The sequence below is a fragment of the Micromonospora sp. NPDC000663 genome (genome assembly GCF_042898105.1).
In the GTDB taxonomy this organism is placed as follows: Bacteria; Actinomycetota; Actinomycetes; order Mycobacteriales; family Micromonosporaceae; genus Micromonospora.
This window is the reverse complement of sequence record NZ_JBIAYR010000015.1, coordinates 54,376-107,788: the sequence shown is the minus strand read 5'-3', so window position 1 is coordinate 107,788 and position 53,413 is coordinate 54,376. Positions and strand designations below refer to the sequence as shown.

Here is a 53,413-nt window from a genome sequence, read left to right as displayed (position 1 = left end):
ACTGCACTCGTGAGGGTGTGGGAGAGTAGGACGCCGCCGGACAATCATTCCAGAACGGGTCACCCTCACGGGTGACCCGTTCTGCGTTTCCCGCATCCATTCCGCAGCCCGGCCCGCGGCACCGGCACGCCGACGGCTCGGCGTGTTCAGCCGCGGGTCTGCATGCCGACACGCAGGTCGCGCATCAGGGTGCCCGCGTCGGCGACCGAACGCCCCGGGAACATCGCCATCACGACGCTGCCGTGGTCGGCCCAGCCACACACGGCGAAGTCACCGCCCTCGCCGCTGGTGCTGCCGCACTTGAGCACACCGCCCAGGTCACCCGCGGACATCTCGCGCAGGCCGGTCACCGCACCGGTCTCGTCGGACATCAGGCCGAAGAGGCTGTCCAGGTCGCGTTCCGGCTGCCACAGCAGGGTCGTGCCCCCGAAGATCAGGACGGACCGCTTCTCGTCGGACGGGTCGCGGTAGACCGTCCCGAAGCTGCTGTCCAGCTCGATGTCGGCGGCCAGACCGCTACGCAGGTAGTCGGCAGTGCTCTTCGCCCGCTCACTGTCGTCCCGGGACAGGCCCGCCACCCGATCAGGTGAGGTCAGCTCCGTGTCCTTCTGCTGCGCCACCCGCCATCCGGCGACACCCAGCACACCGGCGCCCGCCAGACCGACCACGAGGGCCGCCGCCCACACGATCCGGCGTCGCCGGGACCAGCCACCCGGCCGCTCGTCGGGATCGCCCCCGGAGTCGCGGGTGCTGAGCCGGATCGGCTCGTCGGTCAACTCGACTGGCTCGCGGCCGTCGAGCGACCGTTCGGTGAGATGTGCGTCGGACATAGCCGACACCGTACGCGAACGGCAGGTGGCGCACGTCAGGTCCGCCGAAGCTCTCCGTAGACTTGTCCGGTGACCGAGAGACTGGATGCCCGACGCCCCGACGCCCCGACCCTTGCCGGCCAGTACCAGCCCGGCGAGGTAGAGCAGCGACGGTACGAGCAGTGGGTAGCCGGCGGGCACTTCCGGGCCTCCGCCGACAGCGACAAGCCCCCCTTCACCATCGTCATCCCGCCGCCGAACGTCACCGGGTCGCTGCACATGGGCCACGCGTTCGAGCACACGCTGATGGACGCGCTGACCAGGCGTAAGCGGATGCAGGGCTTCGAGGCGCTGTGGCTGCCCGGCATGGACCACGCCGGCATCGCCACCCAGAACCTGGTGGAGCGGCAGCTCGCCGCCGAGGGTCTGTCCCGGCACGATCTCGGCCGGGAGAAGTTCGTCGAGCGGGTCTGGCAGTGGAAGGCCGAGTCCGGCGGCGCCATCCTCGGCCAGATGCGCCGCCTCGGCGACTCCGTCGACTGGGACCGCGAGCGCTTCACCATGGACGAGGGGCTGAGCCGCGCCGTCCAGACCATCTTCAAGAAGCTCTTCGACGACGGCCTCATCTACCGGGCCAACCGGATCATCAACTGGTGCCCGCGCTGCCTCACGGCGCTCTCCGACATCGAGGTCGAGCACACCGACGACGACGGTGAGCTGATCTCGATCCGCTACAGCGACGAGGTCGTCGTGGCCACCACCCGGGCCGAGACGATGCTCGGCGACACAGCGGTGGCGGTGCACCCCGACGACGAGCGCTACCAGCACCTCATCGGCACCGAGGTCGAGCTGCCGCTGACCGGCCGCCGGATCCCGATCGTCGCCGACGCGCACGTCGACCCGTCCTTCGGCACCGGCATGGTCAAGGTGACGCCGGCGCACGACCCGAACGACTTCGAGATCGGCCAGCGGCACGACCTGCCCGCGCTGACCGTGATGGACGAGCGCGGTGTGATCACCGTGCCCGGCCCGTTCGAGGGACTGGACCGGTTCGAGGCGCGGCCCGCGATCGTGGCCGCGCTGCGCGAGCAGGGCCTCATCGTCGCCGAGAAGCGGCCGTACGTGCACGCGGTCGGGCACTGCTCACGGTGCAAGACGACTGTCGAGCCCCGGCTGTCGTTGCAGTGGTTCGTCAACACCGCCCCGCTCGCGCAGGCCGCCGGCGACGCGGTGCGCGACGGCCGGGTGCGCATCGAGCCGGCCGAGTTGGCCAAGCGCTACTTCGCCTGGGTCGACAACATGCACGACTGGTGCATCTCCCGCCAGCTGTGGTGGGGCCACCGCATCCCGGTCTGGTACGGGCCGGAGGGTGAGATCGTCTGCGTCGGCCCCGACGAGGCGCCGCCGACCGGCGAGGGCTGGCACCAGGACGAGGACGTCCTGGACACCTGGTTCTCCAGCGGCCTGTGGCCGTTCTCCACCCTCGGCTGGCCCGAGCAGACCCCGGACCTGGCGAAGTTCTACCCGACAAGCGTGCTGGTCACCGGGTACGACATCCTGTTCTTCTGGGTCGCCCGGATGATGATGTTCGGCCTCTACGCGATGGACGGGCGGCCGCCCTTCGACGTGGTGGCGCTGCACGGCATGGTGCGCGACCAGTTCGGCAAGAAGATGTCGAAGTCGTTCGGCAACGTGGTCGACCCGCTTGACTGGATCGACAGGTACGGCGCCGACGCCACCCGGTTCACCCTGGCCCGGGGCGCGAACCCCGGTCAGGACGTCCCGGTCAGCGAGGAGTGGTGCCAGGGCTCGCGCAACTTCTGCAACAAGCTCTGGAACGCCACCCGCTTCGCCCTGATGAACGGCGCGCACACCACCGGCGACCTGCCCCCGGCCGAGCAGCTCTCCACAGTCGACAGGTGGATCCTGTCCCGGCTGGCGCACGTCACCGCCGAGGTCGACGAGCAGTTCGAGGCGTACGAGTTCGCCAAGGTCTGCGACCTGCTGTACCACTTCGCCTGGGACGATGTCTGCGACTGGTACGTCGAGCTGAGCAAGCCGGTGCTCGCCGAGGGCGGCGAGCGGGCGGAGGCCAGCCGCCGGGTGCTCGGGCACGTGCTCGATCAGCTGCTGCGACTGCTGCACCCGGTCATCCCGTTCGTCACCGAGGAGTTGTGGCTCGCGCTGACCGGCGGCGAGACGGTGCAGGCGGTCGCCTGGCCGGTGGCCGACCGCTCGCTTATCGACGACGCCGCCGAGGCCGAGATGGTAGGTGTGCAGCGGGTGGTCACCGAGATCCGCCGGTTCCGTTCCGACCAGGGGCTGCGCCCGACGCAGCGGGTGGCAGCCCGCCTTGACGGGCTGTCCGGAGCGGGCATCGCGGCCCACGAGCCGCTGATCCGTTCGCTGGTCCGGCTGGACCCGGCCGGTGACGACTTCCAGGCCAGCGCCACGCTGACCATGCCTGGCGCGGTCGGTGTCGCGTTGGACACCCGGGGGTCGATCGACGTGGCCGCCGAGCGGGCCCGGCTGACCAAGGACCGCACGGCAGCCGAGAAGGAGGTCGCGCAGGCCCGGGCGAAGCTCGACAACCCGGCCTTCATCGGCAAGGCCCCCGAGCCGGTGGTCGCGAAGATTCGTGACCGGCTCGCCACCGCCGAGGCCGACCTGGTCCGGATCAACGCTGCTCTGGAGACACTGCCCTCGTGACCGACCGTACCGATTTCGCCGCCGTCGAGGCCGAGCTGAACGCCCGTGGCTTCACCCGCATGGTCTTCGAGCTGGACCGCATCGAGTCGCTGCTCGACCTGCTCGGCAGTCCGCAGCGGGCGTACCCCTCGATCCACCTGACCGGCACCAACGGCAAGACATCCACCGCGCGGATGATCGACTCCCTGCTGCGGGCGTTCGGGCTGCACACCGGCCGGTACACCAGCCCGCACCTGGAGACCGTGCGGGAACGGATCAGCCTGGACGGGGAGCCGGTCAGCGAGGAGCGGTTCGCGGCGGTGTACCGGGAGATCAAGCCGCTCGCCGAGCTGGTCGACGCGCGGTCGGACGAGCCGCTCACGTACTTCGACATGACCACCGCGCTCGCGTTCGCCACGTTCGCCGACGCGCCTGTCGACATCGCGGTGGTCGAGGTGGGCCTGGGGGGCGCCGAGGACGCCACGAACGTCATCCAGGCCGGGGTCTGTGTGATCACCCCGATCGGGTTGGACCACACCGAGTGGCTCGGTGACACGCTCCAGGACATCGCGCTGGCCAAGGCCGGGATCATCCACCAGGGCGCCACGGTGATCGCCGCGGCGCAGGAGGAGGAGGCCGCGCGACCGCTGCTCGAACGCTGCGCCGAGGTGGGCGCCACCATCGCCCGGGAGGGCGCCGAGTTCGGCGTGCTGCGCCGGGCGGTCGCCGTCGGCGGCCAGGTGCTCAGCCTCCAGGGTCTGGGCGGTGTCTACGAGGACGTGTTCGTCCCGCTGCACGGCGCGCACCAGGCGCAGAACGCGGCGGTGGCGCTGGCCGCGGTGGAGGCGTTCCTGGGCGCCGGGACCAGGCGGCAGCTGGACATCGAGGCGGTCCGCGAGGGCTTCGCCTCGGCCAGCTCTCCCGGGCGGCTGGAGCGGGTGCGCAGCGCCCCGACCGTCCTGCTGGACGGCGCGCACAACCCGCACGGGATGGCGGCCACCGTCTCCGCGTTGCAGGAGGAGTTCGCGTTCAGCAAGCTCGTCGCGGTGGTCGGTGTGCTCGCCGACAAGGACGCGTCAAGCCTGCTGGAGCTGCTGGAGCCGGTTGCCGACGTGGTGGTGGTGACCCGCAACAGCTCGCCGCGGGCCATGCCGACGGCGGAACTCGCCGCCCTGGCCGGGGAGATCTTCGGCGAGGAGCGGGTGGAGTCGGCGGACGAGATGCCCGACGCGATCGAGTTGGCGGTGGCGCTCGCCGAGGAGGACGTCCCCGGCGAGCTGAGTGGTGTCGGGGTGCTGGTCACGGGGTCGGTGGTGACGGTGGCCGACGCCCGTCGCCTGCTGAAGCGATGACCGGCCCGGAGCAGCCGCGCCGGTCCGGGCTGCGCGACCCGCAGCGGGCGGTACGCGGACTGGGCGCCGGGACGCTCGCCCTGGAGGCGCTGGTGCTGCTGCTGGCGATCCAGCCGATCCGTGTGGTCGGCGGCGACCTGAGTGGCGGCGCGATCGCTGCCGTGGTGGCACTGGCGGTGGCCGCCATCCTGATCGCCGGCATGATGCGCCGCCCCTGGGCGTGGCACGCCGGCACAGTGCTCCAGGGCTTTCTGCTGCTGTCCGGCCTGCTGCACTGGTCGCTGTTCGCGCTTGGTGTCATCTTCGCCCTGGTGTGGGCGTACGCGGTGCACGTCCGCCGGGTCATCCTCGGCTGACGGTCAGGCGTCGGCCCGTTCACGCCACTGGGTGAGGGCGATGCCGTGGCCGTCCGGGTCCCGGAAGGCCGCCGCCCACACCTCCAGCCTGCTGCCCCGGTTGACGACGCGTGGGGCGTACGTGAAGCGGACGCCGGACCCGCGCAGCCGCTCGTACGCCGCCTCGATGTCGTCCACCTCGAGGTTGACGTGGACGAGTCGACGGCTGATCGGTGCTGCCCCGGTGACCTCGCGCAACACCAGCCGGGTCGTGCCGGAGGCGAGCACGGCGTTGCCCGCTCCCTGGTCGACCTCGGTGAAGCCGAGCATGTCGCGGTAGAAGTCGAGCGACCGGGACAGGTCGGTGACCAGCAGGGTCAGCCCCACCCCGCTGATCGGGCCGGCCGGGTCGGCCGTGGCGCCCCCGTCGAACCCGAAGATCGCCTCGTCGAGTTCCTCGGCGCTGACGGTAGCGCTCCCCGTCGTGGTGGTGGCGGGATCGTCCAGGGGCAGGTCGAGCGGGTCCAGTGGGTCGGTGGCGGCGGACCGCTGGGTGGGGGCCGGGTCGAACCGGTGCGCGGTGGGCGGGTCGAGGTGGGGCTCGGTAGCCGGTACGGGCTGGTCCGCCTCCGCCGGGTCGAAGCGTTCGGCATCGGGTTGGTCGAAGCGCTCCTCGGCGGGCGGGCGCGGCGCCGGGGTGGCCCGCCGGGGCAGCCCGCTGCCCGACGACGACTGGCCGGCGGCGGGTTGTTCGACGACGACGCCCTCCAGGACCACCGGGCCACCGGGGCTCTGGTGCATCACCACCGGCTCGCGTCCCTCCGGGTCGACGCCCGGATCGTCGCGCAGGGGATCGGGTCGCGGGGGGTCGGCGCGCAGCGGGTCGGGGCCGAGCGGGTCACGGAAGTCGTCGTCGGGCGCGCGGTCGGCCCACGGCGGGGCGTCCTGCTGGATCAGCATCTCGTCCAGGGGCTCCGCCTCGGCGAACTCCGGGGGGAGGTCGGCGACTGCCGCGGCGGTCTCGGCGTGCGTCGGCACCTCGTCCCACAGGACCTTGACGTGCCGTTGGTCGTCCAGGGCGACCCGGATCGGCAGGGTCTGGCCCAGCGACGGCCACTTGGAGACAGGCACCCGCGGCTCGATGATCTTCTTCGAGCGGGGCGGCAGGCCGGGGGCGTCGATCACCAGTTGCAGCTCGCAGCGGCCGAACGCGTACTGGGTGGGTGGCTCCGAGGCGCTGTGTACGTGGCCCACACCGACCACCCAGGTGCGCCCACCGCCGCGTACGGTGGCCAGCGCGATCGCCAGCACCAGCAGGGCGACCCCGATCGCCACGATCGGCCAGCTCGTCATGCCGAGGCCGAAGAGGACCACGAACGTGGCCACGGTGCCCAGCACCGCGCCGATCAGCTTGCGTACCGGCGCGATGGGTCGGTTCCCGCCATTCGCCACAGTGGACCTCCCGGGGGTCAGGGCCAGGCTAGGCCGGAACGGCCACCGGGCGAAAGACCGGCCGCCGCGCCGGCGCCGGGACCGGGTCGCTAGGCTGACCGTACCGATCCCGAGTGTCAAGCGCGTACAGGAGGAACCCAGCGTGTCCAGCAACAGCCCGGATGAGCGCAGCCTCGTTCTGATCAAGCCCGACGCGGTTCGCCGCGGCCTGGTCGGCGAGGTCCTCTCCCGCTTCGAGCGCAAGGGGCTGCGGATCGACGCGATGGTGTACCGGACGATGGACGCGGCGCTCGCCGACGCGCACTACGCCGAGCACGTCGACAAGGCGTTCTACCCGCCGTTGAAGGACTTCATGACCGGCGGCCCGCTGGTCGCCCTGGTGCTCTCCGGTGACCAGGTCATCGAGGTGGTCCGTGGGCTGGTCGGGGCGACCGACGGTCGCAAGGCCGCCGCCGGCACCATCCGGGGCGACCTGTCGCTGTCCAACCGGGAGAACCTGGTGCACGCCTCCGACTCGACGGACAGCGCGAAGCGCGAGATCGCGCTCTGGTTCCCCGAGCTGGGCTGACGCTCCCCGTTCAGCTGGCCGCGGGCACCTTCGTCGGATTGCCGACCACGTAGATCCCGGTGATCCGACCATCCGCCGCGGCGATGGTGAGGGCGTACGTGTTGCCGTCCTGACCGGTCATCAGGGCGGCCGGTTCCCCGTTCAGCTCCACCCGGCGCATCGTCCAGTCGCGGTCCGGACCGTAGATCCCGGCGAAGAAGCGGGCCACCCGGTCCGCGCCGAAGACGGGGTTGCGGGCCGCGCGTACCCGACCGCCACCGTCGTTCCAGGCTGTGGCGTCCGAGGCGACCAGGCCGGTGAGCGTCGCCAGGTCGCCGTCGCGGGCGGCGGCCAGGAACGCGTCGAGCAGCCGCTCCCGCTCCGACCGGCTGGCCGTGAACCGCCGCTGCTCCTGCCGTACCCGGGTCACCGCTCGGTGGTGCAGTTGCCGGCAGTCCTGGGGGGTCCGGTCCAGGATCTCCGCGATCTCCGCGTACGGCAGCTCGAAGGCGGTGTGCAGGACGTACACGGCCCGTTCCGGCGGGGTGAGCCGCTCCAGCACGTGCAGCAGCGCGGTGGAGAGCGAGTCGCGCAGTTCGGCGCGGTCCAGCGGCCCGAACGGCGAGGGCTCGGTCGGCACCGGCTCGGGAAGCCACGTGCCGACGTACGTCTCGCGGGCTGCCTGCCGCGACCGCAGCCGGTCCAGGGCCAGCCGGGTGACCACCCGGGACAGGTACCGGCGTGGCTCGTCGACAGTCGATCGGTCCACCCGCAGCCAGCGCAGGTACGCCTCCTGGAGCACGTCCTCGGCGTCGTGCCGGCTGCCCAGCAGGCGGTAGGCGAGCCCGAGCAGCATCGGCCGGTGCGCCTGGAGCGCACCGGCCGCCTCTGCCGCCTCGGTGGTCATGCGTGGGCCGGAGGCTCCAGACGCATGGTCACTCCGATCCGGTTCCACACGTTGATTGTGGCAATGGCCAGGACCAGGTCGGCGAGTTCCTTCTCCGACCAGACCTTCGCGGCGGCGTCCCACACCTCGTCCGGCACGCCGTGCTCGCCGAGCTTGGTGACCGCGTCGGTGAGCGCCAGCGCGGCCCGTTCCCGCTCGTCGAAGAACGGCGCCTCCCGCCAGGCCGCCACCGCGAAGAGCCGACGGCTCGACTCGCCGGCGTCGAGCGCCTCGTGGCTGTGCATGTCGACGCAGAACGCACACCCGTTGATCATCGACGCCCGCAGCTTGACCAGCTCCAGCACGGTGTGGTCGACGTTCGCCCGGACGTACTTCTCCAGCCCCAGCACGGCCTGGTATCCCTGTGGCGCGACCTCTGCCGCGTTCATCCGCTGCACGATGTTCCTCCCCTGATCGGTTCGACACCGTCACGACGGATCAGCGGGGGCACGACGTGACAGCCAGGGCTGTGACGCCGGTCATGCCGGTCGGGATAGGGAGGAAACATGAACGATCCCCCCCCGCTGGACCACGCTCCCCGCGCCCTGACCCCGACCTGCCAGCGTCGTTCGGTCCGGGCAGGCCGGACAGCTCCCCGTTGCCGACCGCCAGGTCGACGCCGCGGACCGCCCGGACCTCCCGACGCTGGGCTCGCGACCCATCTCCCTCGGCCGCGCGGTACGTGCGACGCACTCGATCGCATGCTCGCGACCTGCAGGCTAGGAGTGACCGGGACCTGTGGGAAACGGATTCGGATCGAGCCGAATGCTCAGGCCGAGACGCTCGCCGGCTCGTCACCGACGAGCTGCACAAGTGCCAGGCCGGCAGGTTCCAGGCCGTACAACACCCGGCGGCCCACCCGGCGGCGGTGCACCACGCCGGCGGCCAGCAGCGCGGAGAGCTGCTCCGACACGGTGCTCGGGGCGAGCCCCAGGGTGGCCGCGAGGCCGGCGGTGGTGGCCGGGCGTACCAGCGCCCGCAGCACCTGGGCACGACCTCGGCCGACCAGCACCGCCAACCGATCCGTGGCCGGCGCCGTCCGGCCCGCCGAGGCGGGTCCACCCTCGGCGAGCACCGCAGCCCCGCGCGCCTGGTAGGAGACGGCGATGATCTCCGGATGGTCGGTGGCGCAGACAAGCGCTCCCTGCGAGAAGATCAGTGGGATCAGCAGCAGCCGCTGGTCCACCGCCACGAACTCCTGCTCCGACGGCTTCACCAACGTCAGCACAGGCTTGTCCCAGCGCACCCGCTCGTGCAGGTCGGACAGCAGCGCGTCCGGACCGTACGCGGCGAGCGCCCGCGCCCGGTGCAGCACCTCCTCGTCCAGCGCCGCCTGCATCGCCGGCCACCACGGCGCGACGGCCGCGTCCCAGTACGCCTCGATGCCGTCGGCGAGCCGGTCCAGGGCGGCCCGTCGGTCCGTGACGAACGGGCCGAGCCACTCCGGCAGGTCGTCCGGGTCGTGGTAGCGGGGGATCTGCTCGGCGATCACCTCGGCCGGCGTCGCGCGCAGCTCGGCGAGCTGTTCGGCAAGGGTCGGCGCGGCCGACGTGGGGATCGGACTGAGAAAATCCGGTGCGGGTAGGCAGACGGTCAGCAGCCGGGCCGACGCGGCCGCCGGCACCTCGTCGAGCACCCGCCGTGCGTGCCGTGCCCAGTCGGTGTACGGCCAGGGCACCTCTGTCGGGTGGCGGTTCAGCACGAACAGGCTGGTCAGGACCTCCCAGAGCGGGCTGGTGGCGATCCGGGTGCGGGACAGCGTCGGTTCGTCCAACTCGATCCGGATCACCCGGCCAGCCTAGGCGCCGGCGCGCGCATTACTCGGCGGCGGGGTGGGGGGCGGGTCTTGTATCGTTGAGCACCGTAAGGCGATGACCCGGCCATCACCGGTGAGCCTCCGGAAGAACAGCCGGGCAACCGGCCCAGTAGAACCGGACGGGTGCGGCCCGTCACAGCCGGCAATGAGCGGGCGGTCGATCCTGACCGCCAAGCGGGGTGGTACCGCGGACCACCCGGGAGCGCCGTCGCGAGGCGTAACCCGGAAGGTTCGTCCTCGCAGACCCACGTTGAGTGAGCTGCGCGAGGAGAGCGACCCCGATGGCCTATCCGTTGCACGACCCGACCGCCGCCGGTGTCCCGGCGAGCCCGGACCTGCCCGCGGTCGAGCGCCGGGTGCTGGAGCACTGGACGGCCGACAAGACCTTCGAGGCTTCCGTCGAGGCCCGTCCGGCCGGCGACGACGGCAAGAACGAGTACGTCTTCTACGACGGTCCGCCGTTCGCCAACGGGCTGCCGCACTACGGCCACCTCTTCACCGGGTACGTCAAGGACGTGGTGCCCCGCTACCAGACGATGCGCGGGCGGCACGTCGAGCGGCGCTTCGGCTGGGACTGCCACGGTCTGCCCGCCGAGGTGGTCGCGGAGAAGCAGCTCGGCATCACCAGCAAGGCGGAGATCCTCGACCTCGGGGTGGCCCGGTTCAACGAGGCCTGCCGCACCTCGGTGCTGGAGTTCACCCAGGACTGGGAGCGGTACATCAACCGGCAGGCACGCTGGGTCGACTTCACGAACGACTACAAGACGCTCGACCTGGACTACATGGAAAGCGTCATGTGGGCCTTCAAGACCCTGCACGACAAGGGTCTGATCTACGAGGGCTTCCGGGTGCTGGCGTACTGCTGGCGCTGCGAGACGCCGCTGTCGAACACCGAGACCCGGATGGACGACGTCTACCGGGACCGGCACGACCCGACGCTGACCGTCTGGTTCGGTCTGACCGCCGACGAGAACGCGCCGGAGCTGCTGCGCGGGCCGGTCCGGCTGGGCGTCTGGACCACCACGCCGTGGACCCTGCCGTCGAACCTGGCGCTCGCCGTCGGGCCCGACATCGAGTACGCGGTGCTGGAGCGCGACGGCGAACGGTACGTGGTGGGCGCCGCCCGGCTCGGCGCGTACGCCAAGGAGCTGGACGGATTCGAGCAGGTCGGCACGGTGTACGGCCGCGACCTGGTCGGACGCCGCTACACGCCGCTGTTCGACTTCCTCGTCGAGCAGGCCGGGGAGAACGCGTACCAGGTGCTCGGCGCGGAGTTCGTCACCACCGAGGACGGCACCGGGATCGTCCACCTCGCCCCGGCCTTCGGTGAGGACGACCAGAACGTCTGCAACGCCGCGGGCATCCCGACGATCGTCACTGTCGACGACCACACCCGGTTCACCGCGCTGGTCCCGCCGTACCAGGGTGAGCAGGTCTTCGACGTCAACAAGCCGGTGATCCGGGAGCTGAAGGAGCGGGGTGTGGTGCTGCGGCAGGACACCTACACCCACTCGTACCCGCACTGCTGGCGCTGCGACACCCCGCTCGTCTACAAGGCGGTGTCGTCGTGGTTCGTCGCGGTGACGAAGTTCCGGGACCGGATGGTCGAACTCAACCAGCAGATCAACTGGACGCCTGCGCACATCAAGGACGGCTCGTTCGGCAAGTGGCTGGCCAACGCCCGGGACTGGTCGATCAGCCGGAACCGGTTCTGGGGCTCGCCGATCCCGGTGTGGAAGTCCGACGACCCGAACTACCCGCGCCTGGACGTCTACGGCTCCCTCGCGGACATCGAACGGGACTTCGGCGTACGCCTGACCGACCTGCACCGGCCCGAGGTGGACGACCTGGTCCGCCCCAACCCGGACGACCCGAGCGGCCAGTCGATGATGCGCCGGGTGCCGGAGGTGCTGGACTGCTGGTTCGAGTCCGGGTCGATGCCGTTCGCCCAGGTGCACTACCCGTTCGAGAACGCGGACTGGTTCGAGCACCACTACCCGGGTGACTTCATCGTCGAGTACATCGGGCAGACCCGCGGCTGGTTCTACACGATGCACGTGCTGGCCACCGCGCTGTTCGACAGGCCGGCGTTCCGCAACTGCCTGAGCCACGGCATCCTGCTCGGCTCGGACGGGCGCAAGATGTCCAAGAGCCTGCGCAACTACCCGGACGTCTACCACGTCTTCGACGCGTACGGCTCGGACGCGATGCGCTGGATGCTGATGTCCTCGCCGGTGCTGCGTGGCGGTGACATGGCGGTCACCGAGACGCTCGTCCGGGACTCCGTGCGGCAGGTCCTGCTGCCGCTGTGGAACGTCTGGTACTTCTTCTCGCTCTACGCCAACGCAGACGGGTACCCGGCGCGGCGGCGCACGGACTCGACGCACCTGCTCGACAGGTACGTGCTGGCCAAGACGAACGAGCTGGTGTCGACTGTCGGCGCGCAGATGGACGCGTACGACATCTCCGGCGCGTGCGCCACCGTCCGGTCCTTCCTGGACGCGCTCACCAACTGGTACGTGCGCCGGTCCCGGGACCGGTTCTGGTCCGGGGACGCCGACGCGTTCGACACCCTGTCGACGGTGCTGGAGACGCTCTGCCGGGTGGTGGCGCCGCTGGCACCGCTGACCGCCGAGGAGATCTGGCGCGGGCTGACCGGGGAGCGTTCGGTGCACCTGACCGACTGGCCGTCGGCGGAGGAGTTCCCGGCCGACCACGACCTCGTCGCGGCGATGGACAACGTGCGGGCGGTCGCCTCGGCGGCGCTGTCGCTGCGCAAGGCCAAGGGTCTGCGGGTGCGGCTGCCGCTGTCGACGTTGACCGTGGCCTCGCCGGCGGCGGAGCAGTTGCGCCCGTTCGCCGACCTGGTCGCCGACGAGGTAAACGTGAAGGCCGTGGAGTTCAGCGCGGAGCTGTCCGCGTACTGCCAGCAGGTGTTGACAGTGGTGCCCCGGGCGCTCGGCCCGCGGGTCGGCAAGCAGGTCCAGCAGGTGATCAAGGCGGTCAAGGCGGGCGACTGGGAGCTGGTCGACGGCGCCCCGGTGGCCGCCGGCGTCACCCTGGCCGAGGGCGAGTACGAGTTGCGCCTGGTCGCGGCCGACGCCGAGCACTCCGCGCCGCTGCCCGGCGGTGAGGGTGTGGTCGTCCTGGACACCGAGGTCACCCCGGAGCTGGCCGCCGAAGGGCTGGCCCGCGACGTGGTACGGGTCGTGCAGCAGGCCCGCCGCGACGCCGACCTGGACGTCTCGGACCGGATCGTGGTATCGGTGTCGGCCTCGGAGGAGGTGCGCGCGGCGGTGGCGGCGTACATCGACTTCGTGTCCGGCGAGGTCCTGGCCGACTCGGTGGACTTCGCCGAGGGCCTCGACGGCTTCGCCGGCGAGGTGGGCGAGGGCGAGCGGGTGACCGTGACCGTCCGTCGTTCGTAAGCGTGCGTACGGACGCCTCCACACCTCCGTCGGCGGAGTGTGGAGGCGTCCGCTACGGTGACACCGCCTGCTCGCACCTCATCTGCCGGAGGACCAGTGCCCCTGCTCTACACCATCGGCAAGCTGACCGTGGCGCCCACGCTGCGGGTGGCGTTCCGCCCGACCGTGGAGGGTCTGGAACACGTGCCGGAGACCGGCGGCGCGATCTTCGCCGGCAACCACCTATCGGTGGCCGACGAACTGTTCCTCGGCACCGTTGTGCCCCGACACCTGGCCTTCTGGGCGAAGTCGGAGTATTTCAAGGGCACCGGTGTGAAGGGCGCGATCTCCAAGTTCGTCCTCACCGGCCTGGGCGCCATTCCTGTCGAACGGGCCGGTGGGCGCGCCGCGCTGTCCGCGTTCGACGCGGCGATCCCGGCGCTCAAGGGCGGTGACCTGGTGGTGGTCTACCCGGAGGGCACCCGCTCCCCGGACGGCAAGCTCTACCGGGGTCGTACCGGGGCGGTCCGGCTGGCCATCTCCGCCGGTGTGCCGATCATCCCGGTCGGCATGATCGGCACGGACAAGGCGCAACCGATCGGCGCCCGCGTGCCCCGCCCCGGCGCTGCCAAGATCACCGTCCGGTTCGGCAAGCCGTTGGACTTCACCGGCCGGCCGGACGACCGCGCGTCGCTGCGGCAGATGACCGACGAGTTGATGAGCGAGATCCAGAAGCTCACCGGCCAGGAGTACGTGCCCCGCTACGCCCCGCCGCGCGCCCACCCGGACCCCACCCGCGAGGCCTGACCCCGCCGCTCAGCCCCGCTCGGGCTGGACGATCTGGGCGCGCAGGGTGCCCAGCAGGTCGGCGCTGTCGGAGACGGACAGCCTGGTGAACACGCCTGTGGCGATGCTGCCGTGGTCGACCGACGTGCAGACCACCACGTCACTGCCGTCCGCGCGGCCGACCGCGCACCGTTCGTGCCTGCCCCGCACACCTGTGTCCACGGTCTCGGCGGTGCCCAGCGCGTACCGCTCGGTGAGGCGGCTGATCTCCGCCTCCGCATCCGCCTCCGGGCTCAGCCGGAAGCCGGTGCCGCCGAAGACGGTCACCCGCTTGCCGCTCGTCGTGGAGTAGACGCCGGCGAACGTGTCCTCGGCCAGCCAGTGCTCCTGGCGTACCTCACTCTCCAGACGCCTGGCGGTCGCGGCGCTGCCGTCGTCCTGACGCAGGCTGAGGTCCTCCACCTGGTCGGGCAGAGCCGCCCGGGCCGGGTACTGGGCCGAGATCGGGAACCCGTAGTAGGCGGGACAACCGCAGCAGCAGGCGAGGGTGAGCAGCAGCAGCCACGGCCAGCGGCGTCGCCGCCGGACCGGGACCGGCACGTTCCCCCTGGGGGCCTGCCAGCCGGGCGGCGCCGGTGGTGGCGGTGGCGTGCGCCGGCCTCGACGCTGCTTGGGCACGGGGGCCGGCGCGGGCGGTGACACCGGCCGCTGCGGTGGCGGCGCCGGCGACATCGGCCGGGTCGGCGGGACGGGCCGCGCGGCGTGCGGCGGCATGGGCGCGGCCGGCGGTGACACCTGTTGCGGAGCGGCAGGGGGAGCCGGTGGACCGGGCCACTGCCGGGTCGACGGCGGTGGGGGATACGCCAGCGTCGGGGGCAGTGGGGGCAGCTCGGCGGACGGCAGGTCCCAGCCGCCGGTGTCCACGCCGGCCCACGGGTCGACAGGGGTGCGGTGCTCCGGAGGCTCGTGGGTCACCGGCGGTGGCGGGGTCGGCTCGGTCGACGCGCCCCAGCCCTGCCGACGCGGCAGCGGGGGAGGAACCGGCGCGGACCCGCTCCACCGGGGCGCGGGCGCCTCCGCGGTGGCGGCCGTGCCCGCCTCGGCGGCGGTCGGCTCGGCACCCTGCTCCGCGGGGGCGTCCGCGGCGGCCGGGGAATCCGCCGGGTCGCGCTGGTCCGAGGGTCGGGGCTGGTCCGAGGGATCGGGCTGGTCCGGGGGTACGGGTGGGGAGGTCGCCTCGTCGGCGACCGCCGGGTCCCGCTCCGGCTCCGTGCCCGGGGTGCTCCCGTCGGCCGGCCGTGCTCCCGGCTGGGGCTCCGGCATCGCGGCAATCTCCTCTCGCGCCGGTCCGAGGTTAGTACCGCGCCGCCACCACCGCGATCGGGCGTGCGCGCGGTCACCGCCGGACGGGCGCGTACCCTTGGGCATCATGAGTGCCCCGTCCACGACGCCGCGCGCGGCCGCGACCAATTCCGTCTGGCCCCGGCTGGAGCCGCTGCTCCCTCAGGTTTCCAAGCCCATCCAGTACGTCGGCGGCGAGTTGGGCGCGGTGGTCAAGGACTGGGACGGCGCCACCGTGCGCTGGGCGCTGATGTATCCCGACGCGTACGAGGTGGGCCTGCCCAACCAGGGCGTGCAGATCCTGTACGAGGTGCTCAACGAGCTGCCCGACACCCTCGCCGAGCGGACGTACGCGGTCTGGCCGGACCTGGAGAACCTGATGCGCACGCACGGCGTGCCGCAGTTCACCGTCGACGCGCACCGGTCGGTCCGCGAGTTCGACGTGTTCGGCATCTCGTTCTCCACCGAGCTGGGTTACACGAACATGCTCACCGCGATCGACCTGGCCGGCATCCCGCTGCTCGCCGCCGACCGCACCGACGCCGACCCGGTGATCGTGGCCGGTGGGCACGCCGCGTTCAACCCGGAGCCGATCGCCGACTTCATCGACGCCGCAGTGCTCGGTGACGGCGAGGAGGCGGTCCTGGAGATCACCGCGATCGTCCGGGACTGGAAGGCCGAGGGCTGCCCCGGGGGCCGCGACGAGCTGCTGCTGCGGCTGGCCCGCACCGAGAGCGTCTACGTGCCACGCTTCTACGACGTCGACTACCTCCCCGACGGGCGCATCCAGCGGGTCGTGCCGAACCGGGCGGACGTGCCGTTCCGGGTGCACAAGCGCACGACGATGGACCTGGACGCGTGGCCGTACCCGAAGAAGCCCCTGGTCCCGCTGGCCGAGACGGTGCACGAGCGGTACGCGGTGGAGATCTTCCGGGGCTGCACCCGGGGTTGCCGGTTCTGCCAGGCCGGCATGATCACCCGGCCGGTGCGGGAGCGGTCGATCACGACCGTCGGGCAGATGGTCCGCGAGGGGCTGGAGTTCTCCGGCTTCTCCGAGGTGGGCCTGCTGTCGCTCTCCTCGGCGGACCACTCCGAGATCGGTGACATGTGCTCGGGTCTGGCCCAGCAGTACGAGGGCACGAACGTCTCGCTGTCGCTGCCGTCGACGCGGGTGGACGCCTTCAACATCGACCTCGCCCAGGAGCTGTCCCGCAACGGGAGGCGTACCGGCCTGACCTTCGCCCCGGAGGGCGGGTCGGAGCGGATCCGCAAGGTCATCAACAAGATGGTGTCGAAGGAAGACCTCATCCGCACAGTCGTCACCGCGTACAGCAACGGCTGGCGGCAGGTGAAGTTGTACTTCATGTGCGGCCTGCCCACCGAGACCGACGAGGACGTCCTCGAGATCGCCGACATGGCGCACGAGGTGATCAAGGCGGGTCGGGCCGCGACGGGTTCCAAGGACATCCGGTGCACCGTCTCCATCGGCGGGTTCGTGCCGAAGCCGCACACTCCGTTCCAGTGGGCGCCGATGGAGCGTCCGGAGGTCATCGACCACCGGCTCAAGATCCTCAAGCAGGCGATCAACTCGGACCGCTCGCTGGGCCGGGCCATCGGCTACCGCTACCACGACGGCGAGCCGTCGCTCATCGAAGGGCTGCTCTCCCGGGGCGACCGCCGGGTCGGCTCGGTGATCCGCAGGGTGTGGGAGAACGGCGGCCGGTTCGACGGCTGGAGCGAGCACTTCTCGTACCAGCGCTGGGTGGACGCCGCCGCCGAGACGCTGCCCGCGTACGGGGTGGACCTCGACTGGTACACCACCCGTCAGCGCGACGAGCTGGAGGTCCTGCCCTGGGACCACCTGGACTCGGGGCTGGACAAGGACTGGCTCTGGCAGGACTGGCAGGACTCGCTCAGCGAGTTCGAGCAGGACGACTGCCGCTGGACGCCGTGCTTCGACTGCGGTGTCTGCCCCTCGATGGACACCGAGATCCAGATCGGCCCGACCGGCCGCAAGCTGCTCCCGCTCACCCCGCTGGGCGGCAACGGCATGAAGGTGCCGGCGGCCGGCAACCCCGCCTGACCGCTCCCGCAGGGCAGCGGCGAATGCACTGAGCCGCTACCCTCCATACCCGACACGTCACCCACCGGGCCCAGGCCAGGTGGGTGACCGGCGTTGGTGCGGGAGGCGTGGTGTCCGAATTCTCCATGAACACCGGCAAGCTCGGCGAACTCGCCTCGGAGATGTCGGGGACGGCGGAGTCGCTGCGTTCCGGTGTGCTCCCCAAGATCGAATACCTGCGGTTGCCCTCCGGGGCCGCACCGGCGTTCGACGCGGGGTTCTCCGCCGCGTACGACGAGATGCACGAGACGACCACGCAGGCGGTGTCGGCGCTCGCCGCCGCGCTCGGCGAGGTCGCGCAGGGGCTCGGCCGGGTCGTCCAGCACTACCAGACGATGGAGCAGCGGCACGGCCAGTCGTTCGACACCGCTCTGGACTGACCACAGGCGCGGTTCTTTCTTCTTTCGACGGCACACGGGGGGTGAGCTGTGGCGGACAACGTGGTGTCCGGCGCTGACACGGCAGGCACGATCGGCTTGGAGGCGGTCATCATCGGCCTGGGCGGGACGCTCGCCGTGGCCGCCGAGCCGTCCGGCGCTGGGGCCCTGGCGATGGCCTTCGTCAGCCCGGTCGCCGTCATGAACATCCGCAGCTGGGCCCCGTTCCAGGAGGCCGACGACAAGTGGACGGGCCTCGCCGAGGAGTTCTCCGCCCTGGCCGGCCGGCTGTCCCGACTCCACGGCGAGGTCGACGGGCTGTGGAAGGGCGGCGGCGCCGAGGTCTTCAAGAGTTTCCTGGCCACGAAGGTCGTCGAGCCGCTGGACGCACTGAAGGAACTGGCCATCACGACCTCGTCGGGCTGCAACACAGTCGCCGACGGGCTCGAGACGCTCTTCTGGGCCTGGTCGGTGGGCACCGGCCTCGCGATCGTCGGCTGCATCGCCGCCAACACCGCAGGCCCGGCCGGCCCCGCCTTCAAGTGGGCGGTCATCGGCAGTTGGGCCGCGTTCGTGACCGCCATCATCACCGCCATCGTCGGGCTCATGCAGGCCATGCGCGGCGCGAACAGCGCGATCGGCACGGCAGTGGCCCAGCTCAAGCGCGGGTTCGAGCTGACCGGGGACAAGGTCGACGCCGAGAGCGCCCGGATCGGGGACCGCTACCGGGAGATCGTCAGCGACCCGGAGAGCTGGAACAAGGAGATCGTGGTACCGGGCAACTGAGTCCGACGAACGGAGCAGTGATGAGTGATGCCTACCGCAGGGCCGTCGACTCCGCCCGGGAGGTGACCCGCACCGAGGCGTACGAACCCGCTCTGCGTCGCGCCGAGGAGGCCACCCGGGACCTCGTGGCGATGGTCGCCGAGACCCGCGACCGGACGTACGAGGGGACCGACGAGACAGGGGCGATAGTCGCGGTCGTCGACGGGGCGGGCAAGGTGACCGACGTACGGATCAGCGCGCGGGCGGTGCGGGACCTGCCCGCCAACCTCCTGGGCCCGCACTGCCGTCAGGCGGTGACCGCCGCCCGGCTCGCCATGGCGCAGACCATCCGGGCCGGTCTCGACGACGTCGTGCCGGACCCGGTCGACTGGGAAGCCGGCGCGCGGGATCCGCTTACCGTGTGGCGCGACGCGACGAGGGGGCTCCGATGAGGAGGGTCGACATCGCACAGTTGGTCACGGAGGTGACCGCGCTGCTGGAGACGGCCACAAGTGAGACCGGGCAACTGGCCCGGGAGGAGTTCGTCGGCACCGCCGCGGACGGCATGGTCACCGCCACCGTGTCCGGTGCGAAGGAGCTGCTGGACGTCTCCGTCGCCGCGCGGGCCCCCCGTACGGTGGACAACATCACGCTCGGCGAGGCGGTGGTGGAGGCCGTCCGCGCCGCCGAGGCGCTCGCCGACGAGCGTCGGTCGGAGATCATGTCCGGCCTGCGGCTGGGAGGTGTCGACGTCGACACATTCCTGGCCGATCCGATGTCGCTGGTGCCCCGTGGGAGGGACGGACGATGAGCCCTGACAAGGCCCGTGTGCTGGTGGTGATGCTCTCGGTGATCGCCGTGATCCTCGTGGGTCTGGTGGTCCTGATGGTCGTCCAGGTGATGCGGGACGAGGCCGCCTGGAGTGGCGTGGCTGTCCTGCTGGCTCCGTTGGCCCTGGTGGGGATCGGTATCGCGCTGCTCGTCCCGCAACTGCGTCGCTGACATCGACAGCAGTGGTTACGATTAGCGACGGTGGGTGCTGCCTCGACGTGGCGGTACTCGATACGCTGCGTCTGACATGGACCGACCCGGTGGGTCGGCAACGGGGAGGAATCGCATGGGGGACATTCCGCCGCCGAACACCGGCGATCTGCACGTCAGCGTCGAGGACCTGGACGCGGCGGCCACGTACATCGAGCGCCTGAAGCAGTACGTCGACGACACCATCAAGTACGAGATGGAGCGCGTCAAGGAACGGATGAAGGGCGACAGCAGCAGCGCGCAGACCGTTCCGAACGGCACCCCCTTCGGTGCCTTCGAGGATGCCCGCATGCAGTGGCAGGCGCTCACGAAGTCCACCGCCAACATGGAGGCGCACCTGACGACGCTGTCGCAGAAGCTCGCGGCGCTGAAGAAGGGCACCGAGGACATCGCCAAGGCGTTCCGCGACACGGAGGCCCGCAACGCCGCCAACGGCAAGGAGATCGAACGCCTCCTGGACTCCGCGGCGCCGCCGCCCACGGCCAGCGGCGCACCCACCTACCCGTACACGGCCTGAGGGGGACGACATGGCTGGAGGAACCTGGGAGCGGTGCGTCCGCGAGGTGACGCTCTCCGCGGACCCGGACACCGTCGGTTCGGTCGGGGTGGGCTGGAACAACCTCTCCACCGGTCTGGGCTACCTGCGCGACGCGCTCGTCGGCCGGTCGTTCGTCGGCCCGATCGCGACCGGTCAGGAGCGCCCGCACGTCGGCGGGCTGCCGGCCATGCTCGCCGGTTGGAAGGGCAGCGGCGGTGACGCGTACCGCGAGCACCTGGGCGAGATCGGCAAGCAGATCGAGGAGCTGATCACCGACGCGAGCAACGTCAGCGGCGCGTTGACGCGGATCGAGGGGGACATCCGCAAGGCGGTCTCCACGATCCCGGTCCCGCTGATGGACGACTTCGGCTGGAACGAGTGGAGCCTGCCCAACGGCACCGAGCTCGACGACGCCCGCGACGGCGAGAGCACGACGGGGTTCCTGGCCGCCCTCCGGCAGGACTACCAGAGCAACCCGGCGTCGTACGCCGACGGCGCGTTCCGCGACAAGGCCGACGACCTGGAAGCGACGATGAAGGTCGACGGCCAGGCCGGTGACCAGAAGCGCGGCGGCTGGTGGGACACCAAGTCCCACCTGGACAACTGGTACCGGGACAACCAGCAGGCCGCCAACACGGCGATGTCTCCACTGCCCAAGGCGGTGTACACCGAACGTCCCAAGCTGGTCGTACAGGATCCGTCGGGTCAGCAGGACACCTACCGGCCCGACGACCGGGTGTCGCCGACGGGTCGCCCCGACACCGGCAATCCCAACATCGGCAATCCCGACGTCGGTACTCGTCCGGACATCGGCAGCAGGCCGCCCGGCATCGGCGACACAGGTGGCCCCACGTCCGGCGTGGGTCCGTTCTCCCCGCCCACGACCGGCGGTCCCGGCGAGGGCCCCTCGTCGACCGGGGCGGGCCCGTTCGACCCGCCGTCCACCGGCTCCGGCTACCCGGGAGGCGACGAGGACTACACAAGTGGCCTGGCCGGTGCCGGGCCCGGTGGGGTCGGCAGCGGCTTCGGCGGCGGCCTGGGCGGCTCCGGCGTCGGCAGCGCCGGGCTGGGTGGCGCCGGCGGTGGCTTCGGAGGCGGTGGTGTCGGTTCGGCAGGCGGGATCGGGGCCGGCGGTGGTGGCCTGGGCGCCGCCGGCGGGATCGGCATGGGCGGAATCCCCGGCATGGTCGGCGGTGGCAACGGCAAGGTGCCGCCGATGACGAGCGCGGCGAACGCGCTGCGTACCGCGGCGGGCGCGGGCGGCGCCGGCGCGGCGGGCGGCGCGCGTGGCGGTGCCGGGATGATGGGCGGCGGCATGATGGGCGGCGCCGGAGGTGCCGGACACGGCGCCGGTGGCACGGGCTCCGAGCACTCGTCGTGGTTGACTGAGGACGACGATCCGTGGGGCCCCGGTGACGGTGCGTCCCCCGGTGTCCTGCGATGAGGATGGACGGATGAGGGTGAACGTCGGAGCGCTCCGGCCGGTCGCGGCTGGCCTGCTGGCGGGTCTCCTGGTGCTGGGGGCCGCCCAACCGGCCGCCGCCGCGCCCCGGCGAGCCGAACAGTGGTATCTGGACGAGCTCCGGATCGAGCAGGCACAGAAGCTCTCCACCGGGCGGGGCGTGGTCGTGGCCGTGATCGACAGCGGCGTCGACGCCAGCCACCCGGATCTGAAGGGCCGGGTGCTCGCCGGTGGCCGCAGCTACGGCGCCGGTGGGGACGGCCGGGCCGACGAGGACGGGCACGGCACCCACCTGTCCGGCATCATCGCGGCGACGAACGCCAGCAGCGACGGTGTCGACGGCATCGCACCCGACGCGCGGATCCTGCCCATCAAGCTGCACGCGGGCAAGGCCCAGCCGTATGACGACACTGCGGTCTCGCGCGGCATCCGGATGGCCGTGGACGGCGGCGCCGATGTGATCAACCTGTCCCAGGGCAAGCCCTCGGCGGTCACTCCGGAGGAGGAGAGCGCCATCAGGTACGCCCTGGACCGCGACGTCGTCGTGGTGGTCTCCGCCGGCAACCTCGCCAGGGGCCTCGTGCAGGTGGCCGCTCCCGCCACCGTTCCCGGCGTGCTCGCCGTCACCGGCACCACCCGGGGTGGCGCCTTCTGGTCCGGGTCGGCCAACGGGCCGGAGGCGGTGATCGCCGCGCCCGGCGACGACGTCTACAACGTGGGGCCCGGCAAGGGCTACGGATGGGGTGACGGCACCTCCGACTCGGCCGCGATCGTGTCAGGTGTGGCCGCGTTGATCCGGGCGAAGTATCCGAACCTCGACGCCGCCAACGTGATCAACCGGATCATCCGGACCGCCCGGGACGCCGGTCCGGCCGGCCGGGACCCGCAGTACGGCTTCGGCCTGATCGACCCGGTGACCGCGTTGAGCGCGAACGTGCCGCAGGTCGCCGCCAACCCACTGCTGGATCCGTCAGCCGTGACCAACCCGACGCCGGCCCGCGCGGATCCCTCGGACGAGGAGTTCGACGTCACCCAGCACGGCGACCGTGGTGGTCCCACGGACCAGCAGGTCATGGTCATCGGCATCGGCATCGCCGTGGTGCTGGTGCTGCTGGTGGCGCTTGTGGTCTTCCTGATCTGGAACCGTCGCCGGTACCGCCGCGAGGCGGCCCTGCCGGCCGACCTCCCGGATGACGTGCTCGACCCCGCGCCCCCCACCGGGTACGCCCCACCGGAGGGCTACGCCCCTCCACCCGGGTACGCCCCACCGCCGGGTTACGCCCCGCCAGGTGGGACACCGCCTCCGCCGCCGAGGGAGCGGTAACCCCTCTGTTCGTCGACGGGCCGGCAGGTGACCGCGGGTCGTCGGCCGGCCCGCGGAGTCGTGGGGCGGGTCGACCCGGCCCCGCTGACCGGTTTGCGCCGGTTCACCGGGCCGATCCGGCCGCCCCGGTTGCGTACCGTCACGGGCCCTGCGCCAGGATGGGTGGACACGCAGGTACACCCCAGGGAGCCCACGATCGCCAGAAAGCCTCAACCCGAGGGCGGCCAGGCACCGGTCGTCCAGCGCGTCCGCATCCGGTACGCCAAGCGCGGACCTCTGCGGTTCACCTCGCACCGGGACTTCGCCCGGGCCTTCGAGCGTGCGCTGCGTCGGGCCGCCGTGCCGATCGCCTTCTCCCAGGGATTCACCCCGCACCCGAAGATCTCCTACGCCAGCGCCGCGCCCACCGGGGTGGCGAGCGAGGCCGAGTACCTGGAGATCGGCCTCCAGGCGCCGGTCGACCCGGAGGCGCTGCGGGCGGCGCTGGACGCCGCGCTCTCGCCCGGCCTGGACGTGCTGGACGCCGTGGTCGCCGACGGGGGCAGCCTGCCGGACCGGATCCAGGCCTCGCACTGGCACATCGAGTTGCCCGAGGTCGACCCGACCGTGCTGCGCGCCGCCGTGGACGCGTTCACCGCCGCCGACGAGGTGCTGGTCGAGCGGATGACCAAGCAGGGCCGACGCACCTTCGACGCACGTGCGGCGGTGATATCGATCGATGTCCTCGCCTCGACGCCGACGCCTTCCGGGGCACCGGCCGTCCCGTGTGCGATACTCGAACTGGTCGTGCGGCAGGTCACCCCGTCCGTACGGCCCGATGACGTCCTTTCCGGCCTCCGCGTGGTGGCCGACCTGGAGCCGCCGGTCTCGCCGAGGGTGACCCGGCTGGCTCAGGGCACGCTGACCGCGCAGGGTGCGATCGTGGATCCGTTGGATGCGGACCGCGACGGGGCAGCCATCGTTGGGCACTGACCGACGGTCAGTGCTCTGGCAGGCAGACTTCGGCGGTCGCGCACCACGCGCGCCCGGCGGAAACACTTTTGCGGCGACCCTGCGTGGCAGCGCTCACCCGCGCCCGGGCTAGCCAGAACTGGAGAACGTCCATGCTCGAGAACGAGCCCGAGGGCGGCGAACGGACCGGTTCACAGCCGGCCGGCGAGACCGCCGACCAGAGCACCACTGCCGACGGCGGCGCCGTCGCGACCCCCGGCACGGAGCCGTCCGGGGCGGAGAACGCCGAGCCCCCAGCACCGGTGCGACGTGCCCGGGCGACCCGGCGGCGGGCCGCCCCGCTCAACCAGCCGGAGCAGGCCGAGGCGCCCGTCGAGGCGTCCGCCGCCGGGGCTGGCGCTGTCGAGTCGCCCCAGGCTGAGGTCTTCGCCCCGATCTCCGGTGACCTGGACGTCGCCCCGAAGACGCCCCGGCGCCGCCGCAAGGCGACAGCCGTCGAGACCACCGCCGACGAGCCGCTGGTCGCGGCCAGTGCGGAGGTGGCCCCGACCGACGTCGTACCTCCGGTCAAGGTCACCCGCACCCGGCGCAAGAAGGCCACGCCGGCCGCCGTCGAGGAGCCTCCCGCCGCCGTCGAGGAGCCGCCGGCCGTCGACGAGGTGCCCGCCGTCGAGGACGAGGACGCCCAGGCTGCGGAATCCGACAGGCGCGAGGCCGAGGCGGAGCTGAACGAGACAAGCGCCGAGCCGACCCGGACCAGCGGCGTCGAGGGTGTCTCCGGTGAGGTGCCGCCGGGCGTGGCCGTGGCCGCGGTGCCGGATGAGCCGGCCGAGGTGGTCGAGCCGGAGCAGCCGCGTACCCGCCGTCGCCGGGCGGCGCTCACCGCGCCCACCGTGCTGTTCATGGCGCCGCAGCCGGACGCCGTACCGGTGACCCGGCCGGCCGAGCCCGCCCCGGTCGCCGAGGAGCCGGCCGTCGAGGCCGAGCCGTCCCGCCGTCGCCGGCGTCCCCGCCGCGACGTCGAGCCGGTGGAGCCGGTCGAGGCGGTCGAGGCCGAGGAGGAGCCGACCGAGGAGGCCGAGGAGGCCACCGAGGCGGATGAGGACGACGAGGACAGCGCCGCCGCGCGCCGTCGCCGCCGGCGTGGTCGCCGGGGCCGGGGCCGGGGCAAGGGCGGTGCCGAGGACTCCGAGGACGACGACTCCGAGGAGGCCGCGCAGGCCGAGGAGGAGGAGACCGCCGAGGCCGAGGGCGACGAGGACGAGGAGTCCGAGGGCGGGGACGGGATGACCCGTCGGCGCCGACGTCGCCGCCGTCGGGGCGCGGGTGACACCGAGGGTGCCGCCGACGACGGCGTACCCACCGTGGTCAAGATCCGTGAGCCGCGCAAGACGGTCGACGAGGTGCAGGGCGTGTCCGGCTCGACCCGGCTGGAGGCCAAGCGCCAGCGCCGCCGGGACGGCCGGGAGCAGCGGCGTACGCGTCCGCCGATCCTCAGCGAGTCGGAGTTCCTGGCCCGCCGGGAGGCGGTCGACCGGGTGATGGCGGTCCGCCAGCGCGGTGACCGCACCCAGATCGCCGTCCTGGAGGACGGGGTGCTTGTCGAGCACTACGTGACCCGCAACTCCTCAGGCACCATGGCCGGCAACGTGTACCTGGGCAAGGTGCAGAACGTGCTGCCGAGCATGGAGGCGGCGTTCGTCGACGTCGGCCGGGGCCGCAACGCGGTGCTGTACGCCGGCGAGGTCAACTGGGACACCTCCGGCCTGGAGGGGCGCGCCCGCTCGATCGAGCAGGCGCTGCGCTCCGGCGACTCGGTGCTGGTCCAGGTCACCAAGGACCCGATCGGGCACAAGGGCGCGCGGCTGACCAGCCACATCGCGCTGTCCGGCCGGCACCTGGTGTACGTGCCCAACGGCAACGCCTCAGGCATCAGCCGCAAGCTGCCGGACACCGAGCGCAAGCGGCTGCGGGACGCGCTCAAGAAGCTGGTCCCGGACGGCGCGGGCGTGATCGTCCGTACGGCCGCCGAGGGCGCCAGCGAGGACGAGCTGGCCCGGGACGTCAAGCGGCTCCAGGCGCAGTGGGAGGACATCCAGGCCAAGGCTGCCGAGGGTGGCGCGCCGGTGCTGTTGTACGAGGAGCCCGACCTGGTCATCCGGGTGGTCCGGGACCTGTTCAACGAGGACTTCCGCGAGCTGGTGATCGAGGGCGAGCAGTCGTACGACATGGTCGAGTCGTACCTGTCGCACGTCTCCCCGGACCTGGTCGACCGGGTGCGCCGGCACGTCGGCACGAGCGACGTGTTCGCCGAGTACCGGATCGACGAGCAGATCATCAAGGGCCTGGACCGCAAGGTCTTCCTGCCGTCCGGCGGCTCGCTGGTGATCGACAAGACCGAGGCCATGACTGTGGTCGACGTCAACACCGGCAAGTACACGGGCTCCGGGGGCAACCTGGAGGAGACGGTCACCCGCAACAACCTGGAGGCGGCCGAGGAGATCGTCCGCCAGTTGCGGCTGCGCGACATCGGCGGCATCGTGGTGATCGACTTCATCGACATGGTGCTCGAGTCGAACCGTGAGCTGGTGCTGCGCCGGCTGACCGAGTGCCTGGGCCGGGACCGGACCAAGCACCAGGTCACCGAGATCACCTCGCTCGGCCTGGTGCAGATGACCCGTAAGCGGATCGGCGCGGGGCTGCTGGAGGCGTTCAGCGAGACCTGCGAGTGCTGCAAGGGTCGGGGCGTCATCATCCACACCGAGCCGGTGCCGGAGAAGCCGCGTACCGGTGGGGCGGGGGAGAAGGTCAAGGCGGTCGCCTCGTCGGTCGCCGCCGCTCCGCCCGCCGAGCAGGGCACCGCGTCGTCCCGCCGCCGGGCGCGCAAGAGCGCCTCGGCGGAGAAGGCGGTGGTCGAGGTCACCGAGACCGACGGCGCTGCCGAACCGGGCGCCGACTACGTCGACACCATGGGCTACGACCTGTCCCGCTACGAGTCGGACACCGCCGCCGCGCCGGCCGTGTCGGACAGCCAGCAGGGCGAGTCGGCCCGGCTGGCCGCCGCGGACGACCCGGATGCGCTCGCCGACGGTGACTCCGAGGAGGAGAGCACCGAGGGCGGCGCGGGCCGTCGCCGTTCCCGTCGGGGTGGCGCCCGCCGGCGGACCCGCCCCTGACCGTCTGACCGGCCCGATGTTTGACGAGGTCCCTTCCCCGGCATAGTGACGGGGGAGGGACCTCGCCGGTCCGGCCATCCTCGGTCAGGAGAAGAAGATGCGTCGTCTGCTCGCCGTCACCGTGCTGGTCGCCGCGCTCTCCGCCGGGGGTGGTTGCGCCGCCGACGGGAGCCCGACCGGTTCGGCCACCGGGGGCGCCCCCTCCGGCCCGGTCGGCACGCCGGCGGGTGGCGGCGCGGCGGCCGGCGACACCGTCCAGGTCTGTGCCGCCGCGCGGCAGGTGGGCGCCAGCGCCGTCCAGACGTACGTGGAGGAGTTGGGCCGGATGATCGCGGCGCTGGGCGACGGGGACAGCGCCACCGCCGAGGCCGCCCGTGAGCGGGCCGAGGCGGCGCTGACGGGCTGGCGGACGGCGCTGCGGGAGCAGTCGGCGCGGACTGCCGATCCGCAGCTCAAGACGCTGCTCACCGACATCGGGACCGAGGTCGCCGCGCTCGGCGTCGACGTCGAGTCGATCGACGAGACCGAACTCGACAGGCTTCAGCAGCGTCTCGACCAGCTCTGTCCGCGCTGAGCAGGGCGGGCCGGTTTGGGGTCCGGCCCGGCGATGGCGTACTCTTGCCTGCGGCGCACTTTTGGTGTGCCGTGTTCCCGTGTGCCCGCGCCGCCGTGCACTGCTACCCGGCGAGCCGCCACGGGGACAACCGCCAGCAGCCTCAACGACAGGGAGTCCGCCTCCGATGTACGCGATCGTCAAGACCGGCGGCAAGCAGTACAAGGTCGCCGAGGGCGACGTGATCGAGGTCGAGAAGCTCACCGGTGCTCCCGGTGACGCGGTGAAGCTCACCGCGGTGCTCCTCGTCGACGGTGACGACCTGGTGACCGACGCGGCGAAGCTTGCCGAGGTCGCGGTGTCCGGCGAGATCGCCGCGCACACCAAGGGCCCGAAGATCCGGATTCACAAGTTCAAGAACAAGACCGGCTACCACAAGCGCCAGGGTCACCGCCAGCCGTTGACCCAGGTCAAGGTGACCGGCATCTCCAGCGGGAAGTAGGTCGTCCTCCAATGGCTCACAAAAAGGGTGCGTCCAGCTCGCGTAACGGTCGCGATTCCGCGGCCCAGCGACTCGGCGTGAAGCGCTTCGGTGGTCAGGTCGTCAGCGCCGGTGAGATCCTCATCCGGCAGCGTGGCACCAAGTTCCACCCCGGTGACCTGGTCGGCCGTGGCGGCGACGACACGCTGTTCGCCCTGGCCGCCGGTTCGGTCCTGTTCGGCACCAAGCGCGGTCGCAAGACCGTCAGCATCGTTCCGCAGCAGTAGCTCTCGAGCTGAGCGGGCCGCGGACCTCCGGGTCCCGGCCCGCTTCGCTTTTTCGAAGTGCGGGGTCGACCCTCGCTGGAAGGATTGACGCCGTGGCGACGTTCGTTGACCGGGTCGTTCTGCATCTGCAGGCCGGTGATGGCGGGCACGGTTGTGTCTCGATCCACCGCGAGAAGTTCAAGCCCTTCGGCGGGCCGGACGGCGGGAACGGCGGGCACGGCGGCAGCGTGTCGCTGGTGGTCGACCCGCAGGTGACCACGCTGCTCGACTTCCATTTCCACCCGCACGTCAAGGCCGACAACGGCAAGGGCGGCGCCGGGTCGAACCGGGACGGCGCCAACGGCCACAACCTGGTGCTCAAGGTCCCCAACGGCACAGTGGTGCAGTCCACCGACGGCACCGTGCTGGCCGACATGGTCGGCGCCGGCACCACCTTCGAGGTGGCCCGCGGCGGGCGGGGCGGGCGGGGCAACGCCTCGCTGGCGAACGCCAAGCGCAAGGCTCCGGGCTTCGCCGAGCTGGGGGAGCCCGGCGACCAGTTGGACATCGTCCTGGAGCTCAAGAGCGTCGCCGACGTGGGCCTGGTGGGCTTCCCGTCGGCAGGCAAGTCGTCGCTGATCTCGGTGATCTCCGCCGCGAAGCCGAAGATCGCCGACTACCCGTTCACCACCCTCGTGCCCAACCTGGGTGTGGTCCGGATGGACAACCACACGTTCACAGTCGCCGACGTGCCGGGGTTGATCCCGGGCGCGGCCAACGGCAAGGGCCTGGGCCTGGAGTTCCTGCGACACATCGAGCGTTGCGCCGTGCTGGTGCACGTCATCGACTCGGCGACCCTGGAGCCCGGCCGTGACCCGGTCGCCGACATCGACGCCATCGAGGCCGAGCTGAGCCAGTACGGCGGGCTGGCCGACCGCCCGCGGCTGGTGGCAGTGAACAAGGTCGACGTGCCGGACGGCCGGGATCTCGCCGAGATCGTCCGCCCGGACCTGGAGGAGCGCGGCTACCGGGTGTTCGAGGTCTCCGCGGCCACCCGCGAAGGGCTCAAGGAGCTGACGTACGCGATGGCCGAGCTGGTCGAGGCGGAGCGCAAGGCGGCGCCTCCGGCCGAGCCGACCCGGATCGTGATCCGTCCGCTCGCCGTGGACGACGCCGGCTTCACCATCACGGCCGAGTCGGACGGCTCGTTCACCGTCCGTGGCGTCCGGCCGGAGCGATGGGTCAAGCAGACGAACTTCGACAACGACGAGGCGGTCGGCTACCTGGCCGACCGGCTGGCCCGGCTCGGTGTCGAGGACAAGCTGGCCAAGGCCGGCGCGCAGCCCGGCGACCTGGTCCGCATCGGCGAGCGCGAGTTCGACTGGCAGCCGACGCTGTTCGCCGGCGTGGAGTTCGTGCCCGGCAACCGGGGCACCGACATCCGGCTGGAGGAGAAGTCGAACCGGGCGTCGGCGGCCGAGCGGCTCGCCGCGCGCAAGGCCCGCCGGGTGCGCTCGGCGGATGAGGTCGGCGCGGACTCGTCCGACGACGAGGCGATCGACGACGGGGACGACGCCGAGTAGCCGATTGCGCTCCGTGATCGGGTTGGCTGCCGGAAACCTGCGCGAAATCCGCCCCGCCTAACGTCGGGTGATGTTGATCGAAGCGCGGCCCGCCACCGATCCGGAGATCGCCGCACTGGTCGGCGCGCAGCAGCGTGAGCTGCGCGAGGCCGATGGGGGCCTGGACGGTCAGGTCACCGTCACCCACGACGACATCCGCTACCTCGCGGTGGTGGTGAACGGCCGGGCGGTCGCCTGCGGCGGCCTCCAGGCGCTCGACGCCACCACGGGCGAGGTCAAGCGGATGTACGTCCGGCCGGCGTACCGGGGTCGGGGGATCGCCCGTCAACTCCTCGCCGCGTTGGAGGAGTGCGCGTTCCGGCAGGGCCACTCGGTGGTCTGCCTGGAGACCGGCACGTACCTTCCGGCCGCCATCGGGCTGTACACCTCGTGCGGCTACGAGCCGATCCCGGTCTACGGCGAGTACGTGGGCAACCCGTACAGCGTCTGTTTCGCCAAGCGGCTACCGGTCGCGGCCTGACGGTCCCGCCGCCGCGCCTGGCGCTCAGGCGCCGGTGGTGGCGTGCTCGACGGTGACCGGCTTCGACTCGGGCGAGGCGTGCTGCCGCAGGACGATGCTCAGCAGGATCAGGGCGCCGACCGCGAGGAACTCGCTCTGCCAGTTCTGCATCGACTGGAACCAGAAGTCACTGGTACGCAGGAAGTCCCACGCTCCGATCGGCGGTGCGCCGCTCTGCAACGCCTGCTCCTGGTTGTAGGCGGCGGTGCCACCGAGCAGGTGCCCGACGAACGAGCCGGCGAAGATCAGCAGCAGCGCGAGGGAGAGACTGTTGCGGTAGACCACGAGCGGAAGGCCGCCGACGCGGACCGGCCAGGGGGAGCGGGCGGTGGCGTGCCGCTCGTCGTCCTCCGGTCGGTCGGTCTGGTCCACCGGCTTGGACTCGGCCGAGCCGCGCTGCACCAGGTACGCGGTGAGCAGCACGTACCCGCCCATCTGGAGGAACTCCGACTCCCAGTTCTCGAAGACCGCCTCGGCGAAGTGACCGGTGGTCAGGTACGCCGGCCAGCTCAGCGGTGCGGCCCCGAACTCGACCAGCTCCTCGTTGTGGGTCTGCCAGCCGAAGACGCTCTGCAGCACCAGGAAGACCAGGAACGCGCCCAGCATGGCGATGGTCAGAGCGTTGTCGCGTAACCAACGGGGCATCTCGTCATCTCCTTCGCGGATGGCCCCCGGATACCCACACCCCGATGGTCGCGAAACCGCCCCAGCGGCAGGTCAGGGCCTGTCGAAGGGGGTGTCCAGCCGTCCGCCGGTGCCCACCTGGTTCGACAGCAGCAACCCGAGGGCGAGCATGCCGAAGCCGAGCGCCAGGTGCAGCCAGTTGTCGGCGGCGTTCACCGGCAGGATGTTCGCGCCGCCCTCCGCGTCGACCGCCTCGATGGCCAGGCCGTAGAGCCAGAGGGCGAGGTAGATCGCGCCGCCGCCGGCGAGGAAGAGCCGGGCGCCGGCGATGCTGCGGGCCAGCACGAGACCGGCCAGGCCGAACAGCAGGTGCACCGCGTTGTGCAGGATCGACACCTGGAAGAGCCCGAGCAGCCGCGCGTCCGAGTGGTGCCCGGCGAAGGCCAGCTCGCCGTAGTCGGTGGTGATGCCGGGGATGAAGCCCAGGACGCCGATCAGCAGGAAGAGGCCGGCGGCGGCGAGCGCTGCCACCTGCACCCGGGGGCGCGGGCCGGACGACCGGCCACCTCGCGTGTCTCGTGCCACCGCTGCCCCCTTCGTGGATCTGCTGGCCCCGCCGACCTCACCGTCCGTGGCGGCGACATCACGATCCTCCATTCTGGCGTCGCGGCGATGTGTGACGCAGAGAAATGCACGAAGAGGTATGGATCAGAGAACGCAGGGTAGGTGAAGTGTCGGCGGCCGCGGCGACGCGGTCGACATCCCCCAGCACACCGCGACGACTTTCCGAGCGGAAGGGACATCATGACCTACGATCTGTCACCTACGACTTCCACCTATGGGCAGCAGTCGACGAACGGCGGCGGCGTCCGCGAGCAGGCCCGCCAGGTCGGCTCGGAGGCGGCCCAGGCCGGCGGCGCGGTCGCGCAGACCGCCAAGGAGCAGGGCACCGAGGTCGGCCGCGAGGCCGCCCGGCAGGCCCGCAACCTGTACGGCGAGGCGCGTACCCAGCTCACCAGCCAGGCCGGTGACCAGCAGCGCCGCGCCGCGACCGGGCTGCGGTCGATCGCCGACGAGATGCGCTCGATGGCCGAGCAGGGTGGCCAGGCCGGCCCGGTGAGCGAGCTGGCCCGCCAGGCCGCCGACCGGGTGCACGGTGTGGCCGGCTGGCTGGACGAGCGCCAGCCGGGCGACCTGATCACCGAGGTACGCGACTACGCGCGACGCAACCCGGGCACCTTCCTGGTCGGCGCGGCAGTGCTCGGTGTGCTCGCCGGACGGCTGACCCGCAGCATCTCCGCTGCCGGTGACGACTCCGGCAGCGTCTCCCCGAGCTACCGCGGTGCCGGCGCGTACGACCCGGAGCAGACCGCGGTGATCCCGACCCAGTCCGCGCAGGACACCGTCCCGCAGGGCGGCTACCTCGACCCGACCCCCGGCACGTACACCGAGCCGACCTCCGGCGGCTACGCCGACCCGGCCCCCGGTGGGTACACCGACCCGGTCCAGGGTGAGCACACCGGCACCGGGCAGCCGCTCCCGCCGGTGAACCAGACCGACCCGCTGCCGGGCGTGCCGTCCAGCGGCACCACCCGCCCGTGAACCGCCGAGCCGTCCCACGGGAGGTGACCGCATGACCATGCCGACGCAGGGGTCCGGCCTGAACTCCGGATACCACACCGACCCGGGTGCCCCGCACACCGCGGCGGAGGTGAAGGGCAGCTCGCTCGGTGACCTGATGCGCCAGGTCACCACCGACCTGTCGACGCTCATGCGCCAGGAGGTCGAGCTGGCCAAGGCCGAGATCCGTCAGGAGGGCAAGAAGGCGGGCAAGGCCGCCGGGCTCTTCGGCGGCGCCGGTTTCGGCGGCTACATGGTGGCGCTGTTCGTCTCCATCGCCGTCTGGCAGTTCCTGGACAACGTGATGGACTCCGGCCTGGCGGCGCTGATCGTGGCCGTCGTCTGGGCCGCGGTCGCCGCTGTCCTCTACTCCAAGGCCAAGAAGAACGCCCAGCACGTACGCGGCCTCAAGCAGACGAACGACAGCGTGCAGCGGATCCCCGACGCGCTCAAGCCACACCCGGAGGGAGTCACCCGATGAGCACCGATCCCGATCAGATCCGCCGGGAGATCGAAGCCACCCGTAACAGCCTCAGCTCCGATGTGGACGCCCTGGCGTACAAGGTCAGCCCGAGCCGCATCGTCGACGACCGGAAGCAGCGGGCCCGTTCCGCGCTGCAGAATGTGAGGGACAAGGTCATGGGAACCGCGTCTGACCTCGGCCACGGCACCGGCCACGCCGCCCACTCGGTGGGCGACCGCGCTTCGTCGGCGGCCTCCAGCGTCAGCGACGCCGCGCACTCGGCGGCCTCCACCGTCAGCGACGCCGCCCACAGCGCGCCGCGGGTGATCCGGCAGAAGTCGCAGGGCAACCCCCTCGCCGCAGGCCTGATCGCGTTCGGGGTGGGCTGGTTGGCCTCCTCGCTGATCCCGGCCTCGCAGCGCGAGCAGCAGGCCGCCGCGCAGGTCAAGGAGAAGGTCGGCGAGCACAGCGGCGTGGTGAAGGAGAAGCTGAGCGAGGTGGCGAGCGAGCTCAAGGACGAGCTGCGCGAGCCGGCCCAGAACGCCGCCCAGTCGGTGAAGTCCACCGCGCAGGACGCCGTGCACGCCGTCAAGGACGACACGAAGTCCGCCGCGCACGACGTCCGGGACACCGCTCAGTCCCGTCCGTGAACGACGCCCCACCGCCGACAGCTCGCGGCCACCGACCCCGGTGCCCGCGAGCTGTCGCGTGTGGTGGTCGAGCCGTGCGGCTACCGGGGACGGCGCGCGGCGGGGCGGGCGGCCCGGCGGATCCTCGTGCCGCCGTACCGGACACCGCCGAACAGGAGGCGCCTGCCGACGGCCAGCCAACTGCAGATGCCCCGTTCCACGAGCCAGAGCGGGGCGGCCAGGGACGTGCTCGGCGGGAAGACGGCGCCGCCGCCGGCCCGGCGTCGGCCCACCTCGGCGACGGCGACGACCGAGGCCGCCATGCCCAGCAGCGGTCCGGCACGGCGGGCCGCGACCGCCGCCGCCAGCGCCGGCAGGACCGCGAGCGCGGTCACCAGGCGTGCCGGCTGGGCCAGATCGTCGTACGCCTGGCGGACCCGCTGACCCCGAAAGTGCGCCGCCTCCGGTGGCAGTCGACGGACGTACAGCCAGCCCGGCGTCGCCTCGACCCCGCCGTACGCGTGCACGGTGCGGATCAGCTCCAGATTCTCGAAGAGCACGTCCGGGTCGTACCCGCCCATGCCGAGGAAGGTGCTGCGGCGGACCGCCAGGGTCCCCGGGTAGTCGTTGCCGAGCGCCCGGTTGAGCAGCGTCCGGCCGGTGTCCCACCAGGCGTGCCAGGGCAGCGGGTCGAAGTAGTTCTGCGGCCGGACCAGGTCGACCCGGTCCAGCAGCCGGTGCACGGCGTGTAGCGCGTCCTCGTCGTACCTGACGTCGTCGTCGGCGATCACCACGTGTTCGTGGCCCGCCGCCCGCACCCCGGTGAGCACCCCGAGGACCTTGCCGTTGGCTCCCCGCTCGGCGGGGTCGGGCGGGAGGTGTCGGACCAGGCCGCGCCACGCGTCGGCATGCCTGGCGAAGAGGTCCGTGGGTGAGCCGTCGACCACGAGCACCTCGGCACGTCCAGCCAACCAGCGCAGGTGATCGGTCAGCTCGGCGAGGCCCGCGTCGGTGTGCCAGCGCAGCGGCAGGACGTACGACATCGGAAGGGCGACCGGCGGGGAGCCGGCGCGGCGGTCCCCGGCTCGCGGTGCCTCACCGCTGGCCTGAACGGACATGGACGCCTCCCGGGCAGGTGGTGGTGTGCGGCCGACGGGTGGGCCGCCCGCAGCAGGTGCCCGCCAGTGGGTGGTTGAAACCGCCATGTCGTTTCGACGGCCCGAGCAGGGGTAGCGCTGCCCGTACGGCCGTCGAACCCGAAGGAGAGACGACATGACCAGCAACTCGACGAGGTGGGCGCTGCTCGGGGTCACCACAGTGACGGCTGCCGGTGTCGGGCGGGCGGTGGCCCGCCGCCGGCACCGCCGCCAGCCCGACCGGCAGGACGGCTGGTACGTGGTGCGCCGCGCGGTGACCGTCGACCGGCCCCGGGACACGGTGCGGGCTTTCTGGACCGACCGGCAGCCCGCCGAGACCGGGTTGCCGGCTGCGGTCACCGCCGCCGGGCCGGGTTCGCTTACCTGGCGGAGCGTGGACGGGCCGACGACGCAGGAGGGCCGGATCGAGCTGGCCGACGCCCCGCAGGGCCGCGGCACCGAGATCCGGGCCGAACTGCGCTACCGCTCGGGTCCGCTACGCCGGGTGGCCGGCCTCGTCAAGGGGGACGAGCCGGACCTCGCGCTGCGGGACGCGCTGCGCCGGGCGAAGGCGCTGATCGAGTGCGGTCAGGTGGTGGACACCCGGCACGACCCGTCCGGTCGGAGCCCCGCGCAGGAGAAGGCGACGGACAAGGCGAGGGAGAAGCTGATGACGGGAGGCCGGGCGTGAGGGCGCTGTGCTGGGAAGGCGTCGGCAAGCTGGCGGTCCGGGACGTACCGGAGCCGAAGATCCGCGCCGAGGGGGACATCATCGTCCGGGTCCGGGCCAGCAGTGTCTGCGGCTCCGACCTGCACCTGATCAACGGGTACCTGCCGGCGATGCGGGAGGGCGACATCCTCGGCCACGAGTTCATGGGCGAGGTGGTGGAGGTCGGACCGGGCGTACGCCGGCACCGCGTCGGCGACCGGGTGGTGGTCGGGTCGGTGGTGGCCTGCGGTGGCTGCTGGTACTGCCGGACCGAGCAGTACTCGCTCTGCGACAACTCCAACCCGCAGCCGGTGTTCACCGAGAAACTGTGGGGGCACTCGCCGGCCGGCATCCTGGGGTACTCGCACGCGGCGGGCGGCTACGCCGGCTCGCACGCCGAGTACATCCGGGTGCCGTTCGGTGACGTCGGCGCGTTCGCGGTGCCCGACGGGGTGCCGGACGACTCGGTGGTGTTCGCCTCCGACGCGATGCCCACCGGGTGGATGGCCGCGGACTTCTGCGGTCTCACCGGCGGCGAGGTCGTCGCCGTCTGGGGCGCCGGTGGAGTCGGTCAGATGGCGGCCCGGTCGGCGCAACTCCTCGGCGCCGAACGGGTCATCATGATCGACCGCTTCCCGGACCGGCTGGCGACGGCCGCCGACCGGGTCGGCGTAGAGACGATCAACTACGCGGAGACGGACGTGTTGGAGGCGCTGCGGGAGATGACCGGCGGACGCGGACCCGACGCGTGCATCGAGGCCGTCGGCATGGAGTCGCACGATGTCGGGCCGACCTACGCGTACGACCGGGTGAAGCAGTCCGCGCGGTTGCAGACCGACCGGCCGACCTCGGTCCGTCAGGCGATCATGGCCTGCCGCAAGGGCGGCACGGTGAGCATCGTCGGCGTGTACGCCGGCCTGGTCGACAAGTTCCCCCTCGGCGCGGCCATGAACAAGGCACTGGTGTTGCGGATGGGGCAGATGCACGCGCAGCGCTACATCCCGATGCTGCTCGACCGGCTCGCCGCCGGCGAGATCGACCCGGGTTACCTGGCCACCCACCCGCTCTCGCTGGAGCAGGGCGCGCGGGGCTACGAGATGTTCGAGAAGAAGCAGGACGGCTGCCTGCGCAGCGTCCTGCACCCGTGACCCGCTGACGGCACCCCGTCCCACCGCCGCGCGTGGTGGGCCGGGGTCAGGCGCGACAGACGTTGGTCAGGGTCAGGTCGAGCGGCGGCAGCGCGGGCATCCGGCGCAGGTCCAGGGTCAGGTCCTGGACGGGTACGTCGTACCTCATGCTGGTGGTCAGGTTGGTGACCGCGCGCTTCATCAGGTCGATGGTGACCCATTCACCGGCGCAGCGGTGCCCCGCCCAGTGGTCGCCGCCACCCTGCGGGATCAGGTCGAACGCGTCGCCGCGCCGGCCCGCAAACCGTTCCGGCCGGAACAGCTCGGGTTGGGGCCAGAGCGTCGGGTGGTGGTTGGTGCCGTAGAGGTCGAGCAGCACCCGCCGTCCCCGGGGGAAGTGGTGGCCCTGCCAGTCGAAGGAGCGCCGCACCCTTGCCGCCGCCATCGGGAAGAACGGGTAGTAGCGGCGTACCTCCTGGACGAAGTGCTCGGTCGCCTCGTCGTCGTCGCGGACCAGCTGCCGCCAGACGGGGTGGTCGTGCAGGGCGAGCGCGGCGAAGGCGATGTACTGGTCGACGGCGACCACCGGCCGCAGCACGTTCAGCAGCTCCACAGCCGCGATCCGGCGGGGGAGCAGCGTCCCCCGCGCGTCCCGGTGCTCGGCGATCACCGCCAGGGCGCTGCCGGCCGGCGCCTGGTGGACGCCGAGGCGGGTCCGTTCGATGATGCCGCCGATCCACCGTTCGGCGCGGCGGCGGGCGAGCAGCCCCCGCCAGTGCCGGGGTCCGACCACGGCCGGCGCCTCGATCATGGCGTGCAGGTCGACGGCGCGGCGATCGACCTGGGACGTCGGCAGGGGCACCCCTGCCCAGGCGCACACCACGCGGGTCAGCAGCCGGCCCAGCTCGTCGTAGAGCGTCACCGGCCCGGCGGCCTCCCATGCCGGGATCCGGGCCCGCCACTCCTCGTCGAAGAGGTGGCCGAGCTGCCGGATCGCGGTCGGCGTCATGATCGACATGAACATGGCCTTGCGGTCGGCGTGCTCCGACCCGTCCAGCCCCTGCACGCCGCCCCGGCCGGTGAGGGTCCGCTGCACCCGAAACGGCATCGCGCCCTGCCGTTGGAAGCGCTCGTTGTCGTAGAACAGCATCGCCGCCGGCCGGCCACGGAGGCAGATGGTCGGCGCGAGCAGGATCCGGGTCTGGAAGATGTCGCTGCCGTACCTGTCGCAGCGCTCGCCGATGAACCGGTAGCCGGCGCGGAACAGCGCGAGGGTGCTGTCCGGGGCGCGGTCGGCCGGCATGGTCGCCATCGGGCCTCCTCGGGTGCGGGTGGCGGCCGTCGCCGCCGCCCGGCTGTGTCTACCCGCGTGGCCGCCGCTGAATCCCCACGTCGACAGCGCACCCGCTGGCCCCTCCCAGGGGCGGCGGAACCTGGTTGGCTAGCTGGTGGAGCCGCCGTCGGCGGGATCGCCGGTCATCCGGCGGCTCCGGCTGGCCGACGGCCACGACCACGGGGAGGGCGAGATGCGCGACAACAGGTCGCCGTACTGGCGGCAGCGGCGGGCGGTCGGTGCGCTCGGCGCGGGCCGGGACGCACGGGCACTGATCGGGCCGCCCGGCCGGCCGACCCGGCCGCGCCGCTTCTTCACCGTGCACCTGGGCTTCACCGCGCCCGACCCGGCGGACGCCCGCGAGCTGGCAGTGGGGTACGCGGAGGCGCTGAGCCTGCTCCGCCCGGAGGTGGCGCTCGGCGCGGCGGCCCTGTCACCTGCCGACGCGTGGCACCGGGCCGAACGGCTGTTCTGCGGTGCGGTCGGCCCGGACGGGGAGCGCTGCGTCGACGTGGCCGACCACCCCGGCTTCCACCACGCCCCGGGCCCGGGGGGCCTCGGCTGGGGCGACGGCGATGCCTGACGGGCGGTCGCGGGTGGCGGCTGCCCCGGGCCACCCGCGACCGTGGAGCCGTCAGTCCAGATCGAACTCGCCGTCCTGCGCGCCGGCGACGAACGCGTCCCACTCGGCCTGGGTGAAGACCAGCACCGGGCCCTCCGGCTCGGAGGAGTTGCGCATGCCGATCAGGTCATCGACGAACGCGACCTCCACCGCGCTGTCGGAGGTGTCCCCCTCGGCCCGCTGCCAGACCGCCCGTGAGAGGTCGAAGTCGCCCTTGGGGTGCTGCGCCATGGTTCTTTCCTCCAGTGCCGAGGGTCGTGTGGTGACCGGGTGCCGATCCCCATCGGGCAGGATAAGCGGATGCCGAGCCTGACCCGTGTAGAGGCGACCGCGCGTGGCGCGGCGATTACCGTCGAGTCCTATCAGGTGGACCTCGACCTGACCGGCGACGGGGACACCTTCCGTTCCCGGGTCGAGGTCCGGTTCCGGGCGACCCCCGGCACCGCGACCTTCGCCGAGGTCAGGCCCGCCCAACTGCTGGCGGTACGCCTCAACGACCGCGACGTCGACCCCGGCACGCTCACCGACAACCGGCTGCCACTCGATGACCTGGAGGCGACGAACACGCTGTTCGTCGAGGCCGAGATGGCGTATTCGAACACCGGGGAGGGGATGCACCGCTTCGTCGACCCGGCCGACGGCGAGACCTACCTGTACGCCGTGACGTTCCTCGACAACGTGCAGCGGATCTTCGCCGCGTTCGACCAGCCCGACCTCAAGGCGTCGTTCGTCCTCACGGTCACCGCCCCGCCTGGGTGGACGGTCTCCGGCAACGCCGAGGTGTCCGCCAGCCCGGCCCCCGGGCGCTGGGAGTTCGCCCCGACCGTCCCGCTGTCGACCTATCTCTTCTCGCTGATCGCCGGCCCGTACCACGTACGGCGGGCCGAGCACGACGGCGTGCCGCTCGCCCTCTACTGCCGACAGTCGCTCGCCGAGCACCTGGACGCCGACGCCGACGAGATCCTCACCATCACCAGGCAGTGCCTGGACCGGTTCCACCAGCTCTTCTCCGAGCGCTACCCGTTCGGCAAGTACGAGCAGGCGTTCGTGCCCGAGTTCAACCTCGGCGCCATGGAGCACCCGGGCATCGTGGCGTTCCGCGACGACTACGTGTTCCGGTCGGCCGTCACCGACACCCAGCGGGAGATGCGGGCCACCACGACCGCCCACGAGATGGCGCACATGTGGTTCGGCAACCTGGTCACCATGCGCTGGTGGGACGACCTGTGGCTCAACGAGTCCTTCGCGGAGTACCTGGGCGTACGGGTCGCCGCCGAGGCGACCCGCTTCGAGGGGACGTGGACGACGTTCGCCATGCGCCGCAAGGCCTGGGGGTACGCGGCCGACCAGCGCCCCTCCACCCACCCCGTGGCGCCGCAGGAGGTGGCCGACGCCGCCGAGGGCCTGCTCAACGTCGACGGCATCTCCTACGCCAAGGGTGCCAGCGTGCTGCGGCAGCTGGTGGCGTGGCTCGGCGACGAGGCGTTCCTCGCCGGCCTGAACGCGCACTTCGCCGCGCACCGCTTCGGCAACGCCACCCTCGCCGACCTGCTGACCAGCCTCTCCGCGGGCCCTGCGGTCGCGAGCGAAGGCGGCACTGCGGCAGGTGGTCGGGACCTGTCCGGTTGGGCCGAGCTGTGGTTGCGTCGCTCGCAGGTCAACACGCTGCGTGCCGAGGTGACTGTCGACGCCGACGGCCGCTACACCGAGGTGGCAGTGGTGCAGACCGCCCCCGAGTCGTACCCGGTGCTGCGTCCGCACCGGATCGGCGTGGGCCGGTACGCGGCGGACGGCACGGTGCGACGCCACGAGGTGGATCTGGACCCGGCCGTCGACGGCGGTCGCACCGTGCTCGGTGAGCTGGCCGGTGAGCCGGCGGCCCGGCTGCTGCTGCTCAACGACGGCGACCTCACCTTCGCCAAGGTGCGTCTCGACCCGGCGTCGGCGGACGCCGTCCCGCTGGTGCTGCCCGGTCTGGCCGACTCCCTCACCCGGGCGGTGCTCTGGAGCGAGGCGCTGGACGCGGCGACCGACGGGGAGCGGCCGGTCACCGGCCTGGTCGACCTGATGGTCGCGGCGCTGCCGGCCGAGACAGAGGTGATCATCGCGGAGGACGTGCTGGGCCTCAGCCGGTCGCTCGTCGACCGCTACCTCGACCCGCTGACCCGGTCGGCGGCGCTCGCCCGGATCGCCGGTGCGTGTCAGCTCCTGCTCGACGGGGCGCCGGCGGGGGAGTCGTTGCAGCTCGCCGCCGCGCGGGGCTGGATCGCCGCGACCACCGACACGGATCTGCTCGTCGGGTGGCTCGCCGGCCGGGACGTGCCGGCCGGGTTGACTGTCGACGCGGAGCTGCGCTGGGCGGTGCTGCGGCGACTGGTGGTGCTGGGCGCCGCCGGCGCGGCGGAGATCGCCGCCGAGGCCGAGGCCGACGTCAGCTCGACGGGCGCGGAACGGGCCGCCAGGTGCCGGGCCGCCCTGCCCGACCCGGCCGCGAAGCAGGCGGCGTGGGACATCATCGTGCACGACACCGAGCTGTCGAACCGGTTGTTGGAGGCGACCGCGGAGGGGTTCTGGCAGCCCGAGCAGGCCGAGGTGACAGCCGCGTACGTCGAGCGGTACTTCACCGACATGCCGGCTGCCGCGGCTCGGCGTACCGCGTGGACTGCCGACCGGGTGGCGGCGCTGGCGTTCCCCCGCTACGCCGTTGCGCAGCCGACCCGGGAGGCGGCCGCGGCGCTGCTGGCCCGCGACGACCTGACCCCGGGCCTGCGGCGGGTGGTCGTCGACGCCGACGACGATCTGCGGCGCGCGCTCGTCGCCCGGACGGCGGTGGCCGCCACGGCGGCCTGACACGCCGGGTGGGCGCGGGGTGGCTGGACGGCCACCTCGCGCCCCGTCTCAGCGCAGGCTGGCTCCGCGGTCACCGGGGCGTCCCAGTCGATGACGTGGCGCTGCTCGTCGGCGACTGCCTTCTCCGGGTTCATGGCCGTGCGCACGAGCAGCGGCATCAGCAGTGGCATCAGCGTCCGGGCGACCGGCCCGGGCGCCTTGGCGTGGTTGATCCGGGCCGCCCGGGCGGCGGCCTTCTCGACCCGGGCGCGACGCAGCCGCACGTACGCGGCGAACGCCGACTCCATATCGGGCAGGTCACGCAGGCAGCGGGCGAGCTGCACGCCGCTCTCGATGGCCAGCGACGCGCCCTGCCCGCGGTCACCGGCCCGGCGATGCCGCCGCCGATGACGATCGCGGTTCGTACCGTGGTCATGCTCTCTCGCTGGGTGTCGTGGCCCGCGCCGGGCGCGCGGACGTGACCTGGAAGGGAGCCCGGTTATCCTGGTGGTTGCCGCTTCGGGCCGGGCACCTTCCCAGGTGTCGGTTCGGGGTAAGGGCTCCGGCGGGGTGTTGGCGCACCCCGCCAGAGCCGTCCGTCAGTCGGTGGTGTCGGGGCTGCTGGTCCTCTCGGAAAGCTCGGTCAGTTCGGCGGGCATCGCGCCTGTCTCGTGGAAGGCCCGCCAGGTGTCCAGCCCCGGGTAGCTGCCCGAGGTCAGCCCCGCGAGCAGCGCGCGCAGCCAGGTGGCCTCCGCGTCGCGCATAGCGAGGTCGTACTCCGACTCGACCAGGAACAGCCGCGGGACGTCCCGCAGGTGCGCGTCGAGCCTTTCGCGGTCCTGGCGGATCGCGTCCTGCAGGCGGTCGAGCCGCTGCCGCAGCAGGTCGGTGGCCTCGTCGGGATGCAGGGCGGCGAGGACGGACAGGCCGGCCCGGAAGCGGGGATGCTCGGGCATCGGTGTGGAGACCAGCTCGCGGGCCCAGTCGATCAGCTCCGCCCGCCCCGCGTCGGTGATGCGGTAGACGGTGCGTTCCGGGCGTCGGCCCTCACGGACGCTCTCCACGGCCTCGATCATGCGGTGTTTGTCCATGTTGCGGATGACCGTGTAGAAGGACCCCCACTTGAAATCCATGTCCTGGTCCTTGCCCCAGGAGCGCAGTGCGGTGGCGATCTCGTAGGGGTGCATCGGCCGCTGGACCAGGGCGGACAGCACGGCCAGCGCCAGCAGGTTGCCGACCTTGCGCCGCTTTCCCATGACCCACCTCCCGTTACTCGTTCACGAGTATATGCCTACGAGTATCGGTGCGGCGACCCCACACGTCCGGGCCGGGCGCCCGGCCTACGATCACTGGGTGGAGGAAGATATCCGGCGGATCGGGATCATGGGCGGCACCTTCGACCCGATCCACCACGGGCACCTCGTCGCGGCCAGTGAGGTGGCCGACCGGTTCGGCCTGGACGAGGTGGTCTTCGTCCCCACCGGGCAGCCGTGGCAGAAGGCCGACGAACCGGTCAGCCCCGCCGAGGACCGGTACCTGATGACGGTCATCGCGACCGCCTCCAACCCCCGCTTCCAGGTCAGCCGGGTCGACATCGATCGCAGCGGCCCCACCTACACCGTCGACACCCTGCGCGACCTCCAGGCCGAGTACGGCCCCAAGGTGCAGCTGTTCTTCATCACCGGCGCGGACGCGCTGCAACGCATCCTGTCGTGGAAGGACCTGGACGAGATCTTCGAGCTGGCCCACTTCATCGGGGTGACCCGGCCCGGCTTCCCGCTGACCGACAAGCACCTGCCGGCGGACACGGTCAGCCTGATCCAGGTCCCGGCGATGTCCATCTCGTCGACCGACTGCCGCGCCCGCGTCGCCCGGGGTGAGCCGGTCTGGTACCTGGTGCCCGACGGTGTGGTGCAGTACATCGCCAAGCGGCGCCTCTATCAGCAGTGATCGCGCCCGGTATGGGATGGATCGTGCCCCGGACCGACCAGAACTGACAGGTCGAGGCGTCGCCGGGTATGAGACGCTTGGAGCATCGCACGGTTGATCGAAGGAGAATGGTGACAGTTTCCGAACGCGCTCACGAGCTGGCAATCGCAGCCGCCCAGGCCGCCGCCGACAAGAAGGCGCAGGACATCGCGATCATCGACGTCGGCGACCAGCTCGCCATCACCGACGCGTTCGTGCTCGCCGCCGCCCCCAACGAGCGTCAGGTGCTGGCCATCGTCGACGCGATCGAGGAGCGCCTGCTGGAGCTGCCGGAGAAGGCCAAGCCGATCCGGCGCGAGGGCGAGCGTGGTGGCCGCTGGGTGCTGCTCGACTACGTCGACATCGTGGTGCACGTCCAGCACACCGAGGAGCGCGAGTTCTACGCGCTCGACCGGCTCTGGAAGGACTGCCCCACCATCCCGTTCGTCGACCGCGACCTGGTCGAGGCGGACGCCGGCGGGCCCGCCGCAGCCGAATGACCCGACTGATCGTCTGGCGGCACGGCAACACCGACTGGAACGCCGCCAACCGCGTCCAGGGGCAGACCGACGTACCCCTCAACGAGCTGGGCCGCGACCAGGCCCGCGCCGCCGCGCCGCTGCTCGCGGCGCTGCGGCCCGACGCCATCGTGTCCAGCGACCTGGGCCGCGCCGCGGAGACCGCGGCCGCGCTTGTCGCGCTGACCGGGCTACCGGTGCGCACCGACGCCCGGCTGCGCGAACGGCACTTCGGCCAGTGGCAGGGCCTGCACCTCACCGAGGTCGCCGAACGCTTCCCCGAGGAGTACGCCCGCTGGCGGGCCGGCGACCCCGACCCGGGCGCGGACCTGGAGCCCCTGCACGACCTGGGCGAGCGGGTCGGCACCGCGTTGCGGGAGGCGGCCGAGGCGGCGCCGGGCGGCACCGTGGTGATCGCCACCCACGGCGGCGCCAGCCGGCAGGGCATCGGTCACCTCCTCGGTTGGGACACCGGCGTGCTGCGCACCATCGGTTCCCTTGCCAACTGCCACTGGAGCGAGCTGCGGCACGACGACCGCGCGCCCGCTGTCGGCCGTGCGCACGACGTCAGCGGCTGGCAGTTGCGGGCGCACAATGTCGGCCTGGTCACCGCTCCGGTGGTCGTCGACGCGATCTGAACGCTGCCGCCTCGGCGTTCGACGCCCCGATCGGCTAGCGTGCCGGGCATGCCCGTCGCGGTTGTCATCGACTCCACCGCCTACCTTCCACCCGAGCTGGTGCAGGCGCACCGGCTGACAGTCGTCCCGTTGACGGTCGTGCTCAACGGCGCGGAGGGGCTCGAGGGGGTGGAGACCCAACCGGCCGACGCCACACTGGCGTTGAGCGCCAGGCGGGTCACCGCCACGACCTCCCGGCCGGCACCCGAGCAGTTCGCCCGCACGTACCGCCGGCTGCTCGACGAGGGCGCCGACGGCGTCGTCTCGGTGCACATCTCCGCCGCGCTGTCCGGCACGGTCGAGGCCGCGCGGCTCGCCGCCGCCGACTTCGACGGCCGCGTCGAGGTCGTCGACAGTCGCTCCACAGGCATGGGCCTCGGCTTCCCGGCCATCGCGGCAGCCACCGCCGCCGAGGCCGGCGAGGACCTGACCGGGGTACGCGACGCCGCGCTCGCCGCCGTCGCCCGGACCACCGTCTGGTTCTACGTCGACACGCTGGAGTTCCTCCGTCGGGGTGGCCGCATCAACGCGGCCGAGGCGCTGCTCGGCACCGCACTGTCGGTCAAGCCGATCATGCACATGCCGGACGGGGCGATCGTGCTGCGGGAGAAGGTCCGTACCGCCAGTCGGGGCGTGGCCCGGCTCGTCGACCTGGCCGTCGAGGCGGCCGGCGACGACGACGTCGACCTCGGCGTGCACCACCTCGCCGCGCCGCAACGGGCCGAGGCGCTGCTCGCCGCGCTGACCGAGCGGTTCGGTGACCGGCTGCACGACACGTACGTCTCCGAGGCCGGCGCGGTGGTCGCCGCGCACGCCGGTCCGGGGCTGGCCTCGGTGGTCGTCCACCGCCGTCCGGTCGGCTGAGCCGGTGTCGACCTCCTGTGTGGTCACCGGAGGCGGCCGTGGCGTCGGCCGCGCCGTGGTGCGACGACTCGTGGCGACCGGCGCGACGGTCGTCGTCGTGGAACGGGACGCCGACGCCGTCGACTGGCTGGCCGGGCATCCTGCCGCCGACCGGCTCGTCCCGGTGGTCGGCGACGCCTGTGACGAGCGGGTCGCCGAGCACGCCGCCGACCTGGCCGAGCGTGCCGCGCCGCTCACCGGCTGGGTCAACAACGCGGCTGTGTTCCGCGACGCCGCGCTGCACTCCGCGCCGGCCGACACGGTCCTGGACCTGATCGGGCTGAACCTGCGCCCCGCCGTGGTCGGCGCCGCCGTCGCCGTGCGCCGCTTCCTCGCCGCCGGCACCGGCGGCGCGATAGTGAACGTCTCGTCGCACCAGGCCCGCCGGCCCGTGTCCGGCGCCCTGCCGTACGCCACCGCGAAGGCAGCCGTGGAGGGGCTGACCCGGGCGCTGGCCGTCGACTACGGGCGGCACGGCATCCGCGCCAACGCCGTCGCGCTCGGCTCGATCGCCACCGAGCGGCACGCCGAGTTCCTCGCCGCCCAGGAAGCGTCCCAGGCCGAGTGGATCGACGCCGAACTCAACAGGCTGCACCCGGTGGGCCGCATCGGGCGGGCCGAGGAGGTGGCCGAGGCGGTCGCGTACCTGCTGTCACCCGCCGCGAGCTTCGTCAACGGGGCGACCTTGCCGGTGGACGGCGGACGGGCGGTGCTCGGTCTCGACCCGGAGGCCCGCTGATCATCAGGCGACCGTGCCCGTAGCAGATCGAAGCATGATCAGGGCGTTGTCCACAGTGGTGCCGGTTGTCCACAGGAACGGGTCGCCGCGCCCCTCCGGCCGCCCGCCGCCCCTAGCGTCGGGCCGTGTCGCATGACGAGGAGACAGAGGTACGCCAGCGGCTGCGCCGGCTGACGGCCCCACCTGTCGGCGGGCCGTCCCTCCGGGCGGAGGTGCCGACCGCTGGCGTACCCCTGGCTGGCGCGTCGTCTGCCGAGCCGGACGCGGGCGTGGCGTCGGCCGGCCTCGTGGCCGGTCCCGCGTCGCGATTGTCCGGGCCTGGGGCGTTCGATCCGGGCCGGCGCGGTGTGCGGGCGCTGGCGGTCGTCGCCGTGGTGGTGGTGCTGGCCGCGGCCGGGTGGGCCTGGCGTTCGCGGCCGCACGCCGAGCCGGTCGCCCCGCTGACCGGCGCTGTCCCGTCGGCCGCCGAGGTGGATGCCCCTGGCGCGGCCGGGGCGGTCGACCCCGGCGGGCCCGGCGCGGCCGAGGTGGTGGTGGCGGTCGCCGGCAAGGTCCGCAGGCCCGGGCTGGTGCGGTTGCCGGCCGGGTCACGGCTCGCCGACGCGGTCCAGGCGGCCGGTGGCGCCCTGCCCGGCGTCGACGTGGCGCTGCTCAATCCCGCCCGCAAGGTCACCGACGGCGAGTTGATAGTCGTCGGGGTGACGCCACCGCCGATGCCGGCCGGGGCGGCAGGCCCGGCGGCGGGCGGGGCACCATCCGTGGCCGGGCCGCTGAACCTCAACACCGCCACCCTCGCCCAGCTCGACGCGCTGCCCGGGGTCGGTCCGGTGCTCGCCCAGCGCATCCTCACCCACCGCGACCAGCACGGCGGGTTCAAGGCCGTCGGCGACCTGCGTCAGGTCGACGGGATCGGGGACGCCCGCTACGAGCAGTTGAAGGACCTGGTGACGGTGTGAGCGGCGCGCCCGTGACGCCACCTGCCACCGAGGCCGAGTCCGTGCCACCGGACCTGCGGCTGGCCGGGCTGGCGGTGGGTGCGTGGCTCACCGCGCTCACCGGCCTGCACCTCGGCGCCCGCCCACTCGTGGTGGTCACCGGGGCGGCAGCTGCCGTGACGACAGCGGGCGCCCTGCACCTGCTCGGCCGCTGCGGCCGACCCCGGGCCGTCGCCCGCCGGTACGGCTGGATCGTCGTCGCGGTCGGTCTCGGCGTGGTCTGCGCCGGGGCGGCCACCGCGGCCCGGCTCGCCGTGCGGGACGCGCCGCCGATCCGTGCCCTGGCCGAGCAGCGCGCCTCGGTCAGCGCCGAGCTGGTGGTCCGGGACGATCCGCGTCCCATCCGGAGCGCCGGTCGGCCGGGCATGCTGCTGGTGTCGACGGAACTGGTCCGGCTCACCGATCCGGCCGGCCGACGGATCCGTGCGCCGGTGCGGATGCGCGTCCTGGCCACCGACCCGGCCTGGCGAGGGTTGCTCCCCGGGCAGCGACTCACCGCCGACGGGCGCCTCGGCGTTCCGCGCGGCGGTGACCTCACCGGGGCGGTGCTCAGCACCAATGGCCCGCCCACACGCCACGGGGCGCCCTCCTTCGCGCAACGCGCCGCCGGGACGCTCCGCGCCGGCCTGCAACGGGCCTGCGCGCCGCTGCCCGACGACCCGGGCGGTCTGCTGCCCGGGCTGGTCGTGGGTGACACCAGCCGGCTGCCGCCCGCGGTCGAGGAGGACTTCCAGGCCACCGGCATGACGCACCTCAATGCCGTCTCGGGAAGCAACGTGGCGATTGTCGTAGGGGCAGTGCTGCTGCTGGCCCGGTGGACGCGCGCCGGCCCGTGGCTCGCGGTCGGGCTCTGCGGGGTGGCGCTTGTCGGCTTCGTCATCCTGGTCCGCCCGTCGCCGAGTGTCGTGCGAGCGGCCACGATGGGGGCGATCGGGCTCGCCGCGCTGGCCGCCGGTCGTCCCCGGGCCGCGCTGCCCGCGTTGGCCGCCGCGGTCACCGTGCTGGTGCTTGTCGACCCGGAGCTGGCCGGCGATGCCGGGTTCGCGCTGTCCGTGCTGGCCACCGGGGGTCTGCTGCTGCTCGCGCCGCGCTGGCGTGACGGGCTGCGCCGGCGCGGCGTTCCGCCTGGTGTGGCCGAGGCACTCGCCGTGCCGGCGGCCGCGCAACTGGCCTGCGGACCGGTCGTCGCGGGCATCTCCGGCACGGTCAGTCTGGTGGCCGTCCCGGCGAACCTGCTGGCGGTGCCGGCCATCGCGCCGGCGACCATCCTCGGCGTGGTCGCGGCGACGGTGTCGCCGCTGTGGCCGGCCGGCGCCGAGTTCGCCGCGTGGCTGGCGAGCTGGCCGGCCTGGTGGCTGGTCGTCATCGCCCGGCACGGGTCCCGGCTGCCGGGTGGCACCCTGCCCTGGCCGGGCGGGGCGTCGGGAGCCCTGCTGCTTGCCGCACTGACAGTCGCGCTGCTGGTCGCGGTGCGCCGGCCCCTGGTACGGCGACTGGTGGCGGTGATCGGTGTCGCCGGGGTGCTGGGTGCCCTTCCGGTTCGGCTGGTGGCTGCCGGCTGGCCGCCACCGGGGTGGGTGGTGGTGGCCTGCGCGGTGGGGCAGGGCGACGCTCTGGTGCTGTCCGTCGCGCCCGGTCGGGCGGTGGTGGTGGACGCCGGGCCGGAGCCGGCAGCGGTGGACGCCTGCCTGCGCCGACTCGGCGTACGGGAGGTGCCGCTCCTGGTGGTCAGCCACTTCCACGTCGACCACGTGGGTGGGGTGGCCGGGGTGTTCCGGGGACGACGGGTGGGAGCTGTGCTGGCTCCCCAATCGACGGACCCGGAGAGCGGTAGGGAGCTGGTCCGGGCGGCGGCTGCCGGTGGGCGGGCCGCGCTGCTGACCACCGTGGCCGGCACCCGCCATCCGGTCGGCGCTGTCGACCTGCTGGTGCTCGGCCCGCCGTACCCGCTCTCCGGCACCAGATCCGACCCGAACAACAACTCGCTGATGCTGCGCGCCACGGTGGCCGGGGTGCGGATCCTGCTGCCCGGTGACGCGGAGACCGAGGAGCAGCACGCGGTGCTGGCCCGGGTCGGCCCCGGGCAGCTGCGGGCGGATGTGTTGAAGGTCGCCCACCACGGTTCGGCGTACCAGGATCCGGGGTTTCTGGACGCTGTGCGGCCCGCCGTCGCGCTGGTGCCGGTCGGCGCCGGCAACACGTACGGGCATCCGAACGCCGGGCTGCTGGCCCGGCTGGGCAGGGGTGGCGCCCGGGTGCTGCGGACCGACACCGACGGCGACCTGGCGGTGCTCCGCACCGGCTCCGGCCTGGGAGTGGTCCGCCGAGGGGTGCCGGCGGGGCGGCGGCCATGAGCAGGCCAGTGTGCTGTGGAAATTGCAGAGGTGAGCCGGAAAAGGCAGCCGTATTGCTAATTAGATGGTGGATTACGGTGAATGTCTGGATTTGCACTGTGTGCGGGCTGCGCCGACTGGGCGCCGGATGAGCAGGCACGATCCCGCCGTGGGCCGTGCGAATATGGGCGGCGTGACCCCCGCCGACCTCGCCCCCATTCTGCTCGTCCTCGGCGACGAGGAACTGCTCGCCACGCGCGCGGTCACCGAAGCTGTCGCGAAGGTTCGCGCTGTCGACCCCGAAGTGGACGTCCGCGAGTACCAGGCCAGCGCGCTCACCGTCGGCGAGATCGCCGAGATGCTCAGCCCGTCGCTGTTCGGCGGGCGGCGGCTGCTGATCCTGCGTTCCGGCCAGGACGCCCGCAAGGACCTGGTCACCGCCCTGGTGTCGTACGCGAAGAACCCCGACCCGGACGTCCAACTGCTGGTGCTGCACCTGGGCGGCGCCAAGGGCAAGGCGTTCGCCGACGGGCTGCGCGCGGCCGGCGCGACTGTCGTCCCGGCGGCCAAGCTCAAGGGGCACCGCGACCGGGTGGCCTTCGTCCGTGACGAGATCCGCCGGGCCGGCGGCAGGTGCACCGACGACGCCGCCGAGGCGCTCATCGCGGCTGTCGGCAACGACCTGCGCGAGCTGGCCGCAGCCTGCTCCCAACTGGTCGCGGACACCGACGGGCGGATCAGCGCCGAGACGGTCTCCCGCTACTACCGGGGTCGGGTCGAGGTGACCGGCTTCACGGTGGCGGACGCCACAATGGTCGGCGACGTGCCGGCCGCGTTGGAGGCGCTGCGCTGGGCCCTGCACGTCGGCGTCGACCCGGTGCCCATCGCCGACGCCCTCGCCGACGGGGTGCGGACGGTGGCGCGGGTGGCGTCGGCCGGGCGGGGCAACGCGTACCAGCTCGCCAGCAGTCTCGGGATGCCCGCCTGGAAGATCGAGCGCGCGCAGCGGCAGGGGCGCGGCTGGACGCCTGAGGGTCTCGTCCGGGCCATGCAGGTCGCCGCCGAGTGCAACGCGGCGGTCAAGGGCGGCTCCGACGACCGGGCGTACGCCCTGGAGCGTGCCGTCTTCTCGGTAGCGGCGGCCCGGCAGGGCAGCACCCGGTGACGGGGCCGAACCGCACGGCGTGGGCCACCATCCCCGCCGAGGAGGAACGGTACCGGCCGCTGTACGCGCGGCTCCTCGGCCTGCGGTTCGTCAACCCCGGGGGAGTGCTGTGCTTCCTCTTCTTCGAGGGCACCATCGCCCTGGCGGTGCTGCTCGCCCTCGCCGAGCTGGTCACCTGGTGGTCGGTGCTGGTGCTGCCCGCCGTGGTGGCGGTCATGGTCAAACTCAACGACATGGTGGCCGCGGTGGTGGTCCGGTCCGCCGCGCTCGTGCCCGAGCAGGAGCGTGACCGTTTCCGCCGGCAGATGGAGCCGGCGGTCGGGCGAGCCCAGGTGGAGTGGATCTCACACAGTGTGACGGGCGTGGTCGTCACCGCCGACCCGGTGCCACCGGCCCGCCGTCCCGACCCGGCGGACTGAGCACTCGGCCTCCCGGTCGGAGCCCGGCCACAGACACACGGAAGCCCCGGACCGAGGGTCCGGGGCTTTCCGAATCAGTCTGACGGCGAAGTCGTCAGGCGGAGAGCGCCACCACGCGCTTCGCGATCGCGGACTTGCGGTTCGCGGCCTGGTTGGCGTGGATCACGCCCTTGCTGACGGCCTTGTCCAGCTTGCGAGAGGCGTCCTGCATGAGCGCGGTGGCCTTCTCGACGTCACCGGCCTCGGCAGCCTCGTTGAACTTCCGGACGGCGGTCTTCAGCGACGACTTGACCGACTTGTTGCGCAGCCGGGCCTTCTCGTTCTGCCGGTTGCGCTTGATCTGGGACTTGATGTTCGCCACGCGACAGCCTCGTCTTGATAGCTCGGGTTGGTCAGCTTCTGCGCGAGATGACGAACATGCGTCATCGCTGCGCGAAGAGCCAGGTTACCAGGTCGCCCGGGACGAGCCAAAACGGCTCGGCCATCGCGCGGACGGACCCGGCCCGTCGGGACCAGACTACGCCCCGGCCGGTGCGCACGCCGTCACCGCCATCCCTGCCGGCGGGCCAGCCAGTCGAGGGCCTGCTCGCCGCTCCAGCGCTGGTGCGCGGGCAGGTGCGGGGAGGCCGTCGGCGGTGCCGCCGTCGCGCCGGTGAGGTAGTAGCCGGCCAACGCGGCAAGCGTGGCGTCCACCGCGTCGGCGGGTGCGCCCGCGCACGCCTGGTGCCCGGCGAGGAGCGCGTCCGCGTCCAGCCCGCCGGCGTACGCGGTGAGCAGCAGCCCTGCCACATCCCACCAGGGCGGCCCGTGGCAGACCCAGGTCCAGTCACAGAACCAGGCCCGGCCGTCCGCGTCGACAAGCACGTTGTCGACCCGCAGGTCGCCGTGGATCAGCCCGGTCGCCTCGGCGGCGTACCCGGGGAGGCGGGCCTCCAGTGCCACCAGCTCGGGCAATCGCCCCCGTACCGGCTCGGGCAGCGGCGGCGACGGCTCCCGGCCGGCGGCTACCTCCTCCCACCAGAGGATGTCCGAGCGCGCCAGGTCGGCCAGGTGCGGCAGGCCCAGCGCGGTCAGGTCGCCCGGCGGCTCGGCCAGGGCGGCGGCTACCTGCGTGTAGGCGGTGAGCGCCGCGTCCAGCTCGGCGGGCGCCCAGGGCAGCCGTGGGGTGTGACCGTCGACGGCGTCGGTGCAGAGCACGAACCAGCCGGCCTCGTGGAGGGTCCACCGGGGGCGGGGCGCCGGCAGGTCGGCCGGCAGCCGATCCAGGATCGCGGCCTCCCGGGCGTACGAGTCGACGAGGCGCGGTTGCTCGGCGACGGGTGCCGCCTTGACGAAGGCCCGGCCACCGTCGGCGGTGTCGAGCACGGCGGCGAAGCCGCGGGTGAAGCCCGCGCCCGCGACCCGGGCGGTGATCACCGGCGCGCCCAGCCGGTCCGCGATCGCGGCCCGGAGCGCCTCCGGCAACGACTGCCACGACGGTCGCTGCGCGCTGGCGTGGTACGGCACCGGAGGCAGCGGGGTGGGGGACACCCCACCATGCTGCCCCGGGGTACGTGCGCGGCGCGCGGCGACACTGCCAGACTGCCAAGCCATGAGGACCGAGGACTTCTGGCAGCTGATCGACCAGGCCCGGGCCGGGGGCGGGGGAGAGCCCGGCCCGGTGGCCGCGCGGGCCGTCGCGTTGCTCGCCGAGCGCGACCCGGAGGACATCGTCGGGTACGCCCGGCACCAGACGCGGGTGCTGGCCGCGTCGCACAAGGCGGATCTGTGGGGTGCCGCGTACCTGATCAACGGAGGCGCCTCGGCGGACGGGTTCGAGTACTTCCGGGGCTGGCTGATGACCCAGGGGCGGGCCGTCTTCGCCCGCGCGGTAGCCGACCCGGACTCGCTCGCCGAGCTGCCCCAGGTGCGGGCCGCCTCGCTCAGC

The 53,413-nt window shown here is 72.5% G+C and carries 54 protein-coding genes (1 of these 54 cut by a window edge); 40 read left to right on the top strand and 14 right to left on the bottom strand.

The features are described from left to right. Positions 1–146 precede the first annotated feature (146 nt). Positions 147–830 carry a hypothetical protein gene (locus ACFY1S_RS28700; protein WP_387123950.1) on the bottom strand — a complete coding sequence of 228 codons (684 nt, stop codon included), beginning with the start codon at positions 828–830 and terminating at the stop codon, positions 147–149. Positions 831–899: 69 nt separating this feature from the next. On the opposite strand from ACFY1S_RS28700, the gene ACFY1S_RS28695 reads away from it, so the two are divergent. Genes ACFY1S_RS28695 through ACFY1S_RS28685 form a run of 3 tightly spaced genes read left to right on the top strand, consistent with a single transcriptional unit; the run spans position 900 to position 5,205 of the window. Then, positions 900–3,518, top strand: a complete 2,619-nt coding sequence (locus ACFY1S_RS28695; protein WP_387123948.1) for a valine--tRNA ligase — start codon at positions 900–902, stop codon at positions 3,516–3,518. Beyond that, a complete protein-coding gene (locus tag ACFY1S_RS28690) occupies positions 3,515–4,849 on the top strand; it encodes a bifunctional folylpolyglutamate synthase/dihydrofolate synthase (RefSeq protein ID WP_387123946.1) in 1,335 nt (444 codons plus the stop codon). Before ACFY1S_RS28695 ends, ACFY1S_RS28690 begins: the two co-directional genes overlap by 4 nt. Then, positions 4,846–5,205, top strand: a complete 360-nt coding sequence (locus ACFY1S_RS28685; RefSeq protein ID WP_387123944.1) for a DUF4233 domain-containing protein — start codon at positions 4,846–4,848, stop codon at positions 5,203–5,205. The genes ACFY1S_RS28690 and ACFY1S_RS28685 overlap by 4 nt, the downstream gene beginning before the upstream one ends. A 3-nt stretch (positions 5,206–5,208) precedes the next feature. On the opposite strand, the gene ACFY1S_RS28680 is transcribed toward ACFY1S_RS28685, so the two are convergent. Further along, complete coding sequence (locus ACFY1S_RS28680) at positions 5,209–6,636, bottom strand: VOC family protein (RefSeq protein ID WP_387123942.1); 1,428 nt, start codon at positions 6,634–6,636, stop codon at positions 5,209–5,211. A gap of 142 nt (positions 6,637–6,778) precedes the next feature. On the opposite strand from ACFY1S_RS28680, the gene ndk reads away from it, so the two are divergent. Beyond that, positions 6,779–7,204, top strand: coding sequence for a nucleoside-diphosphate kinase (gene ndk, locus ACFY1S_RS28675; protein WP_387123940.1), 426 nt, complete (start codon positions 6,779–6,781; stop codon positions 7,202–7,204). Between the two features lie 10 nt (positions 7,205–7,214). Here ndk and sigJ read toward each other — a convergent pair whose 3' ends face one another. The 3 genes from sigJ to ACFY1S_RS28660 form a co-directional block, all read right to left on the bottom strand. After that, positions 7,215–8,090 (bottom strand): RNA polymerase sigma factor SigJ, encoded by an 876-nt coding sequence (gene sigJ / locus ACFY1S_RS28670; protein ID WP_387123938.1) that lies wholly within the window; start codon positions 8,088–8,090, stop codon positions 7,215–7,217. After that, positions 8,087–8,518 carry a carboxymuconolactone decarboxylase family protein gene (locus ACFY1S_RS28665; RefSeq protein WP_387123936.1) on the bottom strand — a complete coding sequence of 144 codons (432 nt, stop codon included), beginning with the start codon at positions 8,516–8,518 and terminating at the stop codon, positions 8,087–8,089. Before ACFY1S_RS28665 ends, sigJ begins: the two co-directional genes overlap by 4 nt. A gap of 380 nt (positions 8,519–8,898) precedes the next feature. After that, a complete protein-coding gene (locus ACFY1S_RS28660) occupies positions 8,899–9,918 on the bottom strand; it encodes an ArsR family transcriptional regulator (protein ID WP_387123935.1) in 1,020 nt (339 codons plus the stop codon). A 308-nt stretch (positions 9,919–10,226) separates the two neighbouring features. On the opposite strand from ACFY1S_RS28660, the gene ileS reads away from it, so the two are divergent. Together ileS and ACFY1S_RS28650 are read left to right on the top strand one after the other, a co-directional pair. Further along, the gene (gene ileS, locus ACFY1S_RS28655) at positions 10,227–13,373 is read left to right on the top strand and encodes an isoleucine--tRNA ligase (protein WP_387123933.1); all 3,147 of its coding nucleotides are present in this window, start codon (positions 10,227–10,229) and stop codon (positions 13,371–13,373) included. Positions 13,374–13,469: 96 nt separating this feature from the next. Continuing rightward, the gene (locus tag ACFY1S_RS28650; RefSeq protein WP_387123931.1) at positions 13,470–14,159 is read left to right on the top strand and encodes a lysophospholipid acyltransferase family protein; all 690 of its coding nucleotides are present in this window, start codon (positions 13,470–13,472) and stop codon (positions 14,157–14,159) included. A gap of 9 nt (positions 14,160–14,168) precedes the next feature. Here the strand turns inward: ACFY1S_RS28650 and ACFY1S_RS28645 are convergent, their stop codons facing one another. After that, positions 14,169–15,461: a hypothetical protein gene (locus ACFY1S_RS28645; protein WP_387123929.1), complete on the bottom strand. Its 1,293-nt coding sequence runs from the start codon at positions 15,459–15,461 to the stop codon at positions 14,169–14,171. 106 nt (positions 15,462–15,567) lie between these two features. Here ACFY1S_RS28645 and ACFY1S_RS28640 point away from each other — a divergent pair, with 106 nt between their 5' ends. The 16 genes from ACFY1S_RS28640 (at position 15,568) to ACFY1S_RS28565 (ending at position 30,638) form a co-directional block, all read left to right on the top strand. After that, entirely contained in the window at positions 15,568–17,562 is a 1,995-nt protein-coding gene (locus tag ACFY1S_RS28640) for a TIGR03960 family B12-binding radical SAM protein (protein ID WP_387123927.1), read from the top strand. Between the two features lie 110 nt (positions 17,563–17,672). Continuing rightward, positions 17,673–17,981 (top strand): type VII secretion target, encoded by a 309-nt coding sequence (locus ACFY1S_RS28635; protein ID WP_364362231.1) that lies wholly within the window; start codon positions 17,673–17,675, stop codon positions 17,979–17,981. Positions 17,982–18,029: 48 nt separating this feature from the next. Then, positions 18,030–18,764: a hypothetical protein gene (locus ACFY1S_RS28630; RefSeq protein ID WP_387123925.1), complete on the top strand. Its 735-nt coding sequence runs from the start codon at positions 18,030–18,032 to the stop codon at positions 18,762–18,764. Between the two features lie 20 nt (positions 18,765–18,784). Next, positions 18,785–19,195: a YbaB/EbfC family nucleoid-associated protein gene (locus tag ACFY1S_RS28625; RefSeq protein ID WP_387123923.1), complete on the top strand. Its 411-nt coding sequence runs from the start codon at positions 18,785–18,787 to the stop codon at positions 19,193–19,195. After that, positions 19,192–19,554: a YbaB/EbfC family nucleoid-associated protein gene (locus ACFY1S_RS28620; RefSeq protein ID WP_364362234.1), complete on the top strand. Its 363-nt coding sequence runs from the start codon at positions 19,192–19,194 to the stop codon at positions 19,552–19,554. The genes ACFY1S_RS28625 and ACFY1S_RS28620 overlap by 4 nt, the downstream gene beginning before the upstream one ends. Beyond that, positions 19,551–19,745, top strand: coding sequence for a hypothetical protein (locus tag ACFY1S_RS28615; RefSeq protein WP_364362235.1), 195 nt, complete (start codon positions 19,551–19,553; stop codon positions 19,743–19,745). The genes ACFY1S_RS28620 and ACFY1S_RS28615 overlap by 4 nt, the downstream gene beginning before the upstream one ends. Positions 19,746–19,860: 115 nt before the next feature. After that, complete coding sequence (locus ACFY1S_RS28610) at positions 19,861–20,301, top strand: hypothetical protein (protein WP_387123921.1); 441 nt, start codon at positions 19,861–19,863, stop codon at positions 20,299–20,301. 10 nt (positions 20,302–20,311) lie between these two features. Then, positions 20,312–21,766: a hypothetical protein gene (locus ACFY1S_RS28605; protein WP_387123920.1), complete on the top strand. Its 1,455-nt coding sequence runs from the start codon at positions 20,312–20,314 to the stop codon at positions 21,764–21,766. 10 nt (positions 21,767–21,776) lie between these two features. Continuing rightward, complete coding sequence (gene mycP, locus ACFY1S_RS28600; protein ID WP_387123918.1) at positions 21,777–23,108, top strand: type VII secretion-associated serine protease mycosin; 1,332 nt, start codon at positions 21,777–21,779, stop codon at positions 23,106–23,108. Between the two features lie 252 nt (positions 23,109–23,360). Then, positions 23,361–24,080, top strand: a complete 720-nt coding sequence (locus ACFY1S_RS28595; protein ID WP_387123961.1) for a TIGR03936 family radical SAM-associated protein — start codon at positions 23,361–23,363, stop codon at positions 24,078–24,080. A 131-nt stretch (positions 24,081–24,211) separates the two neighbouring features. Further along, entirely contained in the window at positions 24,212–27,235 is a 3,024-nt protein-coding gene (locus tag ACFY1S_RS28590) for an Rne/Rng family ribonuclease (protein WP_387123916.1), read from the top strand. Positions 27,236–27,332: 97 nt separating this feature from the next. Beyond that, a complete protein-coding gene (locus ACFY1S_RS28585) occupies positions 27,333–27,809 on the top strand; it encodes a hypothetical protein (RefSeq protein ID WP_387123914.1) in 477 nt (158 codons plus the stop codon). A 166-nt stretch (positions 27,810–27,975) separates the two neighbouring features. After that, positions 27,976–28,290, top strand: coding sequence for a 50S ribosomal protein L21 (gene rplU / locus ACFY1S_RS28580; protein WP_007464063.1), 315 nt, complete (start codon positions 27,976–27,978; stop codon positions 28,288–28,290). Between the two features lie 11 nt (positions 28,291–28,301). Further along, positions 28,302–28,556, top strand: a complete 255-nt coding sequence (rpmA, locus tag ACFY1S_RS28575; RefSeq protein ID WP_043966727.1) for a 50S ribosomal protein L27 — start codon at positions 28,302–28,304, stop codon at positions 28,554–28,556. Between the two features lie 92 nt (positions 28,557–28,648). After that, positions 28,649–30,118 carry a GTPase ObgE gene (gene obgE / locus ACFY1S_RS28570; RefSeq protein ID WP_387123912.1) on the top strand — a complete coding sequence of 490 codons (1,470 nt, stop codon included), beginning with the start codon at positions 28,649–28,651 and terminating at the stop codon, positions 30,116–30,118. Between the two features lie 70 nt (positions 30,119–30,188). Further along, a complete protein-coding gene (locus tag ACFY1S_RS28565; protein ID WP_357989609.1) occupies positions 30,189–30,638 on the top strand; it encodes a GNAT family N-acetyltransferase in 450 nt (149 codons plus the stop codon). Between the two features lie 24 nt (positions 30,639–30,662). Here the strand turns inward: ACFY1S_RS28565 and ACFY1S_RS28560 are convergent, their stop codons facing one another. Both ACFY1S_RS28560 and ACFY1S_RS28555 read right to left on the bottom strand, forming a co-directional pair. Continuing rightward, entirely contained in the window at positions 30,663–31,322 is a 660-nt protein-coding gene (locus ACFY1S_RS28560) for a DUF6766 family protein (RefSeq protein WP_387123910.1), read from the bottom strand. A gap of 72 nt (positions 31,323–31,394) precedes the next feature. Beyond that, positions 31,395–31,886, bottom strand: coding sequence for a DUF4383 domain-containing protein (locus tag ACFY1S_RS28555; RefSeq protein WP_387123908.1), 492 nt, complete (start codon positions 31,884–31,886; stop codon positions 31,395–31,397). A gap of 219 nt (positions 31,887–32,105) precedes the next feature. On the opposite strand from ACFY1S_RS28555, the gene ACFY1S_RS28550 reads away from it, so the two are divergent. From ACFY1S_RS28550 to ACFY1S_RS28540, 3 genes are read left to right on the top strand one after another with little or no spacing between them, the layout of a single operon-like run. After that, positions 32,106–32,903, top strand: coding sequence for a hypothetical protein (locus ACFY1S_RS28550; RefSeq protein ID WP_387123906.1), 798 nt, complete (start codon positions 32,106–32,108; stop codon positions 32,901–32,903). A gap of 31 nt (positions 32,904–32,934) precedes the next feature. Continuing rightward, positions 32,935–33,402 (top strand): phage holin family protein, encoded by a 468-nt coding sequence (locus ACFY1S_RS28545; RefSeq protein WP_387123904.1) that lies wholly within the window; start codon positions 32,935–32,937, stop codon positions 33,400–33,402. After that, positions 33,399–34,034, top strand: a complete 636-nt coding sequence (locus ACFY1S_RS28540; protein WP_364362247.1) for a DUF3618 domain-containing protein — start codon at positions 33,399–33,401, stop codon at positions 34,032–34,034. The genes ACFY1S_RS28545 and ACFY1S_RS28540 overlap by 4 nt, the downstream gene beginning before the upstream one ends. Before the next feature lie 80 nt (positions 34,035–34,114). Here the strand turns inward: ACFY1S_RS28540 and ACFY1S_RS28535 are convergent, their stop codons facing one another. Then, positions 34,115–35,131, bottom strand: coding sequence for a glycosyltransferase (locus ACFY1S_RS28535; protein ID WP_387123902.1), 1,017 nt, complete (start codon positions 35,129–35,131; stop codon positions 34,115–34,117). Positions 35,132–35,285: 154 nt separating this feature from the next. On the opposite strand from ACFY1S_RS28535, the gene ACFY1S_RS28530 reads away from it, so the two are divergent. After that, positions 35,286–35,840: a cyclase gene (locus tag ACFY1S_RS28530; RefSeq protein WP_387123900.1), complete on the top strand. Its 555-nt coding sequence runs from the start codon at positions 35,286–35,288 to the stop codon at positions 35,838–35,840. Next, positions 35,837–37,006, top strand: coding sequence for a zinc-dependent alcohol dehydrogenase (locus tag ACFY1S_RS28525; RefSeq protein WP_364362250.1), 1,170 nt, complete (start codon positions 35,837–35,839; stop codon positions 37,004–37,006). Before ACFY1S_RS28530 ends, ACFY1S_RS28525 begins: the two co-directional genes overlap by 4 nt. Positions 37,007–37,052: 46 nt before the next feature. Here ACFY1S_RS28525 and ACFY1S_RS28520 read toward each other — a convergent pair whose 3' ends face one another. Next, positions 37,053–38,297, bottom strand: coding sequence for a cytochrome P450 (locus ACFY1S_RS28520; protein ID WP_387123898.1), 1,245 nt, complete (start codon positions 38,295–38,297; stop codon positions 37,053–37,055). A gap of 214 nt (positions 38,298–38,511) precedes the next feature. Between ACFY1S_RS28520 and ACFY1S_RS28515 the strand changes: the two genes are divergently transcribed. Then, entirely contained in the window at positions 38,512–38,901 is a 390-nt protein-coding gene (locus ACFY1S_RS28515; protein ID WP_387123896.1) for a hypothetical protein, read from the top strand. A 51-nt stretch (positions 38,902–38,952) separates the two neighbouring features. Here ACFY1S_RS28515 and ACFY1S_RS28510 read toward each other — a convergent pair whose 3' ends face one another. Next, a complete protein-coding gene (locus ACFY1S_RS28510; protein WP_151488717.1) occupies positions 38,953–39,171 on the bottom strand; it encodes a DUF397 domain-containing protein in 219 nt (72 codons plus the stop codon). Positions 39,172–39,240: 69 nt separating this feature from the next. On the opposite strand from ACFY1S_RS28510, the gene pepN reads away from it, so the two are divergent. Both pepN and ACFY1S_RS28500 read left to right on the top strand, forming a co-directional pair. Next, positions 39,241–41,790, top strand: a complete 2,550-nt coding sequence (gene pepN, locus ACFY1S_RS28505; protein ID WP_387123893.1) for an aminopeptidase N — start codon at positions 39,241–39,243, stop codon at positions 41,788–41,790. A gap of 95 nt (positions 41,791–41,885) precedes the next feature. Next, entirely contained in the window at positions 41,886–42,251 is a 366-nt protein-coding gene (locus ACFY1S_RS28500; RefSeq protein WP_387123891.1) for a hypothetical protein, read from the top strand. A gap of 117 nt (positions 42,252–42,368) precedes the next feature. Here the strand turns inward: ACFY1S_RS28500 and ACFY1S_RS28495 are convergent, their stop codons facing one another. Continuing rightward, positions 42,369–43,025, bottom strand: a complete 657-nt coding sequence (locus ACFY1S_RS28495; RefSeq protein ID WP_387123889.1) for a PadR family transcriptional regulator — start codon at positions 43,023–43,025, stop codon at positions 42,369–42,371. A gap of 97 nt (positions 43,026–43,122) precedes the next feature. On the opposite strand from ACFY1S_RS28495, the gene nadD reads away from it, so the two are divergent. From nadD to ACFY1S_RS28450, 9 genes are all read left to right on the top strand, one after another. Next, positions 43,123–43,719 carry a nicotinate-nucleotide adenylyltransferase gene (nadD, locus tag ACFY1S_RS28490; RefSeq protein ID WP_364362256.1) on the top strand — a complete coding sequence of 199 codons (597 nt, stop codon included), beginning with the start codon at positions 43,123–43,125 and terminating at the stop codon, positions 43,717–43,719. Between the two features lie 110 nt (positions 43,720–43,829). After that, entirely contained in the window at positions 43,830–44,237 is a 408-nt protein-coding gene (gene rsfS, locus ACFY1S_RS28485; RefSeq protein ID WP_354828445.1) for a ribosome silencing factor, read from the top strand. Beyond that, positions 44,234–44,893 carry a histidine phosphatase family protein gene (locus ACFY1S_RS28480; protein ID WP_387123886.1) on the top strand — a complete coding sequence of 220 codons (660 nt, stop codon included), beginning with the start codon at positions 44,234–44,236 and terminating at the stop codon, positions 44,891–44,893. The genes rsfS and ACFY1S_RS28480 overlap by 4 nt, the downstream gene beginning before the upstream one ends. Positions 44,894–44,941: 48 nt before the next feature. Beyond that, entirely contained in the window at positions 44,942–45,796 is an 855-nt protein-coding gene (locus ACFY1S_RS28475) for a DegV family protein (protein WP_387123884.1), read from the top strand. 4 nt (positions 45,797–45,800) lie between these two features. Then, on the top strand, positions 45,801–46,574 hold the full coding sequence (locus ACFY1S_RS28470) for an SDR family NAD(P)-dependent oxidoreductase (protein ID WP_387123882.1): 774 nt from the start codon (positions 45,801–45,803) through the stop codon (positions 46,572–46,574). A gap of 125 nt (positions 46,575–46,699) precedes the next feature. After that, a complete protein-coding gene (locus tag ACFY1S_RS28465) occupies positions 46,700–47,530 on the top strand; it encodes a helix-hairpin-helix domain-containing protein (RefSeq protein WP_387123880.1) in 831 nt (276 codons plus the stop codon). Next, complete coding sequence (locus ACFY1S_RS28460; RefSeq protein ID WP_387123878.1) at positions 47,527–49,923, top strand: ComEC/Rec2 family competence protein; 2,397 nt, start codon at positions 47,527–47,529, stop codon at positions 49,921–49,923. Before ACFY1S_RS28465 ends, ACFY1S_RS28460 begins: the two co-directional genes overlap by 4 nt. Before the next feature lie 163 nt (positions 49,924–50,086). Beyond that, positions 50,087–51,067 carry a DNA polymerase III subunit delta gene (holA, locus tag ACFY1S_RS28455; RefSeq protein WP_387123959.1) on the top strand — a complete coding sequence of 327 codons (981 nt, stop codon included), beginning with the start codon at positions 50,087–50,089 and terminating at the stop codon, positions 51,065–51,067. Further along, a complete protein-coding gene (locus tag ACFY1S_RS28450; protein ID WP_364362262.1) occupies positions 51,064–51,486 on the top strand; it encodes a hypothetical protein in 423 nt (140 codons plus the stop codon). The genes holA and ACFY1S_RS28450 overlap by 4 nt, the downstream gene beginning before the upstream one ends. Before the next feature lie 94 nt (positions 51,487–51,580). Here ACFY1S_RS28450 and rpsT read toward each other — a convergent pair whose 3' ends face one another. Beyond that, on the bottom strand, positions 51,581–51,847 hold the full coding sequence (gene rpsT / locus ACFY1S_RS28445; RefSeq protein ID WP_357989588.1) for a 30S ribosomal protein S20: 267 nt from the start codon (positions 51,845–51,847) through the stop codon (positions 51,581–51,583). Positions 51,848–52,029: 182 nt separating this feature from the next. Continuing rightward, the gene (locus ACFY1S_RS28440) at positions 52,030–53,016 is read right to left on the bottom strand and encodes a phosphotransferase family protein (protein ID WP_387123876.1); all 987 of its coding nucleotides are present in this window, start codon (positions 53,014–53,016) and stop codon (positions 52,030–52,032) included. Positions 53,017–53,077: 61 nt separating this feature from the next. Here ACFY1S_RS28440 and ACFY1S_RS28435 point away from each other — a divergent pair, with 61 nt between their 5' ends. Continuing rightward, positions 53,078–53,413: the 5' portion of a DUF4240 domain-containing protein gene (locus ACFY1S_RS28435; RefSeq protein ID WP_387123874.1), read on the top strand. 201 nt of this gene lie beyond the right edge of the window; 336 of the gene's 537 nt are visible here — the first part of the coding sequence; the start codon lies at positions 53,078–53,080; the stop codon falls past the right edge of the window.

Bases quoted from the DNA above. Each gene is read 5' to 3' on its own strand.
- ACFY1S_RS28640 (WP_387123927.1), top strand. From the start codon at position 15,568: ATGAGTGCCCCGTCCACGACGCCGCGCGCGGCCGCGACCAATTCCGTC.
- ACFY1S_RS28475 (WP_387123884.1), top strand. From the start codon at position 44,942: ATGCCCGTCGCGGTTGTCATCGACTCCACCGCCTACCTTCCACCCGAG.
- ACFY1S_RS28615 (WP_364362235.1), top strand. From the start codon at position 19,551: ATGAGCCCTGACAAGGCCCGTGTGCTGGTGGTGATGCTCTCGGTGATC.
- holA (WP_387123959.1), top strand. From the start codon at position 50,087: ATGGGCGGCGTGACCCCCGCCGACCTCGCCCCCATTCTGCTCGTCCTC.
- ACFY1S_RS28545 (WP_387123904.1), top strand. From the start codon at position 32,935: ATGACCATGCCGACGCAGGGGTCCGGCCTGAACTCCGGATACCACACC.
- ACFY1S_RS28625 (WP_387123923.1), top strand. From the start codon at position 18,785: ATGAGTGATGCCTACCGCAGGGCCGTCGACTCCGCCCGGGAGGTGACC.
- ACFY1S_RS28520 (WP_387123898.1), bottom strand. From the start codon at position 38,297: ATGGCGACCATGCCGGCCGACCGCGCCCCGGACAGCACCCTCGCGCTG.
- ACFY1S_RS28560 (WP_387123910.1), bottom strand. From the start codon at position 31,322: ATGCCCCGTTGGTTACGCGACAACGCTCTGACCATCGCCATGCTGGGC.
- rpmA (WP_043966727.1), top strand. From the start codon at position 28,302: ATGGCTCACAAAAAGGGTGCGTCCAGCTCGCGTAACGGTCGCGATTCC.
- ACFY1S_RS28530 (WP_387123900.1), top strand. From the start codon at position 35,286: ATGACCAGCAACTCGACGAGGTGGGCGCTGCTCGGGGTCACCACAGTG.
- ACFY1S_RS28480 (WP_387123886.1), top strand. From the start codon at position 44,234: ATGACCCGACTGATCGTCTGGCGGCACGGCAACACCGACTGGAACGCC.
- ACFY1S_RS28645 (WP_387123929.1), bottom strand. From the start codon at position 15,461: ATGCCGGAGCCCCAGCCGGGAGCACGGCCGGCCGACGGGAGCACCCCG.
- ACFY1S_RS28685 (WP_387123944.1), top strand. From the start codon at position 4,846: ATGACCGGCCCGGAGCAGCCGCGCCGGTCCGGGCTGCGCGACCCGCAG.
- mycP (WP_387123918.1), top strand. From the start codon at position 21,777: ATGAGGGTGAACGTCGGAGCGCTCCGGCCGGTCGCGGCTGGCCTGCTG.
- ACFY1S_RS28550 (WP_387123906.1), top strand. From the start codon at position 32,106: ATGACCTACGATCTGTCACCTACGACTTCCACCTATGGGCAGCAGTCG.
- ACFY1S_RS28510 (WP_151488717.1), bottom strand. From the start codon at position 39,171: ATGGCGCAGCACCCCAAGGGCGACTTCGACCTCTCACGGGCGGTCTGG.
- ileS (WP_387123933.1), top strand. From the start codon at position 10,227: ATGGCCTATCCGTTGCACGACCCGACCGCCGCCGGTGTCCCGGCGAGC.
- ACFY1S_RS28605 (WP_387123920.1), top strand. From the start codon at position 20,312: ATGGCTGGAGGAACCTGGGAGCGGTGCGTCCGCGAGGTGACGCTCTCC.
- ACFY1S_RS28665 (WP_387123936.1), bottom strand. From the start codon at position 8,518: ATGAACGCGGCAGAGGTCGCGCCACAGGGATACCAGGCCGTGCTGGGG.
- pepN (WP_387123893.1), top strand. From the start codon at position 39,241: ATGCCGAGCCTGACCCGTGTAGAGGCGACCGCGCGTGGCGCGGCGATT.
- ACFY1S_RS28620 (WP_364362234.1), top strand. From the start codon at position 19,192: ATGAGGAGGGTCGACATCGCACAGTTGGTCACGGAGGTGACCGCGCTG.
- ACFY1S_RS28515 (WP_387123896.1), top strand. From the start codon at position 38,512: ATGCGCGACAACAGGTCGCCGTACTGGCGGCAGCGGCGGGCGGTCGGT.
- ACFY1S_RS28535 (WP_387123902.1), bottom strand. From the start codon at position 35,131: ATGTCCGTTCAGGCCAGCGGTGAGGCACCGCGAGCCGGGGACCGCCGC.
- ACFY1S_RS28565 (WP_357989609.1), top strand. From the start codon at position 30,189: ATGTTGATCGAAGCGCGGCCCGCCACCGATCCGGAGATCGCCGCACTG.
- ACFY1S_RS28610 (WP_387123921.1), top strand. From the start codon at position 19,861: ATGGGGGACATTCCGCCGCCGAACACCGGCGATCTGCACGTCAGCGTC.
- rplU (WP_007464063.1), top strand. From the start codon at position 27,976: ATGTACGCGATCGTCAAGACCGGCGGCAAGCAGTACAAGGTCGCCGAG.
- sigJ (WP_387123938.1), bottom strand. From the start codon at position 8,090: ATGACCACCGAGGCGGCAGAGGCGGCCGGTGCGCTCCAGGCGCACCGG.
- ACFY1S_RS28540 (WP_364362247.1), top strand. From the start codon at position 33,399: ATGAGCACCGATCCCGATCAGATCCGCCGGGAGATCGAAGCCACCCGT.
- ACFY1S_RS28590 (WP_387123916.1), top strand. From the start codon at position 24,212: ATGCTCGAGAACGAGCCCGAGGGCGGCGAACGGACCGGTTCACAGCCG.
- ACFY1S_RS28700 (WP_387123950.1), bottom strand. From the start codon at position 830: ATGTCCGACGCACATCTCACCGAACGGTCGCTCGACGGCCGCGAGCCA.
- ACFY1S_RS28495 (WP_387123889.1), bottom strand. From the start codon at position 43,025: ATGGGAAAGCGGCGCAAGGTCGGCAACCTGCTGGCGCTGGCCGTGCTG.
- ACFY1S_RS28585 (WP_387123914.1), top strand. From the start codon at position 27,333: ATGCGTCGTCTGCTCGCCGTCACCGTGCTGGTCGCCGCGCTCTCCGCC.